Below are 57671 nucleotides of genomic sequence, written 5' to 3'. Positions count from 1 at the left end.
GCTACCGCCCCACTAGCCAAGCCGCCGCCGAGTTAGAGTAGGGGTTTCCCTATTACCTCCGTCCCCCGCGGAGTGAGCAGCGGTCGTTCGCGACGGCAGTCTGAATGACGGTTCCTGGCCGCACACGGAAGTTCGCCCTGCGCCCGGCATCGCGCCGGCGTCAAGGGCACTAATCAACCAGCCTTGCCACATCCACTGACAGATCTTGCGCCCCGAATCGCCGCGCAATCAGCGGCTGGCCGCAACGTCCATTACCGAAACGTCGCAGAGCATTCGCCAATGCCGCTCGAGCGTGCGAGCGGCGTCCCCCTCTACGACCACCAGCCCACTCAAATGAATGTCCCGACTCGAGCTGCCGATCATGATCTGAAACTCTCCCGGCTCAACGATGCGCTCGCCTCGCCCGTTCGTGAAATTGAGCATATCGACCGGCAATAAAACGCGCACGGTACGGCGCGCCCCGGCGGGAACGAACACACGCTGGAATCCTTTCAGTTCTCGCACAGGCCGAACGACCGACGCGACGCGATCCGCCACGTAGACCTGAACTACTTCGGTCCCATCGCGGTCTCCGACGTTTTTAAGCTCGAACGTAAACTCGAATTGTCCATTGCCGATATCGGCCTGCTTATTGACCCATTCGAGCGCCGCGTATTGAAACTGCGTATAGCCGAGGCCGAAGCCGAACGGATAGCGAGAGCCGAAGTGATAGGCCACCGGTGTTCCAGCACTCTTGAGCTTGTGGTTATACACATAGGGCACCGCACCCACGCTCTTCGGAATCGACAACGGCAGCCGCCCACTAAAATTGGCCGCACCGGAAATCAGCGCCACGAGCGCATCGGCACCTCCTTCGCCCGGAGAGAAGGCAAGGATGTGAGCGGCCACCGAATCTTCCAGACCGCCAAGGTTGTAAGGACGCCCGCCTGTCTGCACGACGACGGTCCGCGTGCCGCTCGCCACCACCGCGCTCAATAGCGCCTGCTGTACACCGGGCAAATCGAGGCTATCGGTGTCCGAGCCTTCGCCCACCGTGCCGGATTGAAACAGCCCCGAGAGATCGCCGACGAAAACGAACGCCACGTCGGCGGATCGAGCCGCGCGAACCGCCTCGTCGATTTGCCCGACGTCGCGGCTGATCGGTGTCTGCCGGTCTTCTCCCACCGCACGCGCCATGTCCACGTCGCCCGGATAAACCGGCGTGCCGGCGCGGCGCTCGCGAATGATGTCGCACCCTTTGGCATACACGATACGTTCGCTTCCAAACTTCTCCTCGAATGCCCGCCGAGGGGTCTTAACCGGCGAGCGCGCATCCTCCCCCGCCGTAATCAAATGCACCGGGAAGCTATAGCCCGCGAGTAGCGCCAACGGGTCATCGGCCGTCGGACCAATGACGGCGATGCTCGCATGAGCGTCGGCGCTTAGCGGCAGCATCGCGTCGTTCTTTAACAGGATGATCGACTCGAGCGCGGCGCGACGCGCAACGGCCGCGGCCTGCGCGCCGCTCACGTTCACGCCGTCGGGGTCTGCATAAGGGTGCTCGAATAGCCCGAGCCGGAACTTCGCGGTCAGGACGCGAGAGACCGCCGCATCGATGACGCATATGTCGATGTCGCCACGATCGAGCGCCGTTTCCAAATGCAGCGCGCATTCGTGTCCCGGCAGTTCGACGTCGAGCCCGGCATTGAACGCCAATGCCGCCGCTTTGGCCGCGTCATGGGCAATGCCATGGTGCGAATAGAGCAAATTGACGCCGGCATAGTCGGCCACGACCAATCCGTCGAATCCCCACTTTCGACGCAGTGTGCCCTCGATCAGCACCTGATCGGCGTGGCAAGGAATACCGTCGATGTCGTGGTAAGCGGGCATGACCGCACCGGCGTTCGCCAGCTTCACCGCCATTTCGAAGGGCAACAAGAACACGTCGTTGAATTCTCTCGGCCCGATGTGAACCGGCGCATGATTTCGGCCGCCCTCGCTTGCCGAGTGTCCGGCGAAGTGCTTAAGCGTCGCGAGCAAATCTCGGCGCTCGCCCTGAAGTCCCGAGACGTAACGCGTGGCCATGACGCCGACCAAATACGGATCTTCGCCGAACGTTTCCTCGGTTCTCCCCCAGCGAGGATCGCGTGAGACGTCGAGCACCGGTGCGAGGCCTTGGTGACAGCCGATCGACCTCGCCTGTTCGCCGATGACGCGCCCCACCTCCTCGATCAGATCCGCGTCCCATGTCGCTGCATAGTTGAGCGGCGCGGGAAACAGCGTCGCCCCCTCGATCATGAGCCCGACGAGACACTCCTCGTGCGACATCACGGGAATGCCGAGACGCGTCTGCTCGATCATCCTGCGCTGCAATGCATTGAACGCGCGAACGCCCTCGCGCGCCTCCACCGTGTGCGTGCCGAGCGGCCGCGTGATCTGTCCGAGGCCGTGCTCGAGCAACCGATCGACGGTAATGCCTGTCTCGCGCTGAGCGAAATCGGAGAGGCGCCAAGTGTGGTTGCCGTCCGCCGATAGCTTCAGCCAACCCGCATGTAGTTGGGCGATTTTTTCTTGCAGCGTCATGCGTGCGAGCAAATCGGCCACGCGCTCGGCGATAGGGGCTGTCGCATCGCGATAGCGTGCCGGTTGTTCAGCAATATCGATTGCCATGGATACTCTCGTGTAGGTAAATGGACGGCCGATCAGACGTTGGACGTGACGATTTCAGTGCGCTCGATGCCCGCGAGCCGTGGCAGCGCAAGACCGTTGTCGTCGAAGACATGACATGCATGAGGCGGGGCGAAAAGCGCGACTGGCCGTCCACGCTCGACATCGACGTCGCCGGAGAGCTTGGCGACGACGTGCGCATCGCCTTGCTCTGTGAATGCGGCATGCAAATAGGTGCATTCGCCGAATCGTTCGATGAGCCGGGCTTGCGCGCCGATGATTTGATTATTCGTTCCGCTAACGGCAATCGCGAGATGCTCGGGACGAATGCCGATGGTCGCTTCAGAGCCGGGTTGGATGCTGCGCCCGTCGACCGATGCCGCAAGTGTCTCTCCGCCCGGCAGCCGCAAATGCACGCCGCCCGCATTTGCCTCGACGACCTTGCCTCGCAGGAAATTCATTCGCGGCGACCCGATAAACCCCGCCACGAATCTGTTCTTCGGCCGGTGATAGAGATCGAGCGGGGATCCGACTTGCGCAATGCTGCCGTCGCGTTCCATATCGGCACCGGCGTGCAGCAACACGATCTTGTCGGCGAGCGCCATCGCTTCGGTCTGATCGTGCGTGACGTAGATGGCGCTCGCCTGATGGAATTCGCGGTGCAGCCGAGCGATCTCGGTGCGGGTCTGAACGCGCAGCGCGGCATCGAGGTTCGAGAGCGGTTCGTCGAACAGAAACACGCCGGGCTCGCGCACGATCGCTCGACCGATCGCCACACGTTGCCGCTGTCCGCCGGAAAGCGCCGCCGGCTTGCGTTCCAGAAGATGATCGAGCTGCAAGGAGGCGGCCGCCTGTCGAACCTTCCGATCGATCGCCATGCCGTCCAGTTTTGCTTGGCGCAACGCGAACGCCATGTTTTCGTAGACGCTCATATGCGGATACAACGCATAGTTCTGGAAGACCATTGCGACGTTGCGCTTCGATGGATGAACGTCGTTGACCAGCTTGCCGTCGATTCTGAGCTCGCCCGAGGTGATTGGCTCCAACCCAGCGATCATGCGAAGCAAGGTCGATTTTCCGCAACCGGAGGGGCCCAGAAATACGCAGAACTCATGGGCATCGATTTCTAAATCGACCTGACGAACGACGGCCGAATTGCCCTGATACGCCTTGTAAACGTTCCGTAGACTGATGCTTGCCATGATGTGATCAACCCTTTAGCGAGCCCGCCATCATTCCCTTGATGACGCGCTCTTGCCCGAACGCATAGACCGCAATCAACGGCAACGAGGTGAGCGTGACGACCGCCAGCATCGCGGGAACGTTCGATGAATACTGCCCCTGGAAATCCCATATCGCGAGCGGCAGCGTGCGGTGTCCCGGCGTCGACGTCAGCACGTACGCGAAGATGAACTCATTCCAAAGCGCAACGGCGTTGTAGATAGCTACGGTAGCGAGCCCCGGCGTAGATAGCGGAAAGTAGATGCGCCAGAAGATCTTGAGCGGGCCGCAGCCGTCCAAACAGGCGGCCTCCTCCAACTCTCGCGGGATCTGCCGCATGAACTCCGTCAGGATGAATATCGATATCGGCAGACTGAATGCCACGTACGGTCCGATCAAAGCGAAGGCGGAGTCGTACAAGCCGATATTCCGAATGAGGAGATAAATCGGCACCAACGTGGCGTGGATGGGTACGATCATCGCCGCGACCACGAGCCCGAACAACGTTTTGCCGAACGGAAAGTCGAGCCGCGCGAAGGCATAGGCGGCCATCGAACTCAGAACGACGATCAACAGCACCGAGACACCGACCACGAAGAAGCTGTTGCGTAGGTACGTGAAGAACGGGCCCTGCAAGACCGATTCGTACTGAGAAAAATCGACGCGCTGGGGCAAGGCCCACACCGAACTCGAAAAGGACTCTTCTTGCGACTTCAAGCTGGTGACGATCACGAAGAGGAACGGAAGCGTGGTAACGGCCAGCCAAACTAACGCAAGAAAGTACGACACGCCGCGCTTGCCCAGCGCCGTCTCTCGGATTCTCAAGGCGATCATGATCCGACCTTTTGCGAAAAGCGTTGCGTCGCACGCATGGCGGCGGCGGCAACGAGCGCAACGATCAAGAACATCGCGGATGCGATCGTGCTTCCGTAGCCGAGCTGGAACGAGCTGAATACCTTGTTGTACATGAGGGTCGCCATGAGTTCGGACGCGTGGTCGGGGCCACCGCCTGTCATCACGAACACGAGATCGAAGTACCTGAGCGAGCCTAAAACGGCCAATAGCGTCGCCGTGCGAATCGTGCCTTGCAGATGCGGGAGTTTGATGCGCCAAAAGATCGTGGATTCGGAGGCGCCGTCCAGTCGCGCCGCTTCGCTTAACTCGGCGGGAAACGACGAAAGGCCGGCGAGAAACAGAATCATGTAGAAGGGAATATTCTGCCAACAGATAACGGCGATGGTCGATGCCAGGGAAAAGCGCGGATCGCCTAGCCAATCTTGAGCAAGCGAATCGAGTCCGATCGCACGCAAGCCCACATTCAAAGGGCCGAAATTCGGATCGTAGACGTTCTTGAACAACACGCCGATTGCAACGCTCGACATCAGCAGAGGCAGGAAATAGAGCAGTTTCAATACTCTCGATCCCCTTCCCGCCTTATCCAACATGACGGCAAGTACAAGTGCGATCGGCAATTGGATCAGGACCGAGAACAGCGCCAGCAGCAGGTTGTTGCACAGTGCCTTCCAGAACACCGTGTCATGCGATAGGTGCATCCAATTGGCGAGGCCCACGTAGCGTGCGCCGTTGCCCAATCCGTTCCAATCGAGCAGCGATAACCGAAAGCTGCCGAAGAGCGGATAGAGCAGGAACACGCCGAGCAACAGCATCGAGGGCGCGAGCAGAACGACGATGCTGAACCAATGCGATCCGATTGCGCGCTGCCGATTCGGTACCTTCGATACGTCGGATTCAACCGCCACGGTACTCAAGACCACCTCCGGCTCTCAGTCCATTCAGTCGATCGAAGCTAATCAGTGGGTCCCGCTTTTCGCCGCCTCTTGCATCTGCTGCGCTGCCGCTTCAGGCGTGATCGACAGGCCAAAGAGCGCTTGTGCGAGATCCTTGTGTCGTTCGCCGAGACGCGGCGTCAGTTCTTGGTCGTACCAGAGCTGTACGCTCGGCGCCTGTTCGATCAGCGCCTGCACGCGTTTCATCAACGGATCGGTAAGCGCGACGTTCTTAATGGGCGGAATACGATCGTCGGCCACGCGTCCTTTCATCGCGTCATCGTCGGTCAACGTTTGGATCAACCGGAATGCGGCAGCTTTGTCCTGGCATTGCGACGAGATACTCAGAAAGCTATCGCCGACGGTCCCGACGACATCGCGCGGATCGCCTTTGCCTCCCGGTATGCTCGGAAACGGGAAGAAGTCGAGATTTTGATAGAACGACGGATTTTCTTTCCGAATCGTAGAAGCCTCCCACGTACCCATCAATTCCATCGCCGCGCGACCCGAATACAGCAGTCGGCGCGATCCGCCGATGTCGTAGTCGAGCCCGTTGTACCCCGGAGCGAATGCGCCGGCTTTCACGAGGTCTTGGATGTATTTACCCGCCTCGACGAATACCGGGTCGGCAAAACTGCCGCCTGCGGCTCCGGTCGCGGCGCGTTGGAATACGCCTGGGCCGCCCAGGCGGTCGACGAGGTACATGTAGTACATCGATCCGGTCCACTTGTTCTTGTTCGCCAGCGCGAAGGGGGCGACGCCGTGCGCATTGAACACTTTGACCACGTTCATCAACTCGGGCCAAGTGGTAGGCGGGCTCAGGCGATATTTTTGGAAAAGCGCTTTGTTGTAGAAAACGACCGCGACGGCGATGTTTTCTTCCGGAATGCCATAGATCTTTCCGTCGGTCGTGACCGCCGTCCAGGAGGTCGGAAGAAAACGGTCCGCAAACGCTTGGTTCTGCTTCAGGAAAGGAGTGAGGTCGGCCACTTGCCCGGATTTCACATACTCCCGCAGCCCGCCGCCGCCCCACGTATCGAATACGCACGGCGGCTGTGAAGCGCCGAAGGCGATCTTCAGCTTCGCCTTGTAGGGATCGTTGAGGACATGCGACGACTCGACCTTGGTACCGGAATTGGCCTGCTCGAACCGCGCGACCGCTGCTTGCAGGTTGCTCGGTTCGTTTCCGCCGGTTTGGTGATCCCACTCGACGATCACCTTGTCGGACTGCGCGTGGCCGATGCCGGCCGACAGCGTCCATATCGCCGCGAGGTACGTTGCGGCACGCACGAGTTTGCTTAGTTTGCCTGCAAGCATCCATGTCTCCATCGTTATGTACCGCGGTAACGTTATCGCTAACGTTATTCGATGTTATTTTTCGTCGAATAAGGATGCCATTCGTGTTTACCCGTCGCCCTACCCGGCCAAGGTTTTTGGCTTTCGAGGCCCTTTTTCGCGGCACACTTGAGCCGAATGCATACTTGCCGTCCTTCGGTACAGTCCTGATAAGATGACGTTACCGCTATCGTCGTCCTGGCTTTAATCGCCGACAGATGCTTGCGGAGTCAGTGGACCGAACAGCAGCTCGCAATGAAGAACATGAGCAAACAAGCACCGACCCTTGCGCAGGTCGCGAAAATAGCCGGCGTCTCCCAGATGACCGCCTCGCGCGCGCTCAACGACAAGCCCGGCGTCTCTCAGGAGACGCGTGAGGAAGTATTGAAGATCGCGGCCGACATCGGATATGTCGTCAACCGCAGCGCGCAGAAACTATCCGGCAGCCGCAACGGCATCATCGGCATCATGACGCCCGTACTCGACAATCACTACGTGGGCGAGCTCGTCGTCGGCGTCGGGCGAGCCGCACGTGCGCAAGGATACGAAACGCTCGTCTATACGCTGTTCGACGAGGATCGGCATTCGCACCGGTCGGTCTTGGGATTGATCAAGCAATTTACGGATGGCGTTGTCGCGATCTTGCCGCGCGAATCGACCTACTTCAATGCGCTTGCCGCGGCGGGCGTACCCGTGGTCGCGATCGATCAGCGGTGCAGCCTCGACGGGTTTCCGTCGATTTCGGTCGATAGCTACGGCGGCGCGGTGCGTGCCATCGAGCACTTGGCGCAACTCGGGCACACTCGCATCGGTTTCGTGGCCGGGGACGAATCCATCGAGGGGGTTCGCGATCGGCGGCGAGGATACCTCGATGCACTGGCTCGGCTCGGGCTGCCGAGCGATCCGAGTCTCATCGCCCAAGGCGATCTCTCGCAGATGACGGCCTTTGACGCCGCGAGCACCCTGCTTGCGCTCCCGGAGCCGCCCACCGCGATTTTCGCCGTCAACGATTTGAGCGCTTTCGGGGTGATTGCGGCGGCGCGCGAACACGGCCTCAAAGTGCCTCACGACCTTTCCGTCGTCGGCTTCGACGACATCCCGATGGCATCGCAAGTGCACCCGCCCTTGACGACGATACGTCAACCGTTCGCGCAGATGGGGCGTGCGGCCGTGAACACCCTGCTCTCGCAGATGGACAACGAAGATGCGATCGCGCCGCGGATCGTGCTGCCGACCGAACTCATCGCAAGGCAATCGACGGGGCCAGCCCCGCGTCAGGCCGCCTCGCGCCCTCTAACGGCGCGTCATCGAGCGAGAATGTAGTACTTGCGGGCAACGCCTCGCGCATCGCACTACAATCCGTCGAGGTGCGCCGCCCTCCCCCCCGGCGCCCAAGACGGAGCGACTATGACCGATTCGCATCGCGCTAAGCCTCGAGCCCGCAAAACCACGTATCCCGCCGCGCGGATTCGCGTCGGCATAGGCGGCTGGACTTACGAGCCCTGGCGGGGCCGTTTCTATCCGAACGACCTCACGCAAAAGCGCGAACTCGAATACGCGAGCCGCAAGCTGACCTCGATCGAGATCAACGGCACGTTCTACGGCACGCAACGCGCGACGAGCTTCGAGAAGTGGCACGACGAGACGCCCGAGGATTTCGTTTTTTCGCTGAAGGCGCCGCGTTTCGCTACGAATCGGCGTGTATTGGCCGAGGCGGGGGATTCCGTCGAGCGCTTTTTCTCGAGCGGCGTGCTCGCGCTAAAAGACAAACTGGGGCCGATCAACTGGCAATTCGCGCCGACGAAGCAATTCGACGCCGAAGATTTCGACGCATTCTTACAGTTGCTTCCGAACAAGATCGATGGACGCGCGATCCGTCATGCCGTCGAAGTCAGACACGAAAGCTTCGCGCACCCTGAATTCATATCGCTCGCCCGCGAGTACGAAGTTGCCATCGTCATGGCCGGCGACAGCGATTATCCGCAGATTGCGGACGTCACGGCCCCCTTCGTCTATGCACGCATCATGGGGACGGCCGAAACGGAAACGCTCGGTTACGCCGCACGGGATTTGGACGCCTGGGCGACACGCGCGCAGCAGTGGGCGGCCGGCGCGCAGCCCGACGATTTGCGCAGGGTCGAAGAAACGGCGCCCGAGCCCGCCCCACGCGATGTCTATCTGTATGTGATCAGCGGCTACAAAGCCAGCAACCCGCTAGCGGGGATGGCGCTCATCGAGCGCGTCGCGAACACGTAGGCGATCTTCGGTCGCGTCTCGAACCGGGGCTTAGCGGGGTCAGCCGCCAAACAAAAGAAAAGAAGGCCCCGGCGCCGAGCGAATTCGCCCCGTCAGAAAAGCCGCGGCGTGCCGACCCAAACGAGCGTCGTCTCGACCTTGCCCGTATTGGACCAGCTATGGGGCACCGTAGATTCGTAGTGCGCGCTATCGCCGGCGTAAAGAACGAAAGTCTTGCCTTCCAACGTCAAGGACATCTCGCCCGAGATGACATAGACGAACTCTTCGCCTGCGTGCGTCGTCACTTCGGCCGACGGTTGCCCTGCGGGCAAGCGAACCAAAATGCTTTCAAGTTGACTACCGACCGACGAATTCGTCAGCCGGGCGAAGAGATCCGTCGAATCGGCGAAGCTGAAAAACCGTAGCTGGCCCGCGCGCCGCACCGAGCGCTCCTCGCTCGGCGTATCCACGAAGTACTGGAGCGTGACGCCGAGCGCCGTGGCAATACCGGCGAGGGAGGTCAGCGACGGGGTGGCGAGGCCGCGTTCGACTTGCGACAAAAACGGCTTAGAGATACCCGCTACCGTTGCCGTTTCATCAAGCGTTTTATGCAGCCGATGCCGCAGCGCTCGGATCTTGCTGCCTAAATCCGCAGCTTGGCGGGCGCTTTCGACGTTCAAAACCATAGGAATTGCACTGCTCGCAGTGGTTGGGGAAGACCGCTAGTTGTGTGGCGCTAGGCGCCCGTTGCGTCTTCGCGCAACGTCCTTCCGAAGTAGACAAAGCACTCTATGGTGCCAGAATACGAACGCAATACGCAAAAGGACGAAACCTATGAGGGTTTACCGTAGCTTACAACCGCCGCGCCCTTAATCCAGGAATTCGCCCGCGCGCCGTTTCAATACCGCGCTGAATTCGTCCAGCCAACCGATCGACAAACGCCAGCTCTGCCAATACAAATCGACGTCGAGATGGCGGCCCGGCGCGAGTTCGACGAGCTCGCCGCGCTCGAGCGATGCTTCGAGCATTTGCGTCGGACACATACCCCAGCCGAGTCCCGTCACGCAGGCGCGTAGATAGCCGCCGACATGCGGCAGCCAGTGCTGCGGCGGGTCGATCTCCGCTCGCGTCAGGCGCCGCATGAACCGCGCTTGCAATGCATCCTTCGGGTTGAACACCACGCAGGGCGCTCGGCGCAGCGCCTCGCGGTTGACTCCGTCCCCAAAATATCGCTTAAAAAACGACGGAGAACAGACAGCCAGATAACGCATCCTGCCCAGCCGCACCGAGCGGCACCCCTGCACAGGTTCGGCCTGCGTCGTCACGGCGCCTTGTACGCTGCCGTCGCGGATGCGCTGTGCCGTATGGTCCTGATCGTCGATGACGAGATCCAGCAGCATCCGGCGCTCCGCGCAAAACGCGGCGACGGCATCGACGAACCAGGTACCCACGCTATCGTCGTTGACCGCCACGCGTAGCGTGGGCCACGACTGGCCAAGCAGACTGCCCGCCATCGACGGCATGTCGTCGGCCAGTTGAGCCTCGAGCAACCGCACTCGCTCCGTATGGCGGCACAGCAAGGCGCCCGACGCCGTCGCCACGCACGGCTGCCCGCGCTTGACGAGCACACTACCGACTCGCTCCTCCAGCAGCTTGATGCGCTGAGAGACCGCCGACGACGTCACGTTCAACTCACTAGCCGCCCGGTCGAACGAACCGTGGCGCACAACGGCGGCAAGCGCATCGAGCAAAGCATAGTCGATCATTAGCATTCCTTAATCGCGGTTAGCCGAATTAGCTGTTCTTAGACCCATCCGGCATGCAGACTAACGCCATCCCTTAGCATCGTCTACCCGCCTCATCATGAATTGGATCGCTTACGCACACGGCGCGGCGCTGTGCGCCTCGCTTATCGTCACCATCGGCGCACAAAACGCTTTCGTGCTTCGTCAAGGCATCATGCGCTCGCACGTCGGCAAGATCGTGGTGCTATGCACGGTGTCGGATTTCATCTTGATTGCCGCCGGCGTAGGCGGCGCGGCCGCGCTCGCCACGCGCTACCCGCGCGTCGTGGAATTCGTTTTGTATGGAGGCCTAGCCTACCTCGCATGGTTCGGCCTATCCACGCTGCGGCGTGCATGGCGCCCCGGCCACGCGGCCATGGAAGTGGCCAGTCAGCAAACGCCTTCGAATCCGCCGGCAGCGCAAAGCGGCTGGTCAGTAGTCCTAATGACACTCGCCTTCACCTGGCTCAACCCGCACGTCTATGTCGACGTTCTGCTTCTGATCGGCACTGCGGGCGCACGCGAACCGGAAGGCGCAAGATTGTCGTTCGCCCTGGGCGCAATGACGATCAGCCCGCTCTGGTTCGTCTCGCTCGGCTACGGCGCGCGGCTTTTGGCGCCCTTGTTCCGCAAGGCAACCGCCTGGCGGGTACTGGACGGCGCCATCGGCAGCATGGTGCTGTTCGTCGCGGCGGCGCAACTGCGATGACGCGAATCGTCCACCCTGAGGCCCGCCGCGCCCAATAGATCGGACACCTAAACGTTTGGATTCATGAACTGTCACAGGATCGTGCTATAAACGGGCAACCGCAATCGTTTGCGCTCGGCTATACGCAACCCACGGCTGTGAGATCCCGTTCATGAAGATCGTCGGCTACTTTGCACTTTGTTCAGTTGCGCTCGCGCTGCTCATCGCGATGTGCGTGATTCTCAAGGACGGTCGCGTCGTGCGACCGGACACGGCGGACGGCGACGTTGCCGCCACAGGAAAGGTCGTCGACCATACCGCACCGCCGCCTTCTGCGCCGAAGCCCACCCCAAGGGCTGCACTGCCTTCGGTCTGACCCCTTCATTACACTCACTGCCGGTCGCCAATGGGCGGCCGGCATGAGTATGTCCTCACACATTGAGCGGGAATGCGAAACATCGCTGTTTATTGCAGCGCAAGCTAAATCGATTTCATGCGCCCTCACTGAAATCGACAGCCAATCATCGAAGCCTCGATACCCATTAAACATATTAAACTTCTCATTAACAACCCTCTCTCAACGGGAGAGGATCCAACATGCGATCTCGAGGGTCATTCCGCGAAGACACATGCAATACGCTCATGCGAAAGGAGTCTACTTCACGTAGAAACCAAAAAAGTGCAGCCGCCTTTGTCGGCTGCTTTTCACGACGATTCCGCCATCTCGCCTTTGCCTTCCCGCCCGCCGCAGGCCTATAGCCAAGCCCGCAACCGAAGGGTCCGTCTCGCGCACATCTCGAAAAGATTCACTCAATCCGCATGAGAATGGGGTGAAATCTCACATTGTCGACCGTTTTAAACGATCGCTCAAACCCGCGTAAATATTGAACAATTTAGAAAAAGTCGTTTGGATCCGCGTCTCTATTTACACAAATCGCGAGACACCCGTAAGGTAACGCCCGCTGCCCTCGATATGCCAATTGAGGGTAAATATCCACCCATTCCATATCGCGAGCTTCGCGGGATCGGAGTCAGTGCTTTACGTGAAACGGGAAAAGCGCGCAGCGCGGATACCCGTCGATTGTTCCAGCGCTCACTTCGGCCGACTGCGAAGCATGGAGACACACTATGGCGCCTACCGCGCGCATCTATTCCATTTTTGCGGCATCAGCCGGCGCCCTGGCCGTCGCGCTGGTGACGAGCAGTTGCGGCGGCGGTGGGTCGGACGACCCCGCACCGATCGCGACCGCGCCGTGTTCGAGCAATGCCTGTTCGGGTTCGGGCGCGACGACGCAGCCCTCGCCGCCCACCGTGCTGTGTCCGGCCACGCTCGATTACACGACCACCTACACCGGCGGCTCCGGCAGCGGCGAGTACATCAAAGTCAAGTTCGACACGTCGAAAAAGCAGTATCAGATGACGTTCATCGAATCTGAAGTGCCCACGTCGGCCGGGCAAGTCAACACGACGCGCGCCGGATTGACGATCACGGGCAATTTCCAGAACGCCGATCAATACCAGATCAAAAACGCGCAAGGCGTGGCCACGACACCGTTAAAGCTGCCCACGGCCGAGCAGAATCGGTGCGCGTTTGTGCTCGAGAACGGGCAGACAGCCGACGGCAGCTACCAAGTCGCGATCAATCCGAACGATCCGCCGATGCTGTTCGTCGGGAACGGGATTGTGGGCGGGGGGATTCCAGGGTCGACGGTGGCGTTCGCGGGGTTGCAGCCAGCGCCGGGAATCTACGTAGCCACCGTACCGAGCAAAACATTCGACTACTATCCGTTCGTCGCATTCAGCCAAACTGTCACCGATTTTTCCAAGGTCGCTGGACACTACAACGAACTCGGCATCCATTTCACGCCGTCGGGCGGCGGCTTTCAAACAAATTCCGCCAACCCGGGCGGAAACTACCTTGGCTGGCAGGTGGACGGCATTCAACTCGCCGAGACAATGAACAGTGATGGGTCATGTACGCCCGATAGCGGACAGTCCTATACGTCGTGTCCCACGACAGGGGGCAACTGGACACTGAGAACCAACGCGGACGGATCGCAAGACAACGTCTTTACCAGTGCCGAGAACCTCATTGCTGGCGCGAACGTTTATCCCGTCGTCGGGGCCGGCATATTGCAGGCTGCGTTTGGCGGGAACCAGGCTCACGGCATCATGATCGCGGGGTTGCTAAACGGTCAGATCGTTCCGGTCGTTATCCGCGTCGGATACGCTCACGCAGGTGCCACCCTGTTGGATTCCACAGTCGACGATCAATTGGGCATCTCGCTGCTCGCCTCCGTGCAAGCCATCCCTGCGTCGTCATTGAAGGGTGCGTTCATCGGCGCCAATAGCGTGACGGCATGCGGCATCGTCACAGCGAACGGTCCGACCTCGACCTCGCCGATGGTCTACGAGGGCGCATGTCTGGACGATACGACGACCACGAACCCGGGCGTCAACTACACGTCGACGATCTTCCAAGGCACGAGCGCCGCCTTCCTCAATCCGTTCACGTCGACGGCCGCGACCAATTTCACGCTGGACTACACCCAAACGCAGCCCGGACTCGTCAAAGTCACCGCGCAAAACAACTTCGCATCAGGTGCCGCCACCGTCTTCAAAACGGGCGACACGGGCTATTTGATCAAGGTCGGCAATGTCTTCGCAGTGCTCATGAACGGCACCGGCCTACCGAACCCGTTCTTCACGATTGGCGCGTTCGTACAGTAAGGGTGGTATCGCTTCACGAGGCGGTCGGCAGCGCCAACCGGCCGCCATCACATCTTGCCTTTAACCTAATGTGAGGTTCTCAACATGAAGAGTTTCAAGCTCATCCCCGTAGGTGCGGCATTGGCGTTATTCCTTGCAGCTTCGGCATCGGCATATGCAGTGACGGTTTCTCCGGCCGGCCCGATCAGTTTGACGGGCTCCACCACGCTGACGAAGTCGGGCATCGCCATTAGCTGCACGGCGACGATGGCCGGTAGCGTTACGGCGGCCGGCGGCATCAGCATCACGTCGGCCAAGTTCACGGGCAACAGCCTCTGTTCGCTCGTCACGCCGACGTCGTTGCCGTGGTCCGGGCAAGTCTCGTCGACGACCAGCCTCTCGCTGAGCGGCGTGGCTGTCGATACGGCCTTGGGCAACTGCGGTCCGAGCACCGTCAGCGCGAGCATCACCGAGAACTCGACTCTAAAAGAAACGATCATCGGCCTCTCGAATCAATCCCTCTCGGGCGGCTGCACCGTCTCCGGCTCGCTCACGACGACGCCGTATTTGACGATCAAGTAATCCGCTAACCGCGGCTAAAGCGCCGCGGCTTGGAACGCGCCCGCCTCACGAGGAGCGGGCGCGCGAAATTCAGCTGTTTGCATTGAACATGAGCGGCTCCGGCCTGCCGGACCAGCTTGTCGCGACTTGTGCGTTCGTGCAATGCGTACGGTCACGCTTCAAAGGGCAACCGATAGGACCAACCGAGAGCAGTGATATTGGGCCTTTAACTTAATGAGAGGTTCGCGAGATGAACAGGTTCGAGCTCCATCCCATACGAGCGGCGTTAGCGTTGCTCGTTGCCACTTCGGCCTTGGCTAATGCGGCGTCGGTTTCTCCGATCGGCCCGATTACTTTGACTGGCTCCACCACCCTAACGAAGTCGGGCATCGCGGTGAGTTGCGCCACAACGATGGTTGGCAATATCGGGTCCCCCGGAGGGATCAAGATCTCGTCGGTCAAGTTCACGGGCAATAGCCTGTGTTCCCTCATTACGCCGGCGGCGCTACCGTGGTGGGGCCAAGTCTGGACGTCCACCAAGCTTCTGTTCGGCGGCGTGGCCGTCGATACGACCTCGGGCAACTGCGGCCCGAGCATCATGATCGCCAGCCTCACGGAAAACTCGACACTAAAAGAATCGATCGTCGGTCTTACAGATCAAGCCCTGTCGGGCGGATGCACGGTATCCGGCACGCTTACGATGACACCGTACATAACAGTCCACTGATCCTCTAACTAAAGTTGATTTGCCGCGGTATTGAGCACACCGGTGACCGGCGCAATGATTCGCGCCGGCAGGCGTCTTACCGGGTGCCGTTCAAGTACCGGCTTCCTCCAAGAATCTTTCATTCGGGACTCCTCATGATTTGGCGTAGTCTGTTCTCGATGGCGCTGGCCGCCTTTGTTCTCTCCGCCTGTGGTGGCAGCGGCGGCGGCGATCCGCCCGCTCCGGTCGTGACCCGGCTATGCCCGCAAACGATCGATTACAGCACCGTGTTCACGGGCGGCTCAGGTTCCGGCGAGCTCGTTCAAGTGCAACTCGATACGACGGCGATGACGTACAAGATCGCCTACTTGGCGTCGCCCGTTCCCGTGACCAAAGGCACCGTGTTGCCCACGCGCGCAACGGCACCCAACAACGTGTTCTCGGGCACGCTGACGCAAGAAACGCTGCTGCCCACCACCAAGCTCAATCAGTGCGCGTTCCGCCTCAATAACGCGAGCCTCGATCCGACGCGTCCTGCGCGCGTGTTCCTCGGCGAAGGCGTGCTAGGCGGTACGATCCCGGGCGCCGAGATTCAATTTGCGGGCGTGGCGGGCGTCGGCGTCGTGCCCGACACGACGTTCCCGTACTACCCGTTCATCTCGTTCGCGCAAACATCGACGAATCTCGCCGACATTGCCGGCAAGTATTCGATGCTCGGCTACCACAAGGTACCGTCGCAAAGCTTCGCGCCCGTCGCCGTCGATGCGTCCGTCACGATCAACGCCAACGGCAGTTTCACCGAATGCGACAACAGCGGGATTTACGCGGGGCAATGCCGGCAACCGGGGACGAACTTCGTGGCCCGCACCGATTCGCCGACGTTCGAAACCGATCACTTCACGGGCCAGGTCACGCCAACGCAAGCGGTCAACGGCCCGCAAGCGCAAGGCGTACTGATCGTCGGTAAGCTCAAGGGCCAACTGGTGCCGATTCTGATCCGCGTAGGCGCCGCCAATCCTTCGATCGTTTCGCCGCCGGGCTCGCCTCCGGCCACGCCGCTAGCCGACGACGAATCCGGCATCGCCATGCTCGCGCCGCAAACCAGCGTGCTGGCCGGCTCGCAAAACGGCGAATACATCGGCGTCGACAGCAACTTCGCCTATCGCACCACGGCATTGATGAATGCGCAGGCGACGATGCTCGATCCGTTCAATGCATCGCAGGCCTCCCTCGCAACCGCCCTCAATCTCGACTACACGCAGACGCTCTCCGGGCTGGTGACGACGACGAAAGGCGCAGCCGGAACGACACCGACCGGAAAGATGATCTTCACGGGCGGCACGATCGGATACCTCGATACATCGGATCCGAGCGCACCGTATTTCGCCGTGAGCGCATTCGTCCAGTGACCGATAACGAACAAGGCCTAGGAACGCAGATATGGGGATGAGGAAACTATTCGCGCCGCTCGTCGCGGCTTGCGTGTCGACTGGCGCGTATGCGCAGCAGGCCGGCGATAACGTACTGTCGCTCGGTTGGTTTCACATCGCGCCGCAATACTCGAGCGATCCGCTGACGACACACGTGGCACCGATGCCGATCAACGGGCCGCTCGGGTTGCCGTCGTCATTTACGTCGGCGGGAACGGGGTTGACCGTCAGCAATGCCAACACGCTTGGCTTAACGTTCAGCCATTTCTTTACCGATCACATCGCGCTGACGACGTTGGGCGGTGTGCCGCCCGAGTTTCACATCGGCGGCTTCGGCGTCATTCAACCGCCGGGGCCCGGCGGTGCGCTCGGCCAGGAGAACCTGAGCGCCCCGTCGAACAACCCGCTCGTGGGCAAAGTGCGCCAATGGACGGCCGGCGCGATGTTGCAATATTTCTTCAACAACGCGGAGGCGAAATTTCGGCCGTTCGTTGGCGTCGGTATCACCTACTCCTGGTTCAATTCGTTCCGCTTGAACCCGTATTTTTCGGAGTCGCTCAACGAAAACCTCGGCAGCATTCTTGCCGCCGGGGCCGGCAAACCGGGCCCGACAAGCATCTCGGCGAAGTCGTCGTCGTCGTGGACGCCGATCTTCAACATCGGGGCCAGCTACGCGATCACGAAGCATTGGCAGATCAACGCATCGGTTTCCTATATGCCGCTGAAAACCTATGCGGAAACCGACATCAAAGCCGCCGACGGCACGTTGCTCGCCGTCAGCAAAGCGAAACTCAAGGCCGATCCGATCATTACGTTTCTGGCCCTCTCGTATCGCTTCTGACGCCATCCGATCGCTCGGCGCGCCTGCTCCTCAGCGCGTCGAGCCGGCTTGTTCCATCAGCATGTCGTAGAGCGCCCGCGCCGCAGGCGAGAGCTGGGCGCGTTTGCGCGTGACGAGGACGAGCGTGCGCGAGACCGAAGGCTCGACCAGTTCGATCGTGCGCACCATCGGATACGCATTCTTTTGAATCGCCAGCTTCGGCACCACCGCGGCGCCAAGGCCTTGCGCAACGAGGCCCAGCGCAGTCGAGCTGCGCTGCACTTCGTAAAACGAATGCAGCGCCACCCCGCCATTTTTTAACGCACCGTCCAGCAAGCCTCGGTTGCCGCTCATCTCTCCCGCGAAAATCAACGGGTAATCGCGCAGGGCCTCCCAACGGACGCGCCGTCGTTTCGACAGCGGATGATCGTCACGGCATATCAGCACGTAGGGGTCGATCGCGAGCGGTACGTCCATCAACTCGGGATGCCGATCGCCGGCGATTCCGATGCCGAACTCGACCTCGCGCCGGAGCACCGCTTGAAGCACCGATTCCGATGCGTGATCGAGAATCTTCACGCGATCGTGCGGCCTGCGCACGGAGAAATCGCGCAAGATGCGCGGCAGATACTGCACGCCCACGGTCGGCACGCAAGCGATCGAGACGTCGCCGCGCTGACTGAGACCGGTCTCCCGGATTTCGGTCAGTGCGTCGGATAACTCGTTCAACAACCTCCGCGCCTGCGGCAAAAATCGCCGCCCGATTTCCGTCAGCGTCGTACGGCGCGTCGTACGCTCGACGAGCACCACGCCGAGATAAGTCTCGAGCTTGCGCAGCCGCTGCGTTATCGCCGTTTGCGTCACGTGCAGCGCATCGGCCGCCTGCCTGAAGCTGCCGCCGTCGGCGATGGCGACAAACGCTTGCACACCCAGCGTATCGATCTTCATCATAAAAATGAATCAATCCAAACATTAAATTCATTTTACTGATGGCGAGCGAAATCGCACAATGGGTTCATCGACGGCGGCGGATGTCCCCCTTCGGGCGAGTCTTGCCGTCAAACCGGACCAGGAGCCATACCGTGACGAACTCGCTCGATCAATACGCTAAGCAATATGTGCAATTCGAAGACGAACGCACTCGCCCCGTAAGAGATCTGCTCGCAGCGGTGCCGCAAACGCCGCTCAATACCGTCATCGATTTGGGATGCGGCCCGGGCAACTCTACCGAGGCGCTGGCCGCGCGTGCGCCGGCGGCTGCGATACGCGGGCTCGACGCATCGGCAGACATGATCGAGGCGGCCCGCAAGCGCCTTCCCAACATTCGCTTCGACATCGTCGACATCACGCAATGGGATGAGCCGGGCTCGTACGACTTGATTCTGTCGAATGCGGTATTGCAGTGGGTACCGGCGCACGACACGCTATTTCCGAAGATCGTCGGCAAGTTGGCGCCGGGCGGACACTTGGCCGTACAAATGCCCGACAATCTCGAAGAGCCCGCACATCGGCTCATGCGCGAGATCGCAGCCGATGGCCCCTGGGCAAACAAATTGAAAGGCGCCGCGCGCACCCAACGCTTCGACGCGCGCTACTACTACACGCTGCTGTCGCCGCTCTGCTCGCGTATCGACGTGTGGCGAACGACCTACTATCACCCGCTGCGCGGCGGTGCCGACGCGGTCGTCGAGTGGTTCAAGGGCAGCGCCTTGCGGCCGTTCCTCGCGGCGCTGGACGACAGCGAGCGCGATGCGTTCCTCGCCCGCTATCGCGATGCCGTGGCGCTCGGCTATCCGGCCTTGGACGACGGCACGGTTCTGTTGCCGTTCCCGCGCCTGTTCATCGTGGCGACGCGCAAGTGACGCGGCGCGCTCAAACGTTCTTGGCCTCGGGCTTGATCCGCCCCATCTGAAAGGCATTCACGTATCGACCGTTTCGATACGCATAGTTGACCAATTCGCCCTCGAACAAGAAGCCGTGCTTCTTGTACAGGGCGATAGCCGCCTCGTTATCGACGAAGACGGTAAGCTCGAGCCGCAAGAGATTCATCCAGTTGTCGGCCAAATTGATCACGCTTCCGAGCAACCTATTACCGATCCCCTGCCCTTGACGCCCGCCCTTCACCGCGATCGCGATCGTGCCAACATGCCTGCGACGAACGTTCGCCGAAGGTTCGACGACGACGGATCCCACGACCTCACCGTCGATCTCGGCAACCAAGTGATAGACGCTCGGCGGCGCTTCGCTCAGTCGTTTTTTCCAAGCGGCGAGCGACGGAAACGGCAATTGCAAAGTCTGCCCGTACACATCGACGTCCTCGTATAGCTGCGTCAATGCTTCGATATCCGTGTCGGTACTTCGCCGTATCGTTATGTCTTCCATTACCGGGCAGCCTTATTCGAAAGGTTCGAGAACGTGAAACGATTGATATGCCGATCGCGAAACCTTATCACGATCGCCGCAAACCAATCGCCTTACCCAGTATTTGAAGATTAAAGCGGAAAATGACGGCGGCAAACCGAAAGGACTAACTGCCTGAGCCAACGGTGTCCCGGGTCGCGTTCTAAACGCGGGTGCCACATCTGGGAGACCGTGATCGAATCCGTCGCGATCGGAAGATCGAAAACGTGAACCCCATCCCGTGCAGAGCCTTCGCCCGATTCGCGTGCCTGTGCGAGGCACGAGGCAGGCACGAGCGCGACGAGATCGGAGGTCCTGGCCACCGCGAGCGCGGCAGCAAAGCTCGGCACCACGGCAGCGATCTTGCGCGCTAGGCCCTGCGCGGCCAATGCCTCATCGACAGGCCCGTTCGGATTCCCATGCCGCGCCGCGACGACATGGCCGAAGGCGGCATATCGCGCCGCACTGATGCGGGCATCGGTTTGAAGCGGGTGGCCCGAACGCACGACGCCGACGAAACGATCGCGGAATAATGCTTGAAGCCGCACTTCGGGACCCATTTGCCCCAAGACGCCGATCTCTAGATCGGCGGAGCCGTCGCGCAAATGCGTCGCCGTTTTTTCAGGCTTGGGTGCGAACCGCAACAGCACGTTCGGCGCGGCCGCCGATGCCTCGGCGATCAACAGCGAGGCGAACGCTTCGACGAAGCCGTCGTTGGCGCGAATCGTAAACGTGCGCTGCAATGTCGCTAGATCGACCTGCTCTCGGGCGGAACTCAATACGGCACGCACATCGTCGAGCGCATCGCGGGTGCGCGCACGAATTGCCTCGGCGTGCGGCGTAAGTACCATGCGCCGCCCGGCGCGGACCAACAACGGATCGCCCGTTGCGGCTCGAAGCCGGATGAGCGTCCGGCTCATAGCAGACGGACTCAATCCCAATCGGCGCGCCGCGCCGGCGACACTGCCTGCGGCAAGCAACGCATCCAGTGCGATAAGGAGGTTCAAATCGGGATCGGGCATGCGCCGATCCTAGCACGGGCCATTGAGAGAAGGCGTCTCATGCAAGTGACTAGTGCACGCGGCGCGCATTCCGGCGCGGCCTCGTTCTCGTTATATTGCTTGACCGAAGTCCAAACCGAATCGCGATCGACGCGACATCGGGCGCTATCGTTTCGTCTGCAAGGAGCTATCCATGACGGTCACCTCTCCTCAAAAAACCATTCTTCTCATCGGCGCATCACGCGGTCTGGGCTATGCGATCGCCGAGCAATATCTCGAGCGCGGCTGGCACGTCATTGCGACCGGGCGCGCGAACTCTATGTCGAAACTGCGGCAGCTCGCCGACAAGAGCTCAGGGGCGCTCGAACTGGAGACGGTCGATATCACCGATGTCGATCAAGTCATTGCGTTACGCGAACGCTTGGACGATCGCCGGCTCGATCTACTTTTGGTCAATGCCGGCGTCAAGAACGACGATCGAGAGACCATCGCGGACGTGTCTACCGACGAGTTCGTGCGTGTCATGGTGACCAATTCGTTGAGTCCGATGCGCGTGGTCGAGCGCTTCCAAGATCTCGTCGATCGCAGCGGAACGATCGCGGTGATGTCGTCCGGCCAAGGCAGCGTGACGAACAACGTCAACGGCAATTACGAGGTTTACCGCGGCAGCAAAGCCGCGCTTAACACGTTCATGCGCAGCTATGCCGCACGCCATGCCGGCGACGGTCGCACGCTGCTCCTGTTGGCGCCAGGCTGGGTGCGAACCGACATGGGTGGGCCCGAAGCGCGATTGAGCGTGGAAGAAAGCATTCCCAACTTGGTCGATACGATCGAAGCGCACGCCGGCCGCACCGGCCTGCATTATGTCGATTACCTCGGGCGCGTCGTTCCCTGGTGAAAGTTTCGGCAAGGAGACGCATGCCCGAGCGTCATTCATTTTCGGTACCGCTGCCACCCGCTTCGTCTTAACCCCGGCTCGGCAGCCACTGACCATGGAAGCCGGCCGGAACCCGGACGGGCAAATGCACGGTGGCAACGGGACCGGCGGCGATGTCTTGCGCATCGAGCACGACGACGTCGCTGGTTGCCGTCGCCTGCCGGTAGACGCAACTGAGCAGCCAGCCGTCGTCTTCCGTTTGCGCCCCGCGGCGCGCCACGAAAATCGGCTCGCTGTTTTGATCGCCCGGCGGCAATGCATAGCGTTCGTAGCTCCCGCTTTGCCAGTCATATCGAACGATGCCGCGCATTTCGACCGGACTAGGCTGCTCTACCGCATAAAAGTAGCGATAGGGCCGGCCTGTCATTCGCTCGTTGATTCGGGGCAGTTCGATACCCAAAGCGTCGACCGTCTGCTCTTGCACATGTCCCGAGGCCAGATCGATCCGATACCGGTACAGCGTCCCCAGCGGATTTTCCTCGAACGCATCGCCGCTTGGCGTCAGCCGCAAAAACCACGGATACCGAACGGCATCGAGCACGATGGTCGTCCCCGCTTCGTCGTAAGCATTGACGACGTGCTGGATAAAGCACGGGGATACGTCGAACCAGCGAACCTCGCCACCATGGCGCGGAACGACTCCGAGCCTAGCGCGGCGCCCTTCGTCCCACCTAAGCGGCATACGGTGCCCACGCTTCAACATCGAAAAGTCATAACCCACGTTCAAATCGAGCACGATGCTGTGAGTTTGCGTGATCGCGATGTCATGAATCATGGACGGCCGCTCGAGCGCAATTTCGATATCGACGCGCGTCGCGCCCTCGGCATCGGCCACGCCGTAACGCAGGAACGGAGGCTTCCAATCCGCGTGAAACATCACAAGTTCGCCGGTGTCCTGGTCGATCTTCGGATGGGCCGTCATGCCGGTCGCGGCGAACGGATGGCGACTCGGCTGGCCGATCGTCTCGAGCGCCGGCGAGATCGCAAGCGGCAAACCGCCCTCGGCAAGCGCGAGCGTTTCGTCGGCATGCCGAATCACGTTGACGTTCGGATTGGTATCTGGCAGCGACGACGCCGATTGCGGCTCATGCACGCGCGCCCATCGTTGTGTACGCAACCATTTGTTGCGATAGGCGATGGCCGCACCGCTTTCGAACGAAACCCCGTGCAACATCGCGGCCTCGGGCCACCAGGACAGTATGCCCTCACCCTCGAAGCGCCCCGTCAAAGGGTTCGGGCCGTTGCGCACGAGCATGCCGTCGAGATCGTCCGGCAATGTTCCGGTCACGCGTAGCGCGAGATGCTCGACTTCGTTGGCAACCGGTGCGAGCGCGCCGGCGTTTAGATCGATGGTTGTCATAGCAATTTGAGTTCAGATACAAGCAGGTTGGAGACGATGCTCTGTGACGAGCCGCGCCAATTTATACCCGGGTGAAATTAATGTCAATATCACCCGGGTATAAATTGACGCTTTCGCTCACCGGCCATCGGCCGTGTTCGCCGCCAAGCTTGCATGGGCGCTCGCGCCTGCCATACTCTGCCAAGTCTTGGTCCGCGCGCAGGCGCATCAAACCGGTGCGGTTGCAAAAGGAGGCGTTCAATGAAAATCGAGTTGGGACAGACGACACAAAGCGATGCCGATGCGCTCGTTCAAATGCGCATCGACGCGATGCGTGACAGTCTGGAACGCATCGGCCGCTTCGATCCCGAACGCGCGCGGGAGCGCTTTTTGAACGGCTTCGAGCCTGCCCATTGCCGATTCATTTTGGCGGACGGCCAGCGCGCAGGCTTCGTTCAGGTCCAGCCGACGGACGGGCACATGGCGCTCGAACACCTCTATATCGTGCCCGGCTATCAGGGAAAAGGAATCGGCGCGGCTGTACTCGAATCGGTCTTTGCCGATGCAAACGCGCAGTCGATGCCGGTCAGAGTGGGGGCGCTACGAGACAGCGATTCCAACCGCTTCTATCAGCGGCATGGCTTCGTCAAAGTTGAAGAGACGCAGTGGGACATCTACTACGTCAAGGCGCCTGGCGCCCTTTAAGACCGTGCGACGGGTGCGACGCGACCGCATCGCACCCGGCAGAGGGTTCTTTACTGGCCGAGCTTGTCGTCGACGCAACCCGTGCTATTGCATTCGCGCTCGCGCTCTTGCAGGAATGCGAGGCGCTGCTGCGTCATATCCACGGCGCAATCGAGATTGACGAAGTAGCCGTTATCCTTTTCTTCGCTGCATTGCTGGTCGCGTTGCTTGAGCCAAGCGAGCTGACCGGTCTTGAGCGACGTTTGCTGCTTGGGATTCAGATGCGTCCGCAAACGCGAGTATTGCTGATTCAAATCGCGATCGGCCTGCGAAAAGATATTGCTCGAGCAATAAACTTGGTCGAAGGCATTACGCGGCTTGGCACAACCGGCGGCGTGCGCGGCGAAGGGAATGAATGCGGCACAAAGCGCAACGGCAAGTTTCTTCATTGTTTTTCCTTTTTCATCGTCACAAAAACCTAATCAATCGCGGCAATCCATCACGCCTTTCGAAATGGCCCCGGCCAGTTTGGCGATCGTGGCGGGTTCGGCTAGTCGCCGTTCCTCGTCGGGATTGACGATGACGCCGGCTTCAACCAACACCGCCGGCATCGGCGCCGTCTTTAGAACGACCAAATCGTCGAATCGATGGATACCCAAGCGCCGATCGATCAGCGGGCGGTTTTCCCCCTTGATCGGTGTCGCGTGATAGAGCGACGGCGTTTCTCCCGCCGCAAGCAAGCGTTCGCCTATCGCTTTCGCGCAAGCCAGACTTTGCTCGTAGTGCGGGTTGAGTTCGGAGACGAAAATCGCATAGCCCTTGAATTCGCTGCGCCGGCCGGCATCGATCCAAGCTTGTTGCATCGAATCGTGATGAATGGAAACGAACAAGTCGGCGTTCGGGGCGGCATTAGGACGATCGGCCAGCGCGATATCGCGCGCATCGGCACCCGTTCGCGTCACGCGAACGCCGGACGCTTGGAGGTCGTCCGTCACGGCTTTACTGAGATCGAGATTGTAGAGGTGCTCGACGCGGCCGCTTGCCCCCGTGGCGCCGGGATGCGCAGGCGTATGCCCCGCATCGACGACCACCCATGCCGCCTGGCAGGTAGCGACGCTCACTAATCCAAGCAGGAACGAAAGAAGACGGATAACCGAACGTTTCGACATCGGAAAAATTGAGCGCGAAGTTTAAAGGTGCTGTTCTTGCCGGCGCTACCGCCGCGCATGTGCCCACTTTCGTTTCACCGAAATCCCAAAAACGATGGATCTCTTTAATCGTTCACCGGCTTGCCCTAGGCACGGCATTACAGCGAAGCGCATTCTAATTGATAAGGGTACAAGGCGGGAAGCGGAGGGGTTCGAAGAAAGCAGCTCGGCTCGAAGCGAGCGCTTTGCAGCCGCGCGTAACGCGCGGCTGCAAGCACAAGCGTGACGAGCCCGCCTTGTGTCAAGACCGGTACCGCTTACTCCCGAACCGTCTTGATCGGAGCGTCCAATTCCAAGTTGGGGTGTCTGCTCTTAATGCCCTCGTTCGCTGTGGCATAAGCCTCCCGCAGCGAATGTACGGTATCCGGCACATTCGTATAGAAGGCAGCCATATTCGATACCCGCTCGTACAAGTTCTCGTGCATCACATTGGTACTGACGTCGCCGAAGAAATTCGCCTCGAGTTCGGCTTTATCCACCGTACCGCTTTCGATCGCGGCACTCATCGGAGCGGATTTTTCGAGCGTTTTGTCGAGATCTGCCGCAGCGATGAATTTCGTACCCGAGGTAGGATTGAATTCGTCGTCGCCGTTGGCCATCGCCATCCCGACCGCCACCGTCTCTCCGAACGTGTGATACCCACCGAAGTTCATGAACGCGGCGATACCGAGCGTAGCCGGCTCCACGACGCTGTGATTGCCGTATAGCGGCTTTTCGCTCAGTAAGTTCAGACCCAGCAAGATGTCGCACGTGCCGCCCGACTGCGATCCGGCCGACGGCAAGCCCCGTAAATTCGATTCGACGGCGAACGTGCCGACGGGCTGCCATCGATTGACGCCCGCGCCATGGGGGAAGTGATGCTCGGCCAGCGCCTCCAGAAACGGCTTTTCGCTACCGTCAGCCGATTTGAACTTGAGATCCTTGTACACGTTCATCACGGCTTTGCTCGGATTGATCTCCTCGCGGCTCATCATGAACGGACGCTCGGGCATGTTGGACGCGCCCGACTCGATCGGCGCGCCTTCCCGGCGGGCGGCATTGATGCCGGTGTAAGTCGGCGGATTCGTACTGCGATCGGCGTTCAAGCTTTTATCTAGCTGAGGCTGGTCCGCTTCGTTTTTCGCTCTTACCGCGACGTAGCCGAAGCCCAATCCGTACGTCGCCGCCGATTCATAGTGCACGTCGATCTTCGTCGAGCCGTTCGGCGAAAGCGGGGGCCGCTCCGATCGCATGCGACTCGTGCCGTCGTCGAACCGCTCGGTGCGCATCGTTTTCTTGAATTCGTCGAATCGTTCGCCGAGCGAATCGGCGATCGGCTGGCCCACCGGCTCGAGCAATTGTTTGAGCGCGGCCTCATTGACTTGCCGCTTCGTGGCGTCCCCCACGTTGAGCAACTGCCAAACCGTCGTCCCGAAAGCCGCGGTTGCCTTGACTTTCGTCAGCAGGTCCTTGAAATTGTGGTTGTCTTTATACTGCCCCGTGCTGTCGTCGACCATGTCGTTCGATAGCTTCTTTTGCAGCCATTCCTTTACATCGCCCTGCTCCGGCATACGGCCGATTTGATCGCACGTTGCGCTCATTTGGGAAAACATGGTCGCTTGCAGCACGTCGCGCAGCGGCTTTTGAGCACCGTTGAAATGCACCATAGCGCCGCCGGCTTCCTCCGACGTCAGTAGCTTTCCGAGGACCTTATTCAAGCTGTGACCATATTGGTCGAATGTCTTGCCGACATCGCCCGGGTGATCGAGGATCGACATGCTCACGCCGGCCTCGAACAAACGACCGTTCGTCAGCGCTTCCTTTTGCCCTTCGGTCAGCACGATGCCCTCGGTCGTCGATATCGGCTCCGACGCATCGGTCCTACGAATTTCTTGAAAGGTCGTCGTGATGGGATTGAGCTTGGCCCTCAGGTTTACCATCCGGCTGTCCGCCTCGCTCACCGAGCCCCTGCGGCTAGCGGGCATCGGCATGAACTCGTGCAGCTTGGGCATGGTGGACGACTGAGGGGTTTCCGTGGTTTGAGCGGATTCGTTATGAGGGGTCGGCACTTCGTCGAGATCGGAAGGCGAACTCACATTATCTGTTTTCATGACTATGGTCTCGAGGTGGAACAGAGCGACCGATAGTGAACCGATGGCAAACATACCAACGACCTCCTGTGAACCCGTGACGAAATTTGCGAAGCTTTATCGCTTGGTTCGTCTTCCAACTACTTTTCGAACCGACGGTTCGTGCGGTGCCATCGCACCCGAGGCGGCCGCGCGCAAATACCGCCGAAAGCGAGGGCAATCCATATGGTTAGGCGACGAGCATGCAGCGGCATGCCGCAAGCCGTCCCGCATGGCAATGAGTCGACGTATCGTTCTGTCCAATTCATCCGCTTTAGCTACGAGCATTTGCCGATCGATTTCAGGGCGGTTATCGAACGTGAACGTCCGGATGATCTCCTCTAGCGAGAAGCCGGCGCTGCGACCCAATGCAATCAAAGCCAGCCGGTCCAATACCGACGCCTCGAACGTGCGGCGCAAGCCGCGCCTGCCGATCGACGCGATGAGTCCTCTTTCCTCGTAGAACCGTAGTGTCGATGCGGGAACGCCCGAGCGGCGCGCCACTTCCGCAATGTCTAAATCGTTCACGAACTTGACCTCAAGTTGACTTGAACTTGTATAGTGCAACGTACTTTTTGCGAACACAATCGAGGGCAATCATGAATGACAAGTCGCAGCTCAGCGAACAAGCAAAGATATGGAACGGCCCGGCCGGCCAGGCTTGGGTCGATATGCAATCGTTGTTGGACCGGCTGCTCAAGCCGGCCGCGGACGCGCTGATGCAAGCGTTGTCGGCGAGCCGCTGCGAGCGGGTGCTCGACGTCGGTTGCGGCACCGGCGGCACTACGCTCGCCATCGCGCGTGCGGATTCGGCCAGGCGTTGCACGGGAATCGACATTTCGTCGCAGATGATGGAGGCGGCTCGATCGCAAGCGGCGCGAGAAGATCTGCCGGTGTCCTTCGTATGCGCCGACGCACAAACCTACGCGTTCGCCCCCGACAGCTTCGATACGGTTGTCTCCCGCTTCGGCGTCATGTTCTTTCCCGAACCCATCGAAGCGTTTCGAAACATTAGACGAGCCACGCGCGAGGGCGGACGACTGCATTTCATCGCATGGCGCTGCGCCGCGGAAAACCCGTTCATGACCACAGCCGAACGGATAGCCGCTCCGCTACTCCCGAACATGCCCGCCCGGAGCCTCGACGGTCCCGGGCAGTTCGCGTTCGCCGATCCGCTTCGCGTCGAAGAGGTGCTGAGTCAAAGCGGATGGACCGAGATCGAAATCCGATCTGCCGATATGGTCTGTTCGATGCCCGAAAGCCAATTGGACCTGTATCTCGACAGGCTCGGCCCCGTCGGCGCAGCACTCCGGGAGGTCGATGAGCCAACGCGCAAGCGTGTAGTCGAAGCCGTTCGCGCGGGCTTCGAATCCTACGTCCATGATGACGAGGTTCGTTTTACGGCCGCTTGTTGGGTAGTGAGCGCTCGAGCAGGCGCCGTCCGAACTTAAAAGTAGAACGTGACGATGGCCTGAAGAACATTGGTCTGGACCGCGGCGCCATATGCACTATGCGCGCCGCCATGATCCGCTTGCCATTGGACGGCAACATCCGTGCGAGGCCAATGATAGCGAGCTTCGACCCAGGTGAACGCACTATGATCGACGAGGTCGTATCGCCCCATCAATGTCGTGTCGAGATGTCGAACGATCGCGTCTTCCCAGGTCGCGTAGGCGAAGATCGATTGGCGCGTCGTCAATTCTTGTGTTCGACTCACCGCTTCCCGATACGCACCGTAGCGCACCGGATCGCGACGCAACGCATCCCAGGTCGATCGATTCGCACTGAGGCCGTCGTAGTCGTATTCGAGCGTGACGGACACCTTACCGGGAAACGTCCGCGTCGCACCGGTCGAAAAACGCGAATGAAAGCGTTCGCTCGCCGCGGGTCCGTCGGCGAGCGCCTTGCCCCTGCCTCCCGCATATTCGACGAAGACCACGGTTGCGTCGTCCAATAGCGCCGTGGCGTTCATGCCGATTTGCGGCGATATGTCCGCGCCGCCATATATCAGCCATTGCGGCGAAAAGCCGTCGAAAAGACGTTGCGTGCCGCCGATCAGATAGCGCCACTGCCGATTCGTCGCCCCAAAGTCTGGGCTCATCGCGGCGTCGGTCGCTCGGTCCGCCAACCGGGGCGATACGAGCGCGCTCAGCGAACCGCCGGCCCATAGCGTTTCGGCCCGCAGCATGACGGTGCCCAACCGGTTCTCGCGAAGGCTCGCCGGATCGATCGATACGATCGACCGAAGCGCGTCCGCCTTGAAAAAATCGGTAGCGTTGAAACCCGATGCCACGCCCTCGCGCAGGTTGATCCGACCGGCGTCCAGCAGCATCGATGGCGCCGGTTGCCAGCTGACGTACGCCTGCTTCAGCGTATCGATCGCTTGCACGGTTCCGTCCGCGCGTCGCCAGCCGGTATCGATACGGTTCGATAGAACCGCGCGCCACCCATCGAACACGGCCCCATCGTACGAAAGCGAAGAAGCCGCTCGTATCGTGTCGTTCCCCCGCGTGCCCGGCATTTGAGCCGCCGCATCGTAGTTTGCCGCCGCGAACTCGAACGCGCCGTGCCAACGGCTCGGCGCGGAGTCCGTGGCGCGGGCTTGGTCGGCCAGCGTCAATGCGTCGAGATCGGCATCGCCTGACGCTTCGGCCGGCGCGACCGAAACGATGCCCGCCGCGAGCACCGCCATCGCCGAAGTGATTCGCATCGCTCACTCGGGACTAAAGCGAGCGAGGTAATCGCGCTGCAACCATGCTTCGGGTATCGCCTTCCAGGCATAGTTCGAATAGCGCATCACGGTCACCCAGTCGGGTTCGAGGCCATCGATGATGACGATCTCGGTCGGCCGCACCGCGCCAAGCTGCTGTTCGAAACGCCGGAAATACGACACCTTCAGCACCGTGCCGCTTTCCGCGTGAAACCGCGCCTTCACAGGGCGGTGTGTGGCGACGTCGAGCCATAAGTCGATGGAGTGATAGGTGGCCTGCGCGGAACGCGCCACCAGTGCCAGCTCATAGCAATGTTTCGTTTGGCGGTCGCCGTCCGTAATATCTTGCTCGCCCGCGAACGACGCCATGTAGTCATGCGCCCAATTGACCGTTACGACATCACCGTTGGCCGCCTGCCCGAGCAGCCGTTGCTGAGGCGAAATTCGCACGCTTGCTTGACTCGAAGGATCGTAAAACCATAAATCCAACCCGTTCTTAAAGAGTAATTTGCCGGCGTCGCGAGCAGGCGAATCGAACCGGATCAGACTGCGATACTGTCCGCTATCCGGGTCGATCTTCGAGTAAACCGTCAGGACATCCTGATCGGTTTGCCGCCCCCCGTGAAAATCGATCAGCGTCGTGGTCAAGCTGAACGATTTGTCCGGATTGCGCATCGCATCGCTCGCCTCGAGCAATTGCTGCGCATTGGGCGCCGCGTACGCGCTTATCGTCACGCCGAGCAAGAGGCCGGCGAGCCAGCGCGATGGCACGTATTGAGCCATAAGTACCCCGATGAGCGAAGAAGTCAGGAGAAACGCAGCGCGTCGACGATAGGCATGCGCGACGAGCGTCGTGCCGGTAGCCAAGCCGAAGCCGTCGCCACGAAAACGATGCCTAAAGCGTGTCGGCCGATCATGGCGGCTTCGCCCCAAACGCGGACCGTCAATGCGACGCCCTCGGTCTGCCCTGGCGGCACCCATGTCAATCCCGCACGATTGATCGCGAATGCGACGACAAGCGCTAGTGAGGTCCCGAACGCCGCACCGCAAAGCCCCAGCAGAAAGCCCTCGCACACGAATAGCCTGCGAATGCCCCCATCGCGCAATCCCATCGCGCGCAAGGTGCCGATTTCGCGCGTACGCTCGGTGATCGCCATGTTCATCGTATTGCCGACCGTAAACATCACGACGGTGGCGAACAAGACGGCAATGAAACCGAACACCGCGTTGAACATGCCGGTGACCTGACCGTATTGCGGATTCAGCGTGGCGAAGTCGAGCACGTCGAGCGCATCGCCTTTAGGCAGTCCATGCAAGACCGAAAGCAGCCTGGCCCGGGCGCGACCGATATCCGCCGTATGGCGCAACTGCACTACGATCGACGTCACCCTCGGTTCACCGCCGCCATACACGAGGCGCTGCGCTTGCGCGAGATGCAATTGGATATACATGTCGTCCAGCGCTTTCACACCCTGCATCTGAGCCGCAATTACGTCGAGATCGGCAACGTTCGGCGCCCCATACGCATTCGACGTAAGCAGTTGGATGTGTGCCTGCGATCCGTTTGCCGTCTTATCGCGCGACGAACGCGATTCGGCCGATGCCAGTTGTGCCAGGTCGTCCGGCGTCGCGGCCTGCGTCGAGCGATCCTGCTTCGCGGACCGGTCGCGACATTGCGGCACGCGCAACGCGGCGCATAGGTGGAGCACCCGCGCAACCCCGGTACCGATCACTACCGCGTTTGCAGGTGTGCCCGCCAGCGCGAGCGGTCCGGATCGATTCGGAAAACCGTAGTCGTCCCAGCGGCGCATCTTGCTCTGTTCATCCACGACGATGCCGCTGCCGAACACCGTGCGCGACGCCCCCGCTGCAAAATTGCCGGCGATGCCGTTGACCGCGAGCACCGGCGTGACGACTGTCACGATCGAGCGCAGCATCGGATCCGCGCGCACGGCTTCGACGATGCGCATGTAGTCCGCTATGCCGTACGACACCGGATCGCCGCTGCCATACAGAAAATAGTCGCGGCGTTGAATTTGCAAATGACCGCCGTAGCGTACGTAGCTCGTTTGCAGGCCATAGTTGATGTTGCGTGCATAGCCGCCGAACAGCAACACGGCCGTCAAGCCGATCACCATCGCCAGCAAGGTCGTCGACGACCGGCGCCGATTGCGCAGCAAATTGCGCCAAGCGAGAATCCACGTGTTCACAGCACCACCTCCGGCGAGACGTTGCGTTCGACGGATACGACGCGTCCATCGCGAATGTGAATGACATCGTCGGCCGACTCGAGCAACTGCGGGTCGTGCGAGGAAAAGACGAATGAAGTCGCGCGTGAGCGCTGTATCTCGCGCATCAACGCGATGATGGCCGCGCCGGTCGCGCTATCGAGGTTCGCCGTAGGCTCGTCCGCCAACACGAGCGCGGGACGACTCGCCAGGGCACGGGCGATGGCCACGCGCTGCTGCTGGCCGCCGGAGAGCTCGCCCGGCTTGCGATGCGCATGCTGCGCGACGCCCACGGCATCGAGCAAATCCAATACGTCGGCATGCCGCCGTTCCTTGGAAACGCCGAGCAGCGTCAGCGGATACTCGACGTTCTCATAGGCGCTCAAAACGGGAATCAAATTGAACGCTTGAAAAACGAATCCGATATGACGCGCTCGAAAATCCGAAAGCGCGTTGCCTCTTAGCGTCTCCAGCCGCTGCCCGGCTACGACGACGCTCCCGCTCGTCGGATGGTCGATCGCGCCGAGCAAGTTCAGCATCGTGGTCTTGCCGCTGCCCGAAGGGCCGGAGAGTACGGTGAACCGTCCGGACACAATGTCCGCGGAAACATCGCTCACGGCGGCTACGGCCGTTTCGCCGATACCGTACCGCCTCGTCACATGATGGAAATTCGCCGCTATCACAGGCACCCCTCGTTATCGATTGTCGATGGGTGCACTGTGTGCCGTTCTCACGCCTATGACGCCAGCTTGCGACGAATGGAGCCGAGCGCCGACGAAGCGCTTGGCGCCCCGACGAACGGCGACCGGAGCAACGGCGCTAAGGCTGACTAAGCACGCGGCCGGCCTGCGTGAAGAGCCAGCTTACGATGAGCGTGCAGGACGCGAGCAAATTGCGGTTTGGGTCACTGCGGCCCGAGCCGTTGGATGAGCGCGTCCAGTTGCGCCAGCTCCTCGTCCGTCAGATCGGTCAGCGGCGCCCGAACCGGACCCGCATCGCGTCCGACGAGCCGCGCCCCCGCCTTGACGATACTGACGGCATAGCCCGCGCGGCGATTGCGAATCTTCAGGTACGGTAAAAAGAATTCGTCGAGCAGGCGGCCCGTGGTTGCGTCGTCTCCGGAGGCGATCGCGCGATAGAACGTCATCGCCGTCTTCGGAATAAAGTTGAAGACGGCCGACGAATAGACGGGCACGCCGAGCGCCTTATAGGCCGCGGCATAGACTTCCGCGGTAGGCAGTCCGCCGAGATAGGCAAAGCGCTCGCCCAGCCGGCGGCGGATCGTCACCATCGCTTCGATTTCGCCCACGCCGTCCTTGAAGCCGATCAGGTTTTCGCATCGGTCCGCCAACCGCTCGAGCATGTCGGCAGTCAGTTTCGAATTCGCGCGGTTATAGACGATCACGCCCATCTTCGGCACGGCTTTACAGACCTGCTCGACATGCGCGGCGATCCCCTCTTGCGAAGCTTCGGTCAGGTAATGCGGCATCAACAAGATCCCCTGCGCGCCATTGCGCTGCGCTTCCTGCGCATATTCGATCGCCACGCGCGTCGGGCCGCCGGCGCCGGCCAGAATCGGCACCTTGCCTCGGCACGTCTGCGTGGCCGTTCGAATGACGTTCGAGTACTCGCCGGTCGTCAGCGAAAAGAACTCGCCGGTACCGCCCGCCGCGAATAGCGCGGTCGCGCCGTAGGGCGCGAGCCATTCGAGACGAGCCGCATAGGTGTCCGCGCGAAACTCGCCGTCGGCGTCGAAATCGGTCACGGGGAAAGATAGGAGTCCTTCGGAAATGATGGCCTTTAGTTCTTGCGGTGTGGTCGTGGTCATAGTCTTAGTCTAGGTTTTCGAAAAATTCGTCGATAGGCGCGTTCTGCGGTGGCATCCCTCAACGGACAAGGCACGGACGCTTGTTGTCGAATGTCCAATTCGGAATCAGGTATTGCATGGCCACGGCGTCGTCACGCGATCCGAGGCCATGCTTGTTGTACAGCGCATGCGCTTTTTCGAGCTCGTCCATATCGATCTCGATGCCCAGGCCCGGCGCGCGCGGCACCGCGATCTTGCCGCCTTCGATCTTCAGCGGTTCGCGGGTTAAGCGCTGCCCGTCCTGCCAAATCCAGTGCGTGTCGATCGCAGTCACCTTGCCGGGCGCAGCCGCCCCGACCTGCGTAAACATCGCCAGCGAAATATCGAAGTGATTGTTCGAGTGCGATCCCCACGTGAGCCCGAACATCTGGCAGAGCTGCGCCACGCGAACCGATCCCTGCATCGTCCAAAAGTGCGGGTCGGCGAGCGGGATGTCCACCGATTGCAATTGGATCGAATGAGCCATCTGACGCCAGTCGGTCGCGATCATGTTCGTCGCCGTCGGCAACCCTGTCGCCCGGCGGAACTCCGCCATCACCTCCCGCCCCGAATACCCGTTTTCCGCGCCGCATGGGTCTTCGGCATAAGCCAGTACCGCATGTTTATCTCGGCACAGCCGCACCGCTTCGGCCAGCGACCACGCGCCGTTCGGATCGAGCGTGATGCGAGCATCGGGAAAGTGCTCATGCAAAGCGACAATCGCTTCCATTTCCGCATCGCCGCTCAGCACGCCGCCCTTTAGCTTGAAGTCGTTGAAGCCATAGCGGGCTCGCGCCGCCTCGGCCAGGCGCACGATGGCGTCGGGCGTAAGCGCGGGTTCGTCGCGCAGACTCGACCAAGCGTCGTCTGTGTTGGACTGCGCGCGGTAAGCGAGCGGCGTCTTGCGCCGATCGCCGATATAGAACAAGTAACCCAGCATCTCGACCGAATCGCGCTGCTGCCCCGACCCCAAGAGCGCCGCGACGGGAACCTCGAGCAACTGCCCGAGCAGATCGAGCATGGCGGATTCGACCGCCGTCACCGCATGGATCGTCGTTCGCAGGTCGAAAGTCTGCAAGCCGCGACCGCCCGAATCGCGCTCGGCAAACGCCGTGTGCATCGAATTGAGCACCTCGTTGTATTTGCCGATCGGCTGTCCTTGCACGAGCGCGCGAGCATCTTCAAGTGTCTTACGGATCGACTCGCCTCCCGGCACTTCGCCGAGACCGATGCGGCCCGCGCTGTCGCGCAACAGCACGACGTTTCTCGTGAACCAAGGGCCATGCGCGCCGCTCAGATTGAGCAGCATGCTGTCTTGGCCCGCGACGGGGACGACCCGCATCTCGGTGACCACCGGCGTACCGGAGGAAATTGAATTCATCTAAAGCTCCGCAGAAAGTAAAGATCGGCAAGCACGGTCTGCGCCCTTAGCGTAGCGAGCCGGCCAGGCGCACGCGTTTGATTTCGCCGACGATGAATACGTAGCTCACGACCGCCATCGCCGCGTTCGCGCTGACGAACACGAGCGCGCCCGCGAACGAGCCTGTCGCTTGAACGATGTAGCCGATGGCGATCGGCGTGGTAATGCCTGCCATGTTTCCGAACGTGTTGAACAGGCCGCCGGAGAGGCCAGCCGCTTCGCGCGGCGAGGTGTCCGACACCACGGCCCAGCCGAGCGCTCCGACGCCTTTACCGAAAAACGCCAGCGACATGACGATCACGACCAATACGTTCGCTTCGATGTAACTACAAGCGACCATACTCATCGACATCAACATGCCGACGACAATGGGCGTCTTGCGCGAGACGGACAACGAGAAACCCGACTTCGACATCCGATCTGAGAGCCAGCCGCCGACGATCCCGCCGAGGAACCCGCATATCGCGGGCAACGAGGCGACGAAACCGGCCTTCAGGATCGTCATGCCGCGCTGCTGCACCAGGTAGACGGGGAACCACGTCAGAAAGAAATAGGTCAGCGTGGTGATGCAGTATTGGCCGATATAGATGCCGAGCAGCATGCGGTTGGCCAGCAACTCCTTGACGCACGTCCACGTATCGACCTCCTTGGGATTGGCCGCTCCCCGGCTGGCATCGAGCGCAACGAGCGCGCCGCCTTCCTCCAAGTACCTCAGCTCGCTTTGGCTGATCTGCGGATGCTGCTTCGGTCCATGCACGACACGCAGCCAAACGGCGGCGCAGGCCACCCCCACCGCGCCCATGAAGACGAACGCGCTTTGCCACCCGTACCGATGCACGAGCCAGCCCATGATCGGCGCGAAGAGAACGGTCGCGAAGTATTGCGCCGAATTGAAGATTGCGGCGGCCATGCCCCGTTCTTGCGACGGAAACCACGCAGCGGCGATACGGCTATTGCCCGGGAACGATGGCGCCTCGGCAGCCCCCACCGCGAGCCGCAGCAAAATCAGCGCGGCGACGGCGGCCCCGCCCGTCAGAAACCCGACCCCGCCCTGAAACAACGTAAAGATCGACCAAAGCAACAGGCTGAAAAAATAGGTCATCCGCGAGCCGAACCGATCCAACAACCAGCCGCCCGGCACTTGCGCGATCACATACGACCACGCGAAAGCGGAAAAGATGTAGCCCATTTCGACCGGCGTTAAACCCATTGCCTTCCGAATCGCGGGACCCGCGATCGAGATCGTCGCCCGGTCCGCGTAATTGACCGACGTCACGATGAAAAGCATCGCGAGGATGCCCCAACGCGTGCGAGAGGCGAGCTTCGCTGCAACCGGTACACCGGGCGCGTGTATCTGTTCCATCTCCGTCTCCTCCATCGCCGCTTTCGCTGCATCGCAACGAACAACGGCGAACTCGTTATGCGTTGGATTGTGTGAGGAGACCGATTCAGGATCAAATCAACAACTGACTCGACCGATTCAATTCTTGAATCGATTCTGCGGATTCAACGATGGCAAAGCGGATCGCACCCGGCAGCTATGCATCCGCCAGCAAGGGAAGGATGCGCGACTTCACGATGGAAAGGACAGGGTTATCGTTATCGCGCCTAGATACGCCGATCGTTTCGACGGGTCTAGCCGGATCCGTTTCGATCCGCCGCAGCACGACGCCTTCGAAATGCAGCCGCGTCGCCGCCTCGGGAATCAGCGCCACGCCGATACCGGCATGCACGAGCGCGAGCATCGTATGAATTTGCGCAACGTGCTCGACGATCGTCGGCACGACGCCAGCCCGGTCGAAAATAGCCCGCGTCAGCCGGTAAAAATAGTCGGCTTCGTAAGGCGAATACATGAGCAAGGCCCGGCCATGTAAGTCGGCCGCGACGGGATGTTCGGGCCAATCGCCGGCCTGCGCCTCGGGGATGGCGAGCACGAGGCCCTCTTTGCTCAGGACAGCCGTTTCCAATTCGTGGCTATCCACGTGCGGCCGCAGCAATCCAAGATCGAGTTGCCCCGAGGCCAGCGCATTGAGCTGGTCGCGACTAACCCACTCTTTCAGCGTGAGCGCGACACCGGGGCAATGCTCGCGCACGAGGCGTACAACTTTTGGCAAGAGGCCATAACCGGACGCCGCCGTAAAGCCGATCGAAAAAAATCCGGTCTCTCCTTTGGCGACGCGGCGTGCCGTATAGGCGGCCTCTTCCGCGAGACGAAGAATGCGCGCGGCCTCCTGAAAAAACGAGCGGCCCGCCGCGGTCAGCCGGACCGTACGACTCGTGCGGTCCAACAAGGGCGTGCCGATCTGGTGTTCGAGCAGACGAATTTGCCGGCTGAGCGGGGGCTGCGTCATGTTCAGCCGCTCGGCGGCGCGGCTGAAATGCAGTTCCTCGGCGACCGCGACGAAACATCGAATTTGACTGATCTCGAACATGGTAGGACGCCTAACGAGTGGGATCCGAAAGGACTAGCTTGACACAGGTGGTCCGATACTTGCGGTTGTCGATACGTTTGCGGAGGCAACCGTGATCGACGACCCCATTAAAGAACCCGAAAGCACCGTCCTCGACCCGGTCGAGCGCTCATGGATCCGCCGGCTGGGTCCAGGCTTGATTACCGGCGCGGCGGACGACGATCCGTCCGGCATCGGAACTTATTCGCAAGCGGGCGCCCAGTTCGGGTTCAATCTACTGTGGACCTTGCTGCTGACCTATCCGTTGATGGCGGCGATTCAGCTCGTCAGCGCCACGATCGGCCGCGTGACGGGCAAGGGCCTCGCCTCGAACATGCGCGCGCATTATCCCCCATGGCTGCTCTATAGCGCCGTGCTGTTGCTGATCGTCGCGAACGTCATCAACATCGCAGCCGACCTCTCGGCCATGGGGGCTTCGGCGCAATTGCTCGTGGGCACGCCGCAGCAACTGAACGTCGTCGTGTTGGGCGGGCTCTCGGTGAGCCTTCAAATTTTCGTGCCGTATGACCGGTATGCGCGCCTCTTGAAGTGGATCGCGCTCACGCTCTTAGCCTACGTGGCCGTCGCACTCATTTCGCCGATACGATGGGCGGAGGTTGGTCATGCGATCGTCATGCCTAGCTTTTCACTGAAGTCCGATTACCTGACGACGATCGTCGCCGTGCTCGGCACTACGATCAGCCCTTATCTATTCTTTTGGCAAGCGTCGCAGGAAGTGGAGGAAATGAAGTCGGTGCCCGGACAAAAGCCGCTGCTGCGCGTACCGCATCAAGCACCGGAGCAACTGCGACGGATCAGCTTCGATACGTGGGTCGGCATGGGCGTGTCGAACGTCATTGCGTTTTTCATTGTATTGACGGCGGCCGCCACACTTCACGCGCATCACGTCGACGTGAAGACATCCGCAGATGCCGCCCGTGCCCTCGAACCGATCGCCGGTCGATTCGCCTATGTCTTGTTCGCTTTGGGCATCATCGGCACGGGCCTGCTCGCGCTGCCCGTGCTAGCCGGCTCGGCCGCTTATGCCGCCGCGGGCAGCTTCCGTTGGCGTAGTAGTTTGTCCTTGCATTTGGCGCTCGCCCGCGAATTTTATGCCGTCATCGCACTGTCGATCGTCGGCGGGGTAGCCATCACATTCATGCACTTCGACCCGATCCGCGCGCTGTACTGGAGCGCGGTCATCAACGGCGTGACCGCGGTCCCGATCATGGCGGTCATCATGCTGATGGCGCATAGCCGGCGCATCATGGGCGAGTTCGCCATTAAAGGACCGTTGGCCTGGGGCGGATGGATCGCCACGATCGGAATGGCGATCGCGGCGGTCGGCGTGTTCCTGCCTGGCTGAAATGCCGAGGGCCGGCAGCGCGCGTTAGTGTCGAGCAACCCGATCTTTAAAGACGGATTGCAACGCCTGCCGAAACTTCTCCGCGATCTTTGCAAACCCATCGTGTGTGGGATGCAGTTCGTTGGCCCAATCCGTATCGGGATTCAAGGTGCCTTGGGTGTCGACGATCACAATGTTGTCGGCCCCGGGCATGGCTAAGAGTTCGACTAACATCGCGGCGAAGCGTCGAAGAATCCTTGCTACGATCGCCCGCCCTTCTTTGAAAAACCGACGATCGACTTCGAACGTCGTCCATCCCCTATCGGCGAAGGAAGGATAAAGCCACGGCCCGACGAGTCGATCGCACACTGAGGTGTCTGTCGGGGTAACGAAATCGTATTGATGGAGAAAGAGGTAGGCGTGTGGAGCGTACCGATTGCGCACGTCGATCAAATCCACATAGGCCCGCTTCACGATGCTCATGATCTCGCTCAGCGCACCCTCGTTGACGGCCCGCGCGGGATCGCCTGCGACGGAGGCGGCGTCGTTCAGCCAAAACCGAAACGCATCTCCGACCAAATCGTTGCCGCCGCCGGAAAACAAGATCGCATCGAACGGCGCGTGCGCGTCTTCTTGGAGCGTATTGACCAATCGATCGCGCTTGGTCGTCCCGAGCAACGTCGTCGTGGCGTCGCCGTAATGCGCGAGCTTTAACGGCGCAGGGTCGAGGTCGAGGAGCCGCGCGAGCGAAACGATCACGTCCGTGGGAAGGTGTCCCTGCGACGGCACCGGATAGTCGAACCACGAATCGCCGACCGCCAGCAGATTCAATGGTTTAACGCCTGTCTCGGCGAACGTCCCTCGTGCATCGCTCAGTTGACGTTTGTGCTCGGCCTTACGCGCGGCGATATCCGCTGCGATCTGCTGCTGCAACTGACGATAGGCGTTCAGTGTGCTATCGGTCATCGGCGGCTCTTGTGAACGGATAGACTCGATCGCAACCGGCGATCGGCGATCGTGAATAGATGTGCAGCGATGTCTCAAACGATAGAGCAGGCGATGGCTCATGACCAGTCCATCTCAGGCCATCGTAACGTCTTTACTCGCCAGTCCCTACACGCGATTCGGGTAGACTTCGGTCCTTTCCCAATTCGATTGCCGCCGCAATCCGAACCGCATAAACCCGCGCACCGCCACACGCATAATGGAATCAAAAAATGAAATCCGGCTTTAGGGCGCTTTCGGTATTCTTGAGCTTATTCGTCCTTGGGATGACCGGCGCCCAGGCTGCATCGCCAGAGCTCGCATTCCCGCACTTCAAGCAACTAGAAGGCAAACTGGACGATGACGGCCTGCCGCTGTCCGGCGTCAAGCTTTGCCTGCTTCCAGGCGGCACGTCCTGCTTCGAAATGCCCCCTGCGCCGCTACCGAAATCCAAGAGCGACGTCTATCAATTCGGACTGAAGCCGCAATCGGAGCGGCTGCCGCTATCGTCGGGCGGCTCCTGGGTCTTCTTCTCCGGAATGTTCTTCGGGGGCGGCAGCGGAATGTTGGAGCGCGTCGCGCTCCTGCGCTATCGTGCGGACGGCACGATCGAAAATCTGATGCCCGAAGTCACCGAAACCGAGATGGCCGACCGCGCGATGTGGAATGTGCCGGAGGTATCGGCATACCCGGTTTTCGTGCGAGCCGACTATATCTGGGGCGATGGCGAGGACCATTTCGGCGCGCACTTCTTCGAAGTCGATGCCTGGGAATTCGATCCCACGACGCATCGCTACCAGAAGATGTTTTCCTACAAGACCGACAAACGCTACGACCGCGGCGAAGGCGCAGATCATGTGCTAAGTGCGGAACGCGAAGAAATCTTGCGGCGCCTCGCTGCCTCGGCATCCTGATCGGGCGCAAGAACGCAATCGCTAAACTAAAACGGGCAACCGCCGACAGTGCTCCCGATAGAACGAGAGCCCTTTGACACCGAGTGCGTGACCCAAGTGAATCGCGGCCCGCACATCTTGCGCCGAGGCGTGCTCGCCCAGGTTCACCGTTTTGGAAATTCCACCGTCGACGTATCGCTGGGCCTGCCCCACCACGCGAACATGCGCCGACGCCGAAATGTCGGTAGCGTAACCGCCGGAGGGGCTACGATCGAGGTAGCTCGGAGCCTGTCCCGCCCAACACGGTTGCAACCGGAACGTCTGGGGAACGCCGTCGATCCGTATCGTTCTCGTTTGCTGCCGCGAATAGGTGGGCTCGATACCGGCGCTTACGTTACCGGCCAACAGCGCGAGCGACCCAGCAGGTGCGATCGCAGTCAACGCGCCGTTTCGAATACCGCGGCGAAAGAATAGGCCGCACGCACCGGAATCCTCGACGCCGAGCCAACCGGGACCCGTCGTGAATTGGCTCGCGCCGAAGCGGGGAAACGCACCGCGCTCGGCGGCCAATTCGATCGATGCCGCATAGGACGCCGCACGCACTCGACGCAGCAAAGCGGCAACGGTGTCCAAGCTGTCCTCGGACCCGTACTCCATGCCGAGCATCCGAAGGGCATCGTCAAGCCCCATGATCCCGAGTCCGACTCGCCGCGTACTTCTCGCGACCGACGTTTGCCGTTCGGTGGGGTAGCGCTCCAGCTCGATGATGTTATCGAGCATTCGAATTGCGGTGCACACCACGGCGTCAAGCCGATCGAAATCGATCCGCGCTTCGAGCGTGAACGGACTATCGACGAATCGGGCGACGTTGACGGAGCCGAGCGGGCTGGATCCGAACGCCGGCAACGGTTGCTCGCAGCATGAGTTCGTGCCGACGATCTTCTCGATGGTCCGCAAATTGTCGGATACGGCGATATTGTCGATAAAGAGAACGCCCGGCTCGCCGGTATCGACGATCGATTCGCAAATCGCGCGGATCAGTTCATCTTCGCGCTCGAGTATGTCGTGCGAGACCAAAACCGATAGATTGAATTGACTGAGATCGCCGATCCGGCTTTTTGCGTTGATGAATTCACGGATCTCGGGATGGTCGGCGGGAATAAGGCCGATCATTGCGGCGCGCCCTTCGGGTGACGCCATCGCCTTTGTCGCGATCGACTGCCAAAACTCGAGATCGCGGCGCAGCCGACCTCGATCGGCTCGCGCGTACGCGTCGCCCTGGAAGTTCAGGCCGATGCCGCCGCCGGACACCATCGTTCGAAGCGCCGTCTTAGCCGTGCCGAGCCAATTGTGGGTAGTCAGAGCGGGCATTGCGAAGGTACTGACCATCGTTCCCGCGCCAGCACGCCCCGCGTTTCGAAGCACGCGACCGGCCGGCAGAAACTCGAAAGTACTCATGCAACGCAGAAACGCGCGGGACCAGGCCTGTCGCAGGTGCGGAACTTCATTCATCGAAAGCGCGTTCGCGACTCTCGCGAACGTCTCCTCGAGGCTGGCTTCGGCGTACCCATGTGCGTCGCGTATGCGGTATTTCGACGACCAAATCAGAAGGCTCACGTCCTGCGCGGACAGAATCGTGCCCTCATGCTGGGATTGCATAAGGATTGCGTTTCTCAGATATCGGTTGAATAACTTAGAACCAACGGTCGATTCGTCTTTACGCCGGGGACTAGGCGATTGCATCAAGCGTGCGAAGTGCGGACGAATTTGGTTAAAAGCTAGACGAGAAGCGAGGCCTGTCAAGGCGGCCCAAGGACCTCGCTTTCAGATACTGAGAGGCATGATTCGGGGGCCGCTTCCTCATGACTGAGCGCTGCTGTGGACGATCGACTTGCGTTGCAGCTTTAAACGTCGCTGCTGTCCTCGTAGTCGACGATCGGTTCGCATCTGATCGGGAAATTGACCGAATTCGCCACATAGCATTGACTGTGGGCTTTGTGGTGAAGCTCCACGGCCAACGCTCGATCGTCGCCACGGCGAATCACGACGTGCGGGTGCAAAACGATTTCCGTGAAGCGCCCCTGCTCGGGGCTATCCAACATCGTGCCGCGCGCGTCGTCGAAGTAGTCGACCACGCGAATGCCCGCATCGGCGCAGAGGTGGAGGTACCACAGCTTATGGCAAGCCGATGCCGACGCCAACAGCAATTCCTCGGGATTCCAACGCGTGGCGTCACCGAGAAACGCAGGATCGGACGAGCCCGGAATGTCTGGCTTCGCCCCCGCGCGAATGACGTGGTCGCGCCCGTACGCGCGATACCCCGAAGTGCCGCTGCCCTTGTTTCCCGTCCATTGCACCGAAACGCGATAGGTGTGTTCGCCGTATGCCATTGCATTGCCCGTCCGTATTCGAAACGTTGACTTCGCGACGGCGGATCGCTGTGGGCGGCACCCGCCTCGTCGCGCTAACCCACGGATCGTATTCTGACACAAAATGGTATTTTGGTATACCAAAGCAAAGGAGGGTCTGCACGTGGTTGGCGCCGGCGACACGTCGATTCGCTCGACCGCCTAGGCGCCGCTAAGCGAGCCTATAGATCGAAGTTGGTCGGCATCAAGACAACGTCACGGATCGTCACCCCACGTTGCCGCGTCAGCATGAAAAGGATCGTCGATGCCACTTCGCTTGCCTCGATGAGGCTGCCCGATTCTTTGGCCTCTTTGAGCTTCTCCTCCGGCCAATCCGCAAGCAATGCGCTGATCACAGGGCCCGGCGAAACCGAGCCGACACGGATACCGTACTTGAACACCTGGCGGCGGACCGTTTGCACGAAACAGTTGATCGCCCATTTCGACGAGGCGTAGACCGGCTCCCATGGCGTAGGGAAATGCGCAGCCAACGAACTCGTCACGACGATATCGCCGGTCCGTCTCTCGATCATATGGGGCAAGACGTCATGTACGTTTTTCATCACGACATTGACGTTCAGGTTCAGCATCCGATCGATCGCATCGGTGTCCGCATCGACCAGATCGCCGCCGACATAAGTGCCCGCGTTGGCGTGCAAGATATCGATCTGCCCGGCCAATTGCAGCGCGCGAGGGACCAGCGCGGCGCAGGCCTTGCTATCGAGCAAATCGACGACCAGCGGGATGGCGCGCTCGCCACGTTCGGCGCAGAGCGCATTCAAGGCAGGCTCGTCGCGGTCCGCCAGCACGACACGCGCGCCGGCCGATAGCAACGCATCGGCGCTCGCCAGACCGATCCCAGACGCCGCGCCTGTCACCAACGCGACCTTGCCGTTCAGTTCTCCTGCCATCGTCTCCGCCTTTTTTGTCGATGTCGCCCGCGAGGGTCAAATAGATCATTTGCTCATATGACGATCAAATGATCTTATGCGCCGGATCGGTTGTCAAGGCGAAGCGCAGCAACCACGAACGGATGCGATGTCGGCCGTCGGGGAAAGGGGCATGCGGCAACTCATCAAAAACGGGGCACGATCAATACGCTCAAAATGTTCGTTTTCGAAATTCCAATGTTCGATTTTTTTCGGTAACATTCGCAAAACGGCATTTCGCGCGCGATTTCGATCAGGAGACGTTCAATGTGTGCAACGCAGGTAGTGGATCTGCTCGTCGTCGGGGGCGGGATCAACGGGGCGGGCATCGCACGCGATGCCGCCGGTCGCGGGCTCTCCGTGCTGCTTTGCGAGCAGGACGATCTGGCGGCGCATACGTCGTCTTCAAGCACCAAGCTGATCCATGGGGGCTTGCGCTACCTCGAGTACCGCGAGTTCGGACTCGTACGCAAGGCGCTACAAGAACGCGAGACATTGCTCGCCGCCGCGCCGCACATCATTCGGCCGCTTCGCTTCGTGATGCCCCACATGCCGAACCTGCGCCCGGCATGGCTGATTCGAACGGGGTTGTTTTTGTACGACCATCTCGCCCGGCGCAAACGCCTGGCCGGCTCTGGCGGGATCGATATGCGCCGCCATCCGGCCGGCGCGCCGCTCGTGGATTCGATCTCGCGCGGCTTCGTCTACTCGGACGGCTGGGTCGACGACGCTCGGCTCGTCGTGCTCAACGCGCTCGATGCGAGCGAGCGCGGCGCGAACGTACTAACGCGTACCAAGCTCGTGAACGCGGCGCGCAAAGGCGACCAGTGGCATGCGCAATTGCGGCTTGAGGACGGCACTACGATGGAGGTTCGCGCACGCGCGATCGCCAACGCTGCCGGGCCGTGGGTCAGCGAATTGCTTACCGGGGCTCTCGGCCGCAAAGCTCAGCATGAGATTCGGCTCGTGAAGGGTAGCCACATCGTCACGCGGCGCCTGTTCGACCACGATCACGCTTACATTTTCCAAAACCCGGATAAGCGCATCATCTTCGCCATTCCCTACGAGCGCGACTTCACGCTGATCGGCACAACCGACGTCGAGTATCGAAACGACCCGGCGCAGGTCGTGATCGACGACGCGGAAACCCGCTATCTGTGCGAATCGATCAACCGCTACTTCAAGCGGAACATTTCGCCGCGCGACGTCTGCTGGACTTACTCGGGCGTCCGTCCGCTGCTGCAAGAGGAAGACACCGATAACCCGTCCGCCGCCACGCGCGACTACAAGCTCGAACTCGAAGCGGCTGCGGGCCAGGCTCCGCTCTTATCGGTCTTTGGCGGCAAGATCACGACGTTCCGCAAGCTCGCCGAGCAAGCCGTCGATACGTTGACACATGCACTCGGGCATCGCGCCGCATCTTGGACCGCGGACGCGCCGCTGCCGGGCGGCGACATCGACGACGCAAATTTCGAACCCTTCGCGAAACGATTCGCCACTCGCCATGCATGGTTGCCGGCCGCGCTGGCGCTGCGTTATGCGCACGCCTACGGCACGCGCGCCGACAAAATGCTGTCCGGTGCGCGCTCGCTCGCGGATCTCGGCCGCCGGTTCGCCCCCGACCTGTACGAAGCGGAGCTGCGCTATCTGCGCGACGTCGAATGGGCGCGTAGTGCCGAGGACGTGCTATGGCGCCGCACGAAGCTCGGGCTTCACATCGACGCCGCGCAACTCGGACGCGTGACACGCGATATCGATGCGTGGCTCGCCCCCGAGCAGGTGGCAGCGGCCGCCACGATTTGAGGGCGTGACGGCAACACTTGCAGGCCGCCCTGCAACATAGGGCGCGGGCAATCGAACGACCCGCGCCTAATACAAAAACACATGGAGCGTAGACAAATGCAGGACCAGTACATCCTCGCCCTCGATCAAGGGACGACGAGCTCGCGTGCGATTTTGTTCGATCGCGAAGGCAAGATCGTTTCGGTCGCCCAAAAAGAATTTCGTCAAATCTATCCGCAACCCGGCTGGGTCGAGCACGACCCGCACGAGATTTGGTCCACGCAGACAGGCGTCGCGACCGAATGCGTGATGCGCGCCGGATTGAGCAGCCAATCGATCGCCGCGATCGGCATCACGAATCAGCGCGAGACGACGATCGTGTGGGACCGAGAAACGGGCCAGCCCATCTACAACGCGATCGTCTGGCAGGACCGCCGCACAGCGCAGATGTGCGAAGCCCTCAAGGCACGCGGCCTCGAAGAAACGGTGCGCGCGAAAACCGGGTTGCCGATCGACGCCTACTTCTCGGCGACCAAGATCCGCTGGATTCTCGATAACGTACCGGGCGCCCGCGAGAAAGCGCGGCTCGGCAAGCTCGCGTTCGGTACCGTCGACAGTTGGCTCCTCTGGAACTTCACGAACCACGAAGTCCATGCGACGGACGCAACGAACGCATCGCGCACGATGCTGTTCAATCTCCATACGCGCGAGTGGGACAACGAACTGCTCGATCTCTTCGAGATTCCGCGCAACATGCTTCCGCAAGTCAAGGGTTCGTCGGAAATCTACGGCTACACGAAGACGCCTGTGTTCGAGTCGAAGATCGCCCTCGCGGGTATCGCGGGCGATCAGCAAGCCGCCCTATTCGGCCAGATGTGTACGCGCTCGGGGATGGTCAAGAACACCTACGGCACAGGCTGCTTCTTGATGATGAACACGGGCGGCACGCCGATCCCCTCCAAGAACAATCTCGTCACGACGCTCGCCTGGCAAATCGGCGACCGTGTCGACTACGCGCTCGAAGGCAGTATTTTCATCGCCGGCGCCGTAGTGCAATGGCTGCGCGACGGACTGGGCATCATCAAAAGCGCCCAAGACGTCCAGACACTCGCGGAGAGCGTCCCGCATAGCGACGGCGTCTACCTCGTTCCCGCATTCGCGGGCCTCGGTGCCCCGCATTGGAATGCGCACGCACGAGGATCGTTGTTCGGCACGACGCGAGGCACCAGCGATGCGCATATCGCACGCGCAGCGCTCGACGCGATCGCGTATCAATCGCTTGGCGTGCTCAAAGCCATGGAGGCGGATGCCGGCCTCAAGATCCATGAGTTGCGCGTGGACGGCGGCGCCACGGCAAACGATCTGTTGATGCAATTTCAAGCCGACATCCTCGGCGCCGACGCCGTGCGACCCAAGATCAGCGAGACGACGGCGCTCGGCGCAGCTTATCTCGCCGGTCTCGCCGTCGGATATTGGCGCGACATCGACGAACTTCAGACGCAATGGGCGCTCGACCGACGGTTTTCGCCCTCGCTGGGCGCATCGGAAGTCGAGACCCGCTTGGCAGGCTGGCACCGTGCAGTGCGGGCCACCGAGGCATGGGCGCAGGAAGCCGGATGAGACCGGCTAGCATTCACCGATAGCGATCGACCGTTTCGCAGTTGAACCACACGAACCATTAAATTAGCACTCCTAATCGACATGACAAGAAATCGTGCCACCAAGATCGTCGCGACGCTGGGCCCCGCCAGCTCCGAGCAAGCGGTCATCGACGCGCTGCATCAGGCCGGCGCCGACCTCTTTAGGTTGAACTTCAGCCACGGCAGCTACGAAGACCACGCAGCCAGGCTGAAGCTGATCCGCGAGATCGAGGCACGCAACGAGCGTCCGATCGGCGTGCTGCTCGATTTGCAAGGCCCGAAGCTGCGGATCTCCACGTTCCAAAACGGTCGCGCGGAGCTGTCGGCCGGCGCGCCGTTCGTCTTCGATCAAAATCCGGCGCCGGGCGACAGTGAGCGTGTATGTCTGCCGCATCCGGAGATATTCGCGGCGGCGGGCGTCGGCGACATCTTGCTCGTCAACGACGGTCTTCTGCGCTTCAAGGTCACCGACGTCTCGCTGACGAGAATCGTCACCGAGGTCGTGATAGGCGGCGTGATTTCGGATCGGAAGGGCGTCAATGTGCCGAGCGTCGCACTGCCGCTGCCCGCCCTCACCGCCAAGGACCGCGCGGACCTCGAGTTCGGGCTCGCGCAAGGTGTCGATTGGATCGCACTGTCGTTCGTCCAGCGCCCCGAAGACCTCCATGAAGCGCGATCGTTGATCGGCACGCGCGCCAAGCTCATCGCCAAGGTGGAAAAGCCCTCGGCCGTTGCGCGCATCGAAGAAATCATCGACGCGGCCGATGCGATCATGGTGGCGCGGGGCGATCTCGGCGTCGAGTTGCCGCCCGAAACCATACCGGCGATTCAAAAGCGCATCGTGCGACTGTGCCGGGAGGCGGGCAAGCCCGTCATCGTGGCGACGCAAATGTTGGAATCGATGGTGAACTCGGCCACGCCGACGCGCGCCGAAGCCTCCGACGTCGCCACCGCCGTCTACGACGGCGCGGACGCGGTCATGCTGTCGGCGGAATCGGCCTCGGGCAAATACCCGATCGAAGCGGTCTCGATGATGAACCGCATTCTCGAGCATACGGAGTCGGATCCGTCGTATCGCCAACTGATGCATGCGGTGGCCCCGCTCGATAGCGCGGACACGACCGACGCGATCGGCGCCGCCATCCGAACGATCACCGGCGTGATGCCCGTTTGCGCCACCGTGACCTATACGACTTCGGGCGCCACCGCCTTGCGCGTGGCTCGCGAACGGCCCGTCTCCCCCATCCTCAGTCTGACGCCGAACAAGGTGGTCGCTCGCCAATTGGCGCTGTCATGGGGTATCAGCTCGTTCGAGATCGACGACGCTCACACGGCGGAAGACATGGTGTCGAAAGCAAGCGCTACCGCGCAATCGCACGGATTTACACAAGCGAGCAAACCCATTCTGATCGCAGCCGGCATGCCTTTCGGCACACCGGGGTCGACGAACCTGCTGCGTGTCGTCTGGCCCACCGGGCAGTGACGCGTCGCTTTGCAAAGCATCGCGAAATTCTTAAAGGACATCACATGACCACGGAGACGGGTGTGGCGGACGTATTTTGGCGCGAAGACGAGATCCCCGAAGCGTGCCGGATCGGTGCGCCCTTGCATCAAGACAGCCTACTCATCGATGGCGAGCTCGTACGTTGGAAGGGCGCTACGCGCTCCATTCGTTCGGCGATCGTCGTAGGCGACGCGAACGGCGCTTTTGCCCCGCAGACGCTTGGCAGCGTACCCGACGCGGGCTTGCCGGAAGCGCTTTCCGCCTTGTCGGCCGCCGAAGCGGCCTATGACAACGGCCGAGGAATCTGGCCGACGATGCGCGTCGCGCAGCGGATCGCCTGCGTCGAGGAATTCACCCGTCAAATCCTAGCGAAGCGCACCGAGATCGTTAGGCTGATCATGTGGGAGATCGGCAAGACGCTCAAGGACTCGGAGAAAGAATTCGATCGCACGATCGCCTATATCCGAGACACGATCGCCGAACTGAAGAAGCTCGACAACGCCGGTTCGCAGTTTCAAATCGTAGAGGGAACGCTGGGGCAGATCCGCCGGTCTCCGCTGGGCATCGCATTGTGCCTGGGACCCTATAACTACCCCATGAACGAAACGTTCACTACGCTGATCCCGGCGTTGATCATGGGCAACGTCGTTCTGCTGAAACCGCCCCGCTTCGGTGTTCTGCTTTACGCGCCGATGCTCGAGGCAATGCGGACCGCTTTTCCTCGCGGCGTGATCAACATGCTCTACGGCAGTGGGCACGAGATCGTCCCCGCCTTGATGGAAACGGGCAAGATCAACGTCCTTGCGCTTATCGGCTCGAGCCGCGTTGCAGACCAGTTGAAGAAGTCGCACCCGAAATCGAACCGGCTGCGTGCCGTGCTCGGCCTCGATGCAAAGAACGCGGCGATCGTGCTTCCCGATGCCGATCTCGACGTGGCCGTGCGCGAATGCGTGGCCGGCGCACTATCTTTCAACGGCCAACGCTGTACCGCGATCAAAATGATCCTGGTTCACAGCTCGATTGCGAAAGCGTTCGTCGAACGGATGGCGGCCGAAGTCAATGCGCTCAAGCGGGGCATGCCCTGGGAAGACGGGGTCGTCATTACGCCATTGCCCGATAAGGGGAAATGCGACTACCTGAGCGAATGCGTGCGCGATGCGGTGGCGCACGGGGCGTCGGTCGTCAATGAAGGCGGAGCAACGCTAACGGAAACGCTGTTTCATCCCGCGGTCGTCTATCCCGTCAACGCTTCGATGAAGATTTATCGCGAAGAGCAGTTCGGCCCGATCGTGCCGATCGCTCACTTCGACGATATCGAAGAGACGCTGAATTACGTCATCACGTCGGATTACGGCCAGCAGGTCAGTCTATTCGGGCGTGAGCCGTCGACGATTGCCGCGTTGGTCGACGCGCTTGCGAATCAAGTCTGCCGGATCAATCTCAATACGCAGTGTCAGCGAGGACCGGATGCATTTCCGTTTGCCGGACGCAAGGATTCGGCAGAAGGGACGCTTTCCGTCCACGACGCATTGCGCGCGTTCTCCATTCGCTCCATGGTTTCGACGAAAGTCGATGAAGCCGGTAAGCAACTGATCGGCGCGATCGTGCAATCGAACGCAAGCCGGTTCATCAATACGAACTTCATTCTTTAAACTTTCGAGTCGATTGCGTTCCGGGCGCACGATCGGGGTATCTTCGATCGGCGCTCGGCTTCCTATCGTCGACGATACTTTGCTCGTGCCGTGCGCAAACGACAAAAGTCATCGCCGCTGCCTCGACGCCAGATCGTCGAGACGTTGCTGGCGGCTCATCTCTCGCTCGTCGCATGCCGCACCGGGCGAGGAAGCAAACACCTGCTGTTCGAACTCGTGCATGCCACCTACCTCTCGTACATTCTATGGACTCAAGGGTACGGCGAAGCCGAACACGCTATTTTCTCGGCGGCGGAAGCTAGGCTCGACAACGCGGCCCGACACGGATACGAGACCGATAGCTGGATCATCGAACCCGATACGGAAGATGCGCTGCGGCCCGTATTAGCCGTCTATGATCGCCAAGTCAGCACCGTCTCGATCGCGGTTCTGATAGAGGCCAAAGGGAAACTCAGGCAGCTATTCGCCCGCGAGGGCGCTCGGCAAGAAACGCATTCAGTCGCAGCTTGAATGTCGCACGGGGCGGCTTCTCGTTCGACATCGAACGGGGAATCGCCGACAATGGCTCGGATAGAAACCTTTTAATCTCTATCCTCGCCTTTATGAATGCTACGTCTCCTGTTGCGCTCGTCACGGGTTCCACATCGGGCATCGGCGCCGCGATCGCTCGCCGGCTCTCGATGGAAGGCTTCTCGGTGGTCCTGCATTCGAAGCAGTCGGTCGAGCCGGGTCTCGCGCTCGCACGGGAACTCGGATCCGCGATTTACGTACAAGCCGATCTTGCGCATGACGGCGATCGAGCAAGGCTCATTGACGAAGCGACCGCCGCCTGGGGACGACTCGACGTTTTAGTGAATAACGCGGGTATTAGTCGCGTCATTCCGCACGCTGACTTGGCGGCGGCCACGCCTGACGTATGGCATGAGTTGCACGAAACGAATGTCGTTGCACCGTTTCGCCTCGTAGCGCTCGCACAGCCGGCGTTACGCGAAGCCGCTAAACGTGGAAGGCCGGGTTGCGTCGTCAACGTCAGCTCGCACGCTGGCGTTCGGCCGAAAGGTGCATCAATCCCTTATGCCGCGACGAAAGCGGCACTCAACCACGTAACGCGGTTGCTTGCCCTCTCGCTCGCTCCCGAGATACGGGTGAACGCCGTGGCGCCAGGCCTTGTGGATACGCCGCTGACGGCCGATTGGACGGACGCGCAGCAACTTTGGAAGGAGCGCTCCCCGATGCGGCGCGCTGCTACCCCGGAGGATATTGCGCAAGCCGTTGCTTTGCTCGTCGCTTCCGATTATCTGACCGGCGAAATCTTGCTTTCGGATGGCGGACTGAATCTGACATAGCCCGCCTACGGATCGCTTCGCTAACGCAGTCGGTGCTTTTCGTGGATACTGCGCGTTCGTGGCAATAAATACCATCGGAGCCTTGCCACCGGCCCATCGATTTCAGGAGGATTCATGTTCGATCACGTCGCAATTGGAGTGAGCGACTACGAAGCTAGCAAAGCATTTTTCCTAAAGGCTCTCGAACCGTTGGGTGTCAAGGTTGTCTCCGAGGGGTCGCTGGGAGTCGAGATGAGCAACGACGGTCAGACGTCCCTATGCCTGGGCCCGGCCAAGGAAACGCCTGCTCGCCTTCATTTGGCGTTCACCGCGGAGCGTCGCGAGCAAGTCGACGCTTTTTATCGCGCGGCGCTAGAAGCGGGCGGCAAAGACAACGGCGCCCCCGGCCTGCGGCCACAGTACCACGCGACTTATTACGCGGCCTTCGTTATCGGCCCCGATGGACACAACGTCGAAGTGGTTTGCCATAAGGCGGAGGCTTAGGCGCTTCTCCGGAAGAAACGTCCGTAGTTGGGGCAACCGCCTCCTACGATCGGATCAGACGTCGCAACAACACGAGGCCAAGATGCGGGTTCTGGATGTCGGACCGGAAGACACGGAAGCGGTCAGTGCGCTAATCCACTACGTTGTCACACGCAGCCTCAGTCTCGAGAACGATGAGATGTCCGCTGTGCTCGCCAACATCGAAACGAATTTGCACTGGGCACAAGAGCACCGCACCTTAGCCGTCCATCTGAAATACGTCGATGGATCGAAGATCGTCGGCGTTGTGTTGATCAAGGATTTCTGGAATTTGTGCAGCCTTTTCGTCGATCCGGGCTTCCATCGGCGCGGAATCGGCCGCGCATTACTGCTGGAAGGACTGCGGCGCTGCGTTTCCCAGGGTGATCGAGGCTACGTCAAGGTCAATGCGGCGCCGAACGCGGTGCCGTTCTACCACTCGCTTGGCTTTAACAATTTGGATGGCGCTCCCCGGAAAGGCACAAGCATTCCGATGATTTTTCGTTCGAGGACGATGTCGGAAAATCGATGAGTGCGAACCGCTGGAGAGCGAAATGTCATACGAGCACCACAACAAAAACTACATACGCTGGCTACGAGACATCGTCGGCAATCGTCTCATCATCAGCCCATCGGTTGCAGCCGTTATCCACAACGCAAACGGCCACTTGCTTTTGCAAGAAAAATCGTCCGGCGAGATGTGGAGCTTGCCTGCGGGGGGAATCGAGCTCGGAGAGAGTCCACAAGAAGCTATCGTGCGGGAGGTTCGGGAAGAGACGGGATATGACGTCGATATCTGCGGCATCGCCGGCGTGTTCGGCGGACGCGCCTTCAGATATACCTATCCGAACGGTGACCGCGTCGAATACAACGTCACCCTATTCCGCTGCAAGATCATCGGGGGCATAGGCTCTTTTACAGACCCAGAAACCGCCTCCATTCGGTATTTCCCCAAACAAGAGATGCCCGAACTTGCACTTCCTTATCCAATAGACGAACTCTTCCGCCCATTTTGACGCTCTCTCGTCCAGCGGCGCCCCAATAAGACATATAGGTCTATTGACCGAAACAATCCCAGCCGGCTAGGATTGCCCTTATGTCTATGCAAAGCATTCCACTCTCGATGCTAACGCGCGCATGTTGTTGTCCGAACATGCCGGAGGGGAAGTTGCGTCTAGCAACTTAGCGACACGTCACAGATCACCTTCTGGCCGCCCGTTGAAAAACCGGCGGCCTTTTTGTTATTGGAGACAATCGATGCCGCTTGCGCTGTATGACACCTGGTCGCGCACCGTGCGCCCGTTCACGCCCATTCGCCCCGGCCAGGTAGGGATGTATTGCTGCGGCCCCACAGTCTATGACCACGCGCATATCGGCAACCTACGAACCTACCTGTTCGAGGACGTCTTGCGCCGCACCCTCATACGCAACGGCTACGAAGTTCGGCACGTCGTCAACATCACGGACGTCGGGCATTTGACCTCCGACGCCGACGAAGGCGAAGACAAGATGGAGAAAGGCAGCCGCCGAACCGGCGAATCGGCATGGGCCATCGCTCGTCACTACACCGACGCATTCGTCGCCGACTGGCACGCGCTCAATCTTCTCGAGCCCTCGACGTGGTGCCGCGCGACCGATCATATCGGCGAACAAATCGCCTTTATCGGCGAACTCGAGCAAGCGGGATACGTCTACCGAACCGACGACGGCCTGTACTTCGATACGAGCAAGCAAGACGATTACGGATACCTCGCGCGACTCGATCGCGAAGGCCTACAAGCGGGCAAACGCGTCTCGCTAGGTGCAAAGAGAAACATCACGGACTTCGCACTGTGGAAGTTCAGCCCGCCTGACGTGAAACGCCAAATGGAATGGGAAAGCCCCTGGGGCCGAGGCTTCCCCGGGTGGCATATCGAATGTTCGGCGATGTCGGCGAAGTACCTTGGCGCTTGGTTCGACATCCATTGCGGGGGCGAGGATCACATCGCCGTACATCACAGCAATGAAATCGCACAGACGCAGGCAGCCCACGGCACTCGGCTCGCGAATTTTTGGATGCACGGTCATTTCTTGACGCTCGATGCTCAAACCAAGATGTCGAAATCGAGCGGCGATTTCATCCGCCTTCAGACACTGGAGAGCCGGAACGTCGATCCGCTGGCCTACCGTTATCTTTGCCTGACGGCGCATTACCGTAGCAAACTCAATTTCAGTTGGGCAGCGCTCGACGCCGCGCAAACGGCCCTCACGCGATTGCGCGACCATTATTTGAGTTGGCCCGAGGGAGGTGCCATCGATAACGCGTTCGCGGCGCGCTTCGATGCGAACGTCAACGAGGATTTGAATCTCCCCCGAGCGCTAGCCGTCGTTTGGGAACTCGTCAAAAGCGATCTGCCGCCCGCGACGCTGAAAGCGACCCTCGACAGCTTCGATGCGGTGCTCGGGCTCGGTTTGCGCGATTGGAAGCCCATAGTGTCCGACATCCCCGGCGATATCGAGGCGTTGCTCAATGAGCGTGCACAAGCGAGAACGGATAAGGATTGGGCAAAAGCGGATCGCCTTCGCGCAACGCTCATGACGCTCGGCTGGAAGGTGGAGGACGGCAAGGAGGGCCAACGCGCGACCAAAATCGCGATGGAGCTCGCATAAGCCGGCGCCGATCGGCAGTGTGCCGAAGCGAATCGAGGGGACCGCTTGAGTCGTGCGGCTCCCTCGTCTAGCCCCCCGCCTAACCTTACGCTCCGCTCAAGCGTGGACGAAGTGCGAAAGCCAATGGGAAGATAACGAGCGCCGTGATGGCAGTCGCAATGGTCGCTCCGGGTGCGCCGATTCGGTCTCCCAGGAAACCGTAAGCGATCGGCGCGAGCGCCCCGGACGCGATCACGCCGGTATAAAACAACGCAAACGCCCGCTCGGTGCGATCGACCGATGTCAACTCGGGAACCGTGCCGTAAAGAATCGACGAGGTACCGTTGAGCATCACGCCAAGCAAAGGCAATAGGATCAGCGTCGGCGTCAACGGCAGAAAAACCGTCGCGAAAATCAGCGCTGCCGTACCGCCTTCCGTTGCAAGCACCGTCCCAATCACACCCACGCGCGCCCCGAGCCATCCACACGTGAACTTGCCGGCCGCACCGCCGATAAAAACCAGTGCGAGCGCCGTGCCCATCATCGGTCGCGATATCCCTTTCGCCGTCAAGAGAAACGGGAGGAACGTGAGCAAACCCATTCGCACAGCGGTATCGAGCACGCCGATCGCGAACAGCAATGAGAACCCCGAGCCCGAGCCGTCGCGCGTTTGCGTCGACGCTTCATCGACGGGGAACGCCTCTCTAGGCACCGAAGGGAGAAAAAGTGCAATCACCATCGCGACGAGCGCACCCACGATCGACATCGCCCAGAGCGCATGGCGCCAAGGCATAACGGTAATGAGCAAAGAGATTGCCGCCGGAAGTGCGGACTTTCCGAGATCGCCCGAAAAATTGTAAATACTAAGCGGCCCGCGCGCATCGCGGCCATAGACGCGCGAGATCGCCCCCGAAGCCAACGGGTGCTGCGTGCTCGAGCCTGCGCCCGAAATAGCGAGCGCGATACATAAGCCGATCAACGTGCCCGACATCCCCGCGACCGCATAGCCCAGCGCCGCCAAGAACGTTCCGATCGCAAGCGTCGCGCGCGTGCCGATACGACCGGCGACACGGCCCGCCGGCAATTGCAACGCCGCCATCGCGCCGGCATACAGGCCGCGCAACACGGCCAACGCCCCATAGCCGAGTCCGAAGTCCGCCTGCCAAACCGGCAGCAATGCGTAGATCATGTCGGTATAGCCATCATGCAGCGCATGCGCCAGACACGAAAGCGACAATACGCGCGAACGCGAAACGGGACCCGCCTCACCGGCTCGATCGCCCATGCTCGTCGTCGCACCGGAAAAAGAAAAAAGTCTCATGGTTCAACCGCATCGCACAAGCACGGGCTGGGGCGAAGACTCGGCGTTCCGAAATGGGATGCTTGTAGTCTAAGTGCGCCGCCAATGAACCGCAATCAACGTAAAATTGAGTCACCCGGGATAAAAAGTCACGGCATGACCAAAGACAAACGCACAAGCATGGACGCGGAAAGATTGCCCCCCTTGAATGCGCTGCGGCATTTCGAGGCCGTCGCGCGTTTGGGAAGTTTCGCGGCCGCGGCGAACGATCTTCACGTCACACACTGGGCAGTCGGCAAACAGATTCGATTGCTGGAAGACTGGTTCGGCGTGCCGCTCTTCGAGCGCCGTCCACGCGGCGTCGTTCCCACCGACCAAGGCGCCGCGCTCCTGAACGACGTCAACGGCGCATTTGCACGCCTCAGTCATTCAGTGACTCAGTTACGCCATGAGTCGGTGTCCCGACGCATAACGGGCGTCGTGCGCGTCAACGTGCTGCCGAGCTT

The 57671-nt window shown here is 60.7% G+C and carries 54 protein-coding genes (1 of these 54 only partly in view); 26 read left to right on the top strand and 28 right to left on the bottom strand.

Translation table 11 applies throughout. The features are described 5' to 3' along the window. Positions 1-228 precede the first annotated feature (228 nt). Genes AB1286_RS21865 through AB1286_RS21845 form a run of 5 tightly spaced genes read right to left on the bottom strand, consistent with a single transcriptional unit; the run spans position 229 to position 6971 of the window. On the bottom strand, positions 229-2649 hold the full coding sequence (locus AB1286_RS21865; RefSeq protein ID WP_430365342.1) for a glycoside hydrolase family 3 N-terminal domain-containing protein: 2421 nt from the start codon (positions 2647-2649) through the stop codon (positions 229-231). A 32-nt stretch (positions 2650-2681) separates the two neighbouring features. After that, positions 2682-3848: an ABC transporter ATP-binding protein gene (locus AB1286_RS21860; RefSeq protein WP_430365341.1), complete on the bottom strand. Its 1167-nt coding sequence runs from the start codon at positions 3846-3848 to the stop codon at positions 2682-2684. A 7-nt stretch (positions 3849-3855) separates the two neighbouring features. Beyond that, positions 3856-4701: a carbohydrate ABC transporter permease gene (locus AB1286_RS21855; RefSeq protein WP_430365340.1), complete on the bottom strand. Its 846-nt coding sequence runs from the start codon at positions 4699-4701 to the stop codon at positions 3856-3858. After that, positions 4698-5627: a carbohydrate ABC transporter permease gene (locus AB1286_RS21850; protein ID WP_430367280.1), complete on the bottom strand. Its 930-nt coding sequence runs from the start codon at positions 5625-5627 to the stop codon at positions 4698-4700. The genes AB1286_RS21855 and AB1286_RS21850 overlap by 4 nt, the downstream gene beginning before the upstream one ends. Positions 5628-5678: 51 nt before the next feature. Then, complete coding sequence (locus AB1286_RS21845) at positions 5679-6971, bottom strand: extracellular solute-binding protein (protein WP_430365339.1); 1293 nt, start codon at positions 6969-6971, stop codon at positions 5679-5681. Positions 6972-7253: 282 nt separating this feature from the next. Between AB1286_RS21845 and AB1286_RS21840 the strand changes: the two genes are divergently transcribed. Then, complete coding sequence (locus tag AB1286_RS21840; protein ID WP_430365338.1) at positions 7254-8312, top strand: LacI family DNA-binding transcriptional regulator; 1059 nt, start codon at positions 7254-7256, stop codon at positions 8310-8312. Between the two features lie 84 nt (positions 8313-8396). After that, complete coding sequence (locus tag AB1286_RS21835; protein ID WP_430365337.1) at positions 8397-9245, top strand: DUF72 domain-containing protein; 849 nt, start codon at positions 8397-8399, stop codon at positions 9243-9245. A gap of 92 nt (positions 9246-9337) precedes the next feature. Here the strand turns inward: AB1286_RS21835 and AB1286_RS21830 are convergent, their stop codons facing one another. Continuing rightward, positions 9338-9910 carry a helix-turn-helix domain-containing protein gene (locus AB1286_RS21830; protein WP_430365336.1) on the bottom strand — a complete coding sequence of 191 codons (573 nt, stop codon included), beginning with the start codon at positions 9908-9910 and terminating at the stop codon, positions 9338-9340. 183 nt (positions 9911-10093) lie between these two features. Beyond that, positions 10094-10990, bottom strand: a complete 897-nt coding sequence (locus AB1286_RS21825) for a LysR family transcriptional regulator ArgP (RefSeq protein ID WP_430365335.1) — start codon at positions 10988-10990, stop codon at positions 10094-10096. Between the two features lie 97 nt (positions 10991-11087). Here AB1286_RS21825 and AB1286_RS21820 point away from each other — a divergent pair, with 97 nt between their 5' ends. The 7 genes from AB1286_RS21820 to AB1286_RS21790 all read left to right on the top strand — a co-directional run bounded on the left by AB1286_RS21820 (position 11088) and on the right by AB1286_RS21790 (position 17943). Continuing rightward, a complete protein-coding gene (locus AB1286_RS21820) occupies positions 11088-11717 on the top strand; it encodes a LysE/ArgO family amino acid transporter (RefSeq protein WP_430365334.1) in 630 nt (209 codons plus the stop codon). A 151-nt stretch (positions 11718-11868) separates the two neighbouring features. Continuing rightward, positions 11869-12072: a hypothetical protein gene (locus AB1286_RS21815; RefSeq protein ID WP_430365333.1), complete on the top strand. Its 204-nt coding sequence runs from the start codon at positions 11869-11871 to the stop codon at positions 12070-12072. Between the two features lie 752 nt (positions 12073-12824). Continuing rightward, positions 12825-14426 carry a DUF2957 domain-containing protein gene (locus AB1286_RS21810; RefSeq protein ID WP_430365332.1) on the top strand — a complete coding sequence of 534 codons (1602 nt, stop codon included), beginning with the start codon at positions 12825-12827 and terminating at the stop codon, positions 14424-14426. Positions 14427-14510: 84 nt separating this feature from the next. Further along, on the top strand, positions 14511-14987 hold the full coding sequence (locus tag AB1286_RS21805; RefSeq protein ID WP_430365331.1) for an activator protein: 477 nt from the start codon (positions 14511-14513) through the stop codon (positions 14985-14987). A gap of 391 nt (positions 14988-15378) precedes the next feature. Then, the gene (locus AB1286_RS21800; protein WP_430365330.1) at positions 15379-15693 is read left to right on the top strand and encodes a hypothetical protein; all 315 of its coding nucleotides are present in this window, start codon (positions 15379-15381) and stop codon (positions 15691-15693) included. A gap of 134 nt (positions 15694-15827) precedes the next feature. Then, positions 15828-17081 (top strand): DUF2957 domain-containing protein, encoded by a 1254-nt coding sequence (locus AB1286_RS21795; protein ID WP_430365329.1) that lies wholly within the window; start codon positions 15828-15830, stop codon positions 17079-17081. Between the two features lie 37 nt (positions 17082-17118). After that, positions 17119-17943 carry an OmpW/AlkL family protein gene (locus AB1286_RS21790; protein ID WP_430367279.1) on the top strand — a complete coding sequence of 275 codons (825 nt, stop codon included), beginning with the start codon at positions 17119-17121 and terminating at the stop codon, positions 17941-17943. Between the two features lie 30 nt (positions 17944-17973). Here the strand turns inward: AB1286_RS21790 and AB1286_RS21785 are convergent, their stop codons facing one another. Beyond that, positions 17974-18870 carry a LysR family transcriptional regulator gene (locus AB1286_RS21785; protein WP_430367278.1) on the bottom strand — a complete coding sequence of 299 codons (897 nt, stop codon included), beginning with the start codon at positions 18868-18870 and terminating at the stop codon, positions 17974-17976. A 134-nt stretch (positions 18871-19004) separates the two neighbouring features. Between AB1286_RS21785 and tam the strand changes: the two genes are divergently transcribed. Continuing rightward, positions 19005-19784, top strand: coding sequence for a trans-aconitate 2-methyltransferase (gene tam, locus AB1286_RS21780; RefSeq protein ID WP_430365328.1), 780 nt, complete (start codon positions 19005-19007; stop codon positions 19782-19784). Between the two features lie 10 nt (positions 19785-19794). Here tam and AB1286_RS21775 read toward each other — a convergent pair whose 3' ends face one another. Both AB1286_RS21775 and AB1286_RS21770 read right to left on the bottom strand, forming a co-directional pair. Then, positions 19795-20304 carry a GNAT family N-acetyltransferase gene (locus AB1286_RS21775; protein ID WP_430365327.1) on the bottom strand — a complete coding sequence of 170 codons (510 nt, stop codon included), beginning with the start codon at positions 20302-20304 and terminating at the stop codon, positions 19795-19797. Positions 20305-20414: 110 nt separating this feature from the next. Continuing rightward, on the bottom strand, positions 20415-21344 hold the full coding sequence (locus AB1286_RS21770) for a LysR family transcriptional regulator (RefSeq protein WP_430365326.1): 930 nt from the start codon (positions 21342-21344) through the stop codon (positions 20415-20417). Positions 21345-21516: 172 nt separating this feature from the next. On the opposite strand from AB1286_RS21770, the gene AB1286_RS21765 reads away from it, so the two are divergent. Continuing rightward, a complete protein-coding gene (locus AB1286_RS21765) occupies positions 21517-22221 on the top strand; it encodes an SDR family NAD(P)-dependent oxidoreductase (RefSeq protein ID WP_430365325.1) in 705 nt (234 codons plus the stop codon). Positions 22222-22288: 67 nt separating this feature from the next. On the opposite strand, the gene AB1286_RS21760 is transcribed toward AB1286_RS21765, so the two are convergent. Next, positions 22289-23620, bottom strand: a complete 1332-nt coding sequence (locus AB1286_RS21760; protein WP_430365324.1) for a carotenoid oxygenase family protein — start codon at positions 23618-23620, stop codon at positions 22289-22291. Between the two features lie 240 nt (positions 23621-23860). Here AB1286_RS21760 and AB1286_RS21755 point away from each other — a divergent pair, with 240 nt between their 5' ends. Next, a complete protein-coding gene (locus tag AB1286_RS21755; RefSeq protein WP_430365323.1) occupies positions 23861-24304 on the top strand; it encodes a GNAT family N-acetyltransferase in 444 nt (147 codons plus the stop codon). Between the two features lie 50 nt (positions 24305-24354). Here the strand turns inward: AB1286_RS21755 and AB1286_RS21750 are convergent, their stop codons facing one another. From AB1286_RS21750 to AB1286_RS21735, 4 genes are all read right to left on the bottom strand, one after another. After that, complete coding sequence (locus AB1286_RS21750; protein ID WP_430365322.1) at positions 24355-24732, bottom strand: lysozyme inhibitor LprI family protein; 378 nt, start codon at positions 24730-24732, stop codon at positions 24355-24357. Between the two features lie 33 nt (positions 24733-24765). After that, positions 24766-25452 (bottom strand): N-acetylmuramoyl-L-alanine amidase family protein, encoded by a 687-nt coding sequence (locus AB1286_RS21745; RefSeq protein WP_430365321.1) that lies wholly within the window; start codon positions 25450-25452, stop codon positions 24766-24768. A gap of 296 nt (positions 25453-25748) precedes the next feature. Then, the gene (locus tag AB1286_RS21740; protein ID WP_430365320.1) at positions 25749-27581 is read right to left on the bottom strand and encodes a hypothetical protein; all 1833 of its coding nucleotides are present in this window, start codon (positions 27579-27581) and stop codon (positions 25749-25751) included. 96 nt (positions 27582-27677) lie between these two features. Beyond that, on the bottom strand, positions 27678-28127 hold the full coding sequence (locus AB1286_RS21735; protein ID WP_430365319.1) for a helix-turn-helix domain-containing protein: 450 nt from the start codon (positions 28125-28127) through the stop codon (positions 27678-27680). 71 nt (positions 28128-28198) lie between these two features. Between AB1286_RS21735 and AB1286_RS21730 the strand changes: the two genes are divergently transcribed. Further along, entirely contained in the window at positions 28199-29050 is an 852-nt protein-coding gene (locus AB1286_RS21730; RefSeq protein WP_430365318.1) for a class I SAM-dependent methyltransferase, read from the top strand. On the opposite strand, the gene AB1286_RS21725 is transcribed toward AB1286_RS21730, so the two are convergent. The 8 genes from AB1286_RS21725 to AB1286_RS21690 all read right to left on the bottom strand — a co-directional run bounded on the left by AB1286_RS21725 (position 29047) and on the right by AB1286_RS21690 (position 38235). After that, positions 29047-30309, bottom strand: a complete 1263-nt coding sequence (locus AB1286_RS21725; RefSeq protein ID WP_430365317.1) for a hypothetical protein — start codon at positions 30307-30309, stop codon at positions 29047-29049. The two genes, AB1286_RS21730 and AB1286_RS21725, sit on opposite strands and share 4 nt — an antisense overlap. Before the next feature lie 3 nt (positions 30310-30312). After that, positions 30313-31092 carry an outer membrane lipoprotein-sorting protein gene (locus AB1286_RS21720; RefSeq protein WP_430365316.1) on the bottom strand — a complete coding sequence of 260 codons (780 nt, stop codon included), beginning with the start codon at positions 31090-31092 and terminating at the stop codon, positions 30313-30315. A gap of 23 nt (positions 31093-31115) precedes the next feature. Then, positions 31116-32519, bottom strand: a complete 1404-nt coding sequence (locus tag AB1286_RS21715) for an ABC transporter permease (RefSeq protein WP_430365315.1) — start codon at positions 32517-32519, stop codon at positions 31116-31118. Further along, on the bottom strand, positions 32516-33220 hold the full coding sequence (locus tag AB1286_RS21710; protein WP_430365314.1) for an ABC transporter ATP-binding protein: 705 nt from the start codon (positions 33218-33220) through the stop codon (positions 32516-32518). Before AB1286_RS21710 ends, AB1286_RS21715 begins: the two co-directional genes overlap by 4 nt. A gap of 221 nt (positions 33221-33441) precedes the next feature. Next, entirely contained in the window at positions 33442-34365 is a 924-nt protein-coding gene (gene kdgD, locus AB1286_RS21705; protein ID WP_430365313.1) for a 5-dehydro-4-deoxyglucarate dehydratase, read from the bottom strand. Between the two features lie 58 nt (positions 34366-34423). Beyond that, positions 34424-35764, bottom strand: a complete 1341-nt coding sequence (gene gudD / locus AB1286_RS21700) for a glucarate dehydratase (RefSeq protein WP_430365312.1) — start codon at positions 35762-35764, stop codon at positions 34424-34426. A 46-nt stretch (positions 35765-35810) separates the two neighbouring features. After that, on the bottom strand, positions 35811-37166 hold the full coding sequence (locus AB1286_RS21695; protein ID WP_430365311.1) for an MFS transporter: 1356 nt from the start codon (positions 37164-37166) through the stop codon (positions 35811-35813). 175 nt (positions 37167-37341) lie between these two features. After that, positions 37342-38235 (bottom strand): LysR substrate-binding domain-containing protein, encoded by an 894-nt coding sequence (locus AB1286_RS21690; RefSeq protein WP_430365310.1) that lies wholly within the window; start codon positions 38233-38235, stop codon positions 37342-37344. 94 nt (positions 38236-38329) lie between these two features. On the opposite strand from AB1286_RS21690, the gene AB1286_RS21685 reads away from it, so the two are divergent. Then, positions 38330-39619: an NRAMP family divalent metal transporter gene (locus AB1286_RS21685; RefSeq protein WP_430367277.1), complete on the top strand. Its 1290-nt coding sequence runs from the start codon at positions 38330-38332 to the stop codon at positions 39617-39619. A gap of 24 nt (positions 39620-39643) precedes the next feature. Here AB1286_RS21685 and AB1286_RS21680 read toward each other — a convergent pair whose 3' ends face one another. Then, on the bottom strand, positions 39644-40564 hold the full coding sequence (locus tag AB1286_RS21680) for a hypothetical protein (RefSeq protein ID WP_430365309.1): 921 nt from the start codon (positions 40562-40564) through the stop codon (positions 39644-39646). 251 nt (positions 40565-40815) lie between these two features. On the opposite strand from AB1286_RS21680, the gene AB1286_RS21675 reads away from it, so the two are divergent. Beyond that, entirely contained in the window at positions 40816-41496 is a 681-nt protein-coding gene (locus AB1286_RS21675) for a hypothetical protein (protein ID WP_430365308.1), read from the top strand. 21 nt (positions 41497-41517) lie between these two features. Here the strand turns inward: AB1286_RS21675 and AB1286_RS21670 are convergent, their stop codons facing one another. From AB1286_RS21670 to AB1286_RS21660, 3 genes are all read right to left on the bottom strand, one after another. After that, positions 41518-43134, bottom strand: coding sequence for a ribonucleotide reductase N-terminal alpha domain-containing protein (locus tag AB1286_RS21670; protein WP_430365307.1), 1617 nt, complete (start codon positions 43132-43134; stop codon positions 41518-41520). A 245-nt stretch (positions 43135-43379) separates the two neighbouring features. Further along, entirely contained in the window at positions 43380-43865 is a 486-nt protein-coding gene (locus AB1286_RS21665) for an OsmC family protein (protein WP_430365306.1), read from the bottom strand. Positions 43866-44065: 200 nt separating this feature from the next. Then, the gene (locus AB1286_RS21660; protein ID WP_430365305.1) at positions 44066-44794 is read right to left on the bottom strand and encodes an SDR family oxidoreductase; all 729 of its coding nucleotides are present in this window, start codon (positions 44792-44794) and stop codon (positions 44066-44068) included. Between the two features lie 285 nt (positions 44795-45079). Here AB1286_RS21660 and glpD point away from each other — a divergent pair, with 285 nt between their 5' ends. The 10 genes from glpD (at position 45080) to cysS (ending at position 55886) form a co-directional block, all read left to right on the top strand. Further along, positions 45080-46615, top strand: a complete 1536-nt coding sequence (gene glpD, locus AB1286_RS21655; RefSeq protein WP_430365304.1) for a glycerol-3-phosphate dehydrogenase — start codon at positions 45080-45082, stop codon at positions 46613-46615. Positions 46616-46711: 96 nt separating this feature from the next. Further along, positions 46712-48214: a glycerol kinase GlpK gene (gene glpK / locus AB1286_RS21650; RefSeq protein ID WP_430367276.1), complete on the top strand. Its 1503-nt coding sequence runs from the start codon at positions 46712-46714 to the stop codon at positions 48212-48214. An 81-nt stretch (positions 48215-48295) separates the two neighbouring features. Further along, complete coding sequence (gene pyk / locus AB1286_RS21645; RefSeq protein WP_430365303.1) at positions 48296-49717, top strand: pyruvate kinase; 1422 nt, start codon at positions 48296-48298, stop codon at positions 49715-49717. Positions 49718-49761: 44 nt separating this feature from the next. Next, positions 49762-51390 carry an NADP-dependent glyceraldehyde-3-phosphate dehydrogenase gene (locus AB1286_RS21640; RefSeq protein ID WP_430365302.1) on the top strand — a complete coding sequence of 543 codons (1629 nt, stop codon included), beginning with the start codon at positions 49762-49764 and terminating at the stop codon, positions 51388-51390. A gap of 90 nt (positions 51391-51480) precedes the next feature. Then, positions 51481-51900, top strand: a complete 420-nt coding sequence (locus tag AB1286_RS21635; protein ID WP_430365301.1) for a hypothetical protein — start codon at positions 51481-51483, stop codon at positions 51898-51900. A gap of 92 nt (positions 51901-51992) precedes the next feature. Next, complete coding sequence (locus tag AB1286_RS21630; protein ID WP_430365300.1) at positions 51993-52736, top strand: SDR family NAD(P)-dependent oxidoreductase; 744 nt, start codon at positions 51993-51995, stop codon at positions 52734-52736. A gap of 114 nt (positions 52737-52850) precedes the next feature. Then, positions 52851-53219 (top strand): VOC family protein, encoded by a 369-nt coding sequence (locus AB1286_RS21625; RefSeq protein ID WP_430365299.1) that lies wholly within the window; start codon positions 52851-52853, stop codon positions 53217-53219. A gap of 187 nt (positions 53220-53406) precedes the next feature. Continuing rightward, positions 53407-53769, top strand: coding sequence for a GNAT family N-acetyltransferase (locus AB1286_RS21620; RefSeq protein WP_430365298.1), 363 nt, complete (start codon positions 53407-53409; stop codon positions 53767-53769). Between the two features lie 22 nt (positions 53770-53791). Beyond that, on the top strand, positions 53792-54253 hold the full coding sequence (locus tag AB1286_RS21615) for an NUDIX domain-containing protein (protein ID WP_430365297.1): 462 nt from the start codon (positions 53792-53794) through the stop codon (positions 54251-54253). A gap of 241 nt (positions 54254-54494) precedes the next feature. Beyond that, entirely contained in the window at positions 54495-55886 is a 1392-nt protein-coding gene (gene cysS / locus AB1286_RS21610) for a cysteine--tRNA ligase (protein ID WP_430365296.1), read from the top strand. 85 nt (positions 55887-55971) lie between these two features. Here the strand turns inward: cysS and AB1286_RS21605 are convergent, their stop codons facing one another. After that, positions 55972-57186 carry an MFS transporter gene (locus AB1286_RS21605; protein ID WP_430365295.1) on the bottom strand — a complete coding sequence of 405 codons (1215 nt, stop codon included), beginning with the start codon at positions 57184-57186 and terminating at the stop codon, positions 55972-55974. Positions 57187-57321: 135 nt separating this feature from the next. On the opposite strand from AB1286_RS21605, the gene gcvA reads away from it, so the two are divergent. Beyond that, on the top strand, positions 57322-57671 hold the 5' portion of the coding sequence (gcvA, locus tag AB1286_RS21600; RefSeq protein WP_430365294.1) for a transcriptional regulator GcvA. The gene runs 622 nt beyond the window's last position; only the first 350 of its 972 coding nucleotides appear in the window; the start codon lies at positions 57322-57324; the stop codon falls past the right edge of the window.

Origin of the sequence: Trinickia sp. NRRL B-1857, assembly GCF_050470685.1 — a bacterium.
Lineage (GTDB): Bacteria > Pseudomonadota > Gammaproteobacteria > Burkholderiales > Burkholderiaceae > Trinickia.
The sequence above is the reverse complement of the archived record's forward strand: the minus strand, read 5'-3'. Positions and strand labels throughout refer to the sequence as shown.

What these genes read in the sequence shown, in the direction of transcription:
- AB1286_RS21845 (WP_430365339.1), bottom strand. Translation starts at nt 6,971, where the DNA reads ATGCTTGCAGGCAAACTAAGCAAACTCGTGCGTGCCGCAACGTACCTC.
- AB1286_RS21750 (WP_430365322.1), bottom strand. Translation starts at nt 24,732, where the DNA reads ATGAAGAAACTTGCCGTTGCGCTTTGTGCCGCATTCATTCCCTTCGCC.
- AB1286_RS21690 (WP_430365310.1), bottom strand. Translation starts at nt 38,235, where the DNA reads ATGTTCGAGATCAGTCAAATTCGATGTTTCGTCGCGGTCGCCGAGGAA.
- AB1286_RS21730 (WP_430365318.1), top strand. Translation starts at nt 28,199, where the DNA reads ATGAATGACAAGTCGCAGCTCAGCGAACAAGCAAAGATATGGAACGGC.
- AB1286_RS21640 (WP_430365302.1), top strand. Translation starts at nt 49,762, where the DNA reads ATGACCACGGAGACGGGTGTGGCGGACGTATTTTGGCGCGAAGACGAG.
- AB1286_RS21795 (WP_430365329.1), top strand. Translation starts at nt 15,828, where the DNA reads ATGATTTGGCGTAGTCTGTTCTCGATGGCGCTGGCCGCCTTTGTTCTC.
- AB1286_RS21785 (WP_430367278.1), bottom strand. Translation starts at nt 18,870, where the DNA reads ATGAAGATCGATACGCTGGGTGTGCAAGCGTTTGTCGCCATCGCCGAC.
- kdgD (WP_430365313.1), bottom strand. Translation starts at nt 34,365, where the DNA reads ATGACCACGACCACACCGCAAGAACTAAAGGCCATCATTTCCGAAGGA.
- AB1286_RS21630 (WP_430365300.1), top strand. Translation starts at nt 51,993, where the DNA reads ATGAATGCTACGTCTCCTGTTGCGCTCGTCACGGGTTCCACATCGGGC.
- gudD (WP_430365312.1), bottom strand. Translation starts at nt 35,764, where the DNA reads ATGAATTCAATTTCCTCCGGTACGCCGGTGGTCACCGAGATGCGGGTC.
- AB1286_RS21815 (WP_430365333.1), top strand. Translation starts at nt 11,869, where the DNA reads ATGAAGATCGTCGGCTACTTTGCACTTTGTTCAGTTGCGCTCGCGCTG.
- AB1286_RS21835 (WP_430365337.1), top strand. Translation starts at nt 8,397, where the DNA reads ATGACCGATTCGCATCGCGCTAAGCCTCGAGCCCGCAAAACCACGTAT.
- AB1286_RS21855 (WP_430365340.1), bottom strand. Translation starts at nt 4,701, where the DNA reads ATGATCGCCTTGAGAATCCGAGAGACGGCGCTGGGCAAGCGCGGCGTG.
- AB1286_RS21660 (WP_430365305.1), bottom strand. Translation starts at nt 44,794, where the DNA reads ATGGCAGGAGAACTGAACGGCAAGGTCGCGTTGGTGACAGGCGCGGCG.
- AB1286_RS21805 (WP_430365331.1), top strand. Translation starts at nt 14,511, where the DNA reads ATGAAGAGTTTCAAGCTCATCCCCGTAGGTGCGGCATTGGCGTTATTC.
- AB1286_RS21695 (WP_430365311.1), bottom strand. Translation starts at nt 37,166, where the DNA reads ATGGAACAGATACACGCGCCCGGTGTACCGGTTGCAGCGAAGCTCGCC.
- AB1286_RS21745 (WP_430365321.1), bottom strand. Translation starts at nt 25,452, where the DNA reads ATGTCGAAACGTTCGGTTATCCGTCTTCTTTCGTTCCTGCTTGGATTA.
- AB1286_RS21760 (WP_430365324.1), bottom strand. Translation starts at nt 23,620, where the DNA reads ATGACAACCATCGATCTAAACGCCGGCGCGCTCGCACCGGTTGCCAAC.
- cysS (WP_430365296.1), top strand. Translation starts at nt 54,495, where the DNA reads ATGCCGCTTGCGCTGTATGACACCTGGTCGCGCACCGTGCGCCCGTTC.
- AB1286_RS21865 (WP_430365342.1), bottom strand. Translation starts at nt 2,649, where the DNA reads ATGGCAATCGATATTGCTGAACAACCGGCACGCTATCGCGATGCGACA.
- AB1286_RS21670 (WP_430365307.1), bottom strand. Translation starts at nt 43,134, where the DNA reads ATGCAATCCCAGCATGAGGGCACGATTCTGTCCGCGCAGGACGTGAGC.
- AB1286_RS21820 (WP_430365334.1), top strand. Translation starts at nt 11,088, where the DNA reads ATGAATTGGATCGCTTACGCACACGGCGCGGCGCTGTGCGCCTCGCTT.
- AB1286_RS21615 (WP_430365297.1), top strand. Translation starts at nt 53,792, where the DNA reads ATGTCATACGAGCACCACAACAAAAACTACATACGCTGGCTACGAGAC.
- AB1286_RS21680 (WP_430365309.1), bottom strand. Translation starts at nt 40,564, where the DNA reads ATGACCGATAGCACACTGAACGCCTATCGTCAGTTGCAGCAGCAGATC.
- pyk (WP_430365303.1), top strand. Translation starts at nt 48,296, where the DNA reads ATGACAAGAAATCGTGCCACCAAGATCGTCGCGACGCTGGGCCCCGCC.
- AB1286_RS21840 (WP_430365338.1), top strand. Translation starts at nt 7,254, where the DNA reads ATGAGCAAACAAGCACCGACCCTTGCGCAGGTCGCGAAAATAGCCGGC.
- AB1286_RS21770 (WP_430365326.1), bottom strand. Translation starts at nt 21,344, where the DNA reads ATGCCCGATCCCGATTTGAACCTCCTTATCGCACTGGATGCGTTGCTT.
- AB1286_RS21740 (WP_430365320.1), bottom strand. Translation starts at nt 27,581, where the DNA reads ATGAAAACAGATAATGTGAGTTCGCCTTCCGATCTCGACGAAGTGCCG.
- AB1286_RS21790 (WP_430367279.1), top strand. Translation starts at nt 17,119, where the DNA reads ATGAGGAAACTATTCGCGCCGCTCGTCGCGGCTTGCGTGTCGACTGGC.
- AB1286_RS21825 (WP_430365335.1), bottom strand. Translation starts at nt 10,990, where the DNA reads ATGATCGACTATGCTTTGCTCGATGCGCTTGCCGCCGTTGTGCGCCAC.
- AB1286_RS21755 (WP_430365323.1), top strand. Translation starts at nt 23,861, where the DNA reads ATGAAAATCGAGTTGGGACAGACGACACAAAGCGATGCCGATGCGCTC.
- glpK (WP_430367276.1), top strand. Translation starts at nt 46,712, where the DNA reads ATGCAGGACCAGTACATCCTCGCCCTCGATCAAGGGACGACGAGCTCG.
- glpD (WP_430365304.1), top strand. Translation starts at nt 45,080, where the DNA reads ATGTGTGCAACGCAGGTAGTGGATCTGCTCGTCGTCGGGGGCGGGATC.
- AB1286_RS21860 (WP_430365341.1), bottom strand. Translation starts at nt 3,848, where the DNA reads ATGGCAAGCATCAGTCTACGGAACGTTTACAAGGCGTATCAGGGCAAT.
- AB1286_RS21775 (WP_430365327.1), bottom strand. Translation starts at nt 20,304, where the DNA reads ATGGAAGACATAACGATACGGCGAAGTACCGACACGGATATCGAAGCA.
- AB1286_RS21765 (WP_430365325.1), top strand. Translation starts at nt 21,517, where the DNA reads ATGACGGTCACCTCTCCTCAAAAAACCATTCTTCTCATCGGCGCATCA.
- AB1286_RS21800 (WP_430365330.1), top strand. Translation starts at nt 15,379, where the DNA reads ATGGTTGGCAATATCGGGTCCCCCGGAGGGATCAAGATCTCGTCGGTC.
- AB1286_RS21665 (WP_430365306.1), bottom strand. Translation starts at nt 43,865, where the DNA reads ATGGCATACGGCGAACACACCTATCGCGTTTCGGTGCAATGGACGGGA.
- AB1286_RS21625 (WP_430365299.1), top strand. Translation starts at nt 52,851, where the DNA reads ATGTTCGATCACGTCGCAATTGGAGTGAGCGACTACGAAGCTAGCAAA.
- AB1286_RS21725 (WP_430365317.1), bottom strand. Translation starts at nt 30,309, where the DNA reads ATGCGAATCACTTCGGCGATGGCGGTGCTCGCGGCGGGCATCGTTTCG.
- AB1286_RS21605 (WP_430365295.1), bottom strand. Translation starts at nt 57,186, where the DNA reads ATGAGACTTTTTTCTTTTTCCGGTGCGACGACGAGCATGGGCGATCGA.
- AB1286_RS21720 (WP_430365316.1), bottom strand. Translation starts at nt 31,092, where the DNA reads ATGGCTCAATACGTGCCATCGCGCTGGCTCGCCGGCCTCTTGCTCGGC.
- AB1286_RS21675 (WP_430365308.1), top strand. Translation starts at nt 40,816, where the DNA reads ATGAAATCCGGCTTTAGGGCGCTTTCGGTATTCTTGAGCTTATTCGTC.
- AB1286_RS21830 (WP_430365336.1), bottom strand. Translation starts at nt 9,910, where the DNA reads ATGGTTTTGAACGTCGAAAGCGCCCGCCAAGCTGCGGATTTAGGCAGC.
- AB1286_RS21810 (WP_430365332.1), top strand. Translation starts at nt 12,825, where the DNA reads ATGGCGCCTACCGCGCGCATCTATTCCATTTTTGCGGCATCAGCCGGC.